Annotated in this window: 38 protein-coding genes (1 of these 38 cut by a window edge); 16 read left to right on the plus strand and 22 right to left on the minus strand. The window is 43.2% G+C overall.

Annotated features, from left to right (window positions below):
- From N7974_RS08545 to N7974_RS08560, 4 genes are all read left to right on the plus strand, one after another.
- Positions 1-1,705 carry the 3' portion of an LAGLIDADG family homing endonuclease gene (locus tag N7974_RS08545; protein ID WP_262965205.1) on the plus strand. It extends 1,577 nt beyond the left edge of the window, so the window shows 1,705 of its 3,282 coding nt (coding positions 1,578-3,282); its start codon lies off the left edge, out of view; the stop codon is at positions 1,703-1,705.
- Between the two features lie 62 nt (positions 1,706-1,767).
- Positions 1,768-2,466, plus strand: coding sequence for a TSCPD domain-containing protein (locus tag N7974_RS08550; RefSeq protein ID WP_262965206.1), 699 nt, complete (start codon positions 1,768-1,770; stop codon positions 2,464-2,466).
- A 91-nt stretch (positions 2,467-2,557) separates the two neighbouring features.
- Positions 2,558-3,238 (plus strand): hypothetical protein, encoded by a 681-nt coding sequence (locus N7974_RS08555; RefSeq protein WP_262965207.1) that lies wholly within the window; start codon positions 2,558-2,560, stop codon positions 3,236-3,238.
- A gap of 116 nt (positions 3,239-3,354) precedes the next feature.
- Complete coding sequence (locus tag N7974_RS08560) at positions 3,355-3,915, plus strand: REP-associated tyrosine transposase (RefSeq protein WP_262965240.1); 561 nt, start codon at positions 3,355-3,357, stop codon at positions 3,913-3,915.
- Between the two features lie 143 nt (positions 3,916-4,058).
- On the opposite strand, the gene N7974_RS08565 is transcribed toward N7974_RS08560, so the two are convergent.
- Positions 4,059-4,508, minus strand: coding sequence for a hypothetical protein (locus N7974_RS08565; protein ID WP_262965208.1), 450 nt, complete (start codon positions 4,506-4,508; stop codon positions 4,059-4,061).
- A 406-nt stretch (positions 4,509-4,914) separates the two neighbouring features.
- Between N7974_RS08565 and N7974_RS08570 the strand changes: the two genes are divergently transcribed.
- Positions 4,915-5,349, plus strand: coding sequence for an Lcl C-terminal domain-containing protein (locus N7974_RS08570; protein WP_262965209.1), 435 nt, complete (start codon positions 4,915-4,917; stop codon positions 5,347-5,349).
- A 444-nt stretch (positions 5,350-5,793) separates the two neighbouring features.
- Here N7974_RS08570 and N7974_RS08575 read toward each other — a convergent pair whose 3' ends face one another.
- Positions 5,794-6,714, minus strand: coding sequence for an SGNH/GDSL hydrolase family protein (locus N7974_RS08575; RefSeq protein WP_262965210.1), 921 nt, complete (start codon positions 6,712-6,714; stop codon positions 5,794-5,796).
- Between the two features lie 652 nt (positions 6,715-7,366).
- Here N7974_RS08575 and N7974_RS08580 point away from each other — a divergent pair.
- The 6 genes from N7974_RS08580 to N7974_RS08605 all read left to right on the plus strand — a co-directional run bounded on the left by N7974_RS08580 (position 7,367) and on the right by N7974_RS08605 (position 15,012).
- Positions 7,367-7,963 (plus strand): VPLPA-CTERM sorting domain-containing protein, encoded by a 597-nt coding sequence (locus tag N7974_RS08580; protein ID WP_262965211.1) that lies wholly within the window; start codon positions 7,367-7,369, stop codon positions 7,961-7,963.
- A gap of 58 nt (positions 7,964-8,021) precedes the next feature.
- Positions 8,022-9,404 carry a dockerin type I domain-containing protein gene (locus N7974_RS08585; RefSeq protein ID WP_262965212.1) on the plus strand — a complete coding sequence of 461 codons (1,383 nt, stop codon included), beginning with the start codon at positions 8,022-8,024 and terminating at the stop codon, positions 9,402-9,404.
- Positions 9,405-9,547: 143 nt separating this feature from the next.
- The gene (locus tag N7974_RS08590) at positions 9,548-10,012 is read left to right on the plus strand and encodes a nucleoside deaminase (RefSeq protein ID WP_262965213.1); all 465 of its coding nucleotides are present in this window, start codon (positions 9,548-9,550) and stop codon (positions 10,010-10,012) included.
- 610 nt (positions 10,013-10,622) lie between these two features.
- Positions 10,623-12,959: a TonB-dependent receptor plug domain-containing protein gene (locus N7974_RS08595; RefSeq protein ID WP_262965214.1), complete on the plus strand. Its 2,337-nt coding sequence runs from the start codon at positions 10,623-10,625 to the stop codon at positions 12,957-12,959.
- Between the two features lie 402 nt (positions 12,960-13,361).
- The gene (locus N7974_RS08600; protein ID WP_262965215.1) at positions 13,362-14,411 is read left to right on the plus strand and encodes an urease accessory protein UreH domain-containing protein; all 1,050 of its coding nucleotides are present in this window, start codon (positions 13,362-13,364) and stop codon (positions 14,409-14,411) included.
- Between the two features lie 73 nt (positions 14,412-14,484).
- A complete protein-coding gene (locus N7974_RS08605; protein WP_262965216.1) occupies positions 14,485-15,012 on the plus strand; it encodes a rhodanese-like domain-containing protein in 528 nt (175 codons plus the stop codon).
- A 258-nt stretch (positions 15,013-15,270) separates the two neighbouring features.
- Here N7974_RS08605 and N7974_RS08610 read toward each other — a convergent pair whose 3' ends face one another.
- The 16 genes from N7974_RS08610 to N7974_RS08685 form a co-directional block, all read right to left on the minus strand.
- On the minus strand, positions 15,271-16,143 hold the full coding sequence (locus tag N7974_RS08610) for a class I SAM-dependent methyltransferase (RefSeq protein ID WP_262965217.1): 873 nt from the start codon (positions 16,141-16,143) through the stop codon (positions 15,271-15,273).
- Between the two features lie 69 nt (positions 16,144-16,212).
- Positions 16,213-17,271: an ACR3 family arsenite efflux transporter gene (arsB, locus tag N7974_RS08615; RefSeq protein ID WP_262965218.1), complete on the minus strand. Its 1,059-nt coding sequence runs from the start codon at positions 17,269-17,271 to the stop codon at positions 16,213-16,215.
- 50 nt (positions 17,272-17,321) lie between these two features.
- Positions 17,322-17,765 (minus strand): ArsI/CadI family heavy metal resistance metalloenzyme, encoded by a 444-nt coding sequence (locus tag N7974_RS08620; RefSeq protein WP_262965219.1) that lies wholly within the window; start codon positions 17,763-17,765, stop codon positions 17,322-17,324.
- Between the two features lie 84 nt (positions 17,766-17,849).
- On the minus strand, positions 17,850-19,673 hold the full coding sequence (arsA, locus tag N7974_RS08625; protein WP_449566806.1) for an arsenical pump-driving ATPase: 1,824 nt from the start codon (positions 19,671-19,673) through the stop codon (positions 17,850-17,852).
- A gap of 22 nt (positions 19,674-19,695) precedes the next feature.
- Positions 19,696-20,049, minus strand: a complete 354-nt coding sequence (gene arsD / locus N7974_RS08630; RefSeq protein ID WP_262965220.1) for an arsenite efflux transporter metallochaperone ArsD — start codon at positions 20,047-20,049, stop codon at positions 19,696-19,698.
- Between the two features lie 18 nt (positions 20,050-20,067).
- Positions 20,068-20,547 carry an arsenate reductase ArsC gene (locus N7974_RS08635; RefSeq protein WP_262965221.1) on the minus strand — a complete coding sequence of 160 codons (480 nt, stop codon included), beginning with the start codon at positions 20,545-20,547 and terminating at the stop codon, positions 20,068-20,070.
- 64 nt (positions 20,548-20,611) lie between these two features.
- Positions 20,612-21,094: an arsenate reductase ArsC gene (locus N7974_RS08640; RefSeq protein ID WP_262965222.1), complete on the minus strand. Its 483-nt coding sequence runs from the start codon at positions 21,092-21,094 to the stop codon at positions 20,612-20,614.
- Positions 21,095-21,124: 30 nt separating this feature from the next.
- On the minus strand, positions 21,125-21,463 hold the full coding sequence (locus N7974_RS08645) for an ArsR/SmtB family transcription factor (RefSeq protein WP_262965223.1): 339 nt from the start codon (positions 21,461-21,463) through the stop codon (positions 21,125-21,127).
- Between the two features lie 283 nt (positions 21,464-21,746).
- On the minus strand, positions 21,747-22,535 hold the full coding sequence (locus N7974_RS08650) for an energy transducer TonB (RefSeq protein WP_262965224.1): 789 nt from the start codon (positions 22,533-22,535) through the stop codon (positions 21,747-21,749).
- A 286-nt stretch (positions 22,536-22,821) separates the two neighbouring features.
- On the minus strand, positions 22,822-23,571 hold the full coding sequence (locus tag N7974_RS08655; RefSeq protein ID WP_262965225.1) for a DUF2089 domain-containing protein: 750 nt from the start codon (positions 23,569-23,571) through the stop codon (positions 22,822-22,824).
- A gap of 131 nt (positions 23,572-23,702) precedes the next feature.
- Positions 23,703-24,419, minus strand: coding sequence for a phosphate signaling complex protein PhoU (gene phoU / locus N7974_RS08660; RefSeq protein WP_262965226.1), 717 nt, complete (start codon positions 24,417-24,419; stop codon positions 23,703-23,705).
- Between the two features lie 14 nt (positions 24,420-24,433).
- Positions 24,434-25,231 carry a phosphate ABC transporter ATP-binding protein PstB gene (gene pstB / locus N7974_RS08665; RefSeq protein WP_394813082.1) on the minus strand — a complete coding sequence of 266 codons (798 nt, stop codon included), beginning with the start codon at positions 25,229-25,231 and terminating at the stop codon, positions 24,434-24,436.
- Positions 25,232-25,271: 40 nt separating this feature from the next.
- Positions 25,272-26,927, minus strand: a complete 1,656-nt coding sequence (gene pstA / locus N7974_RS08670; protein ID WP_262965228.1) for a phosphate ABC transporter permease PstA — start codon at positions 26,925-26,927, stop codon at positions 25,272-25,274.
- A 141-nt stretch (positions 26,928-27,068) separates the two neighbouring features.
- Positions 27,069-29,366, minus strand: coding sequence for an ABC transporter permease subunit (locus N7974_RS08675; RefSeq protein ID WP_262965229.1), 2,298 nt, complete (start codon positions 29,364-29,366; stop codon positions 27,069-27,071).
- Between the two features lie 189 nt (positions 29,367-29,555).
- Positions 29,556-30,539, minus strand: a complete 984-nt coding sequence (locus N7974_RS08680; protein WP_262965242.1) for a PstS family phosphate ABC transporter substrate-binding protein — start codon at positions 30,537-30,539, stop codon at positions 29,556-29,558.
- A gap of 134 nt (positions 30,540-30,673) precedes the next feature.
- On the minus strand, positions 30,674-31,198 hold the full coding sequence (locus N7974_RS08685) for a SixA phosphatase family protein (protein WP_262965230.1): 525 nt from the start codon (positions 31,196-31,198) through the stop codon (positions 30,674-30,676).
- 151 nt (positions 31,199-31,349) lie between these two features.
- On the opposite strand from N7974_RS08685, the gene N7974_RS08690 reads away from it, so the two are divergent.
- The 5 genes from N7974_RS08690 (at position 31,350) to N7974_RS08710 (ending at position 37,667) form a co-directional block, all read left to right on the plus strand.
- Positions 31,350-32,867, plus strand: a complete 1,518-nt coding sequence (locus N7974_RS08690; RefSeq protein WP_262965231.1) for a CHAD domain-containing protein — start codon at positions 31,350-31,352, stop codon at positions 32,865-32,867.
- Positions 32,868-33,111: 244 nt separating this feature from the next.
- Complete coding sequence (locus N7974_RS08695) at positions 33,112-34,167, plus strand: GlxA family transcriptional regulator (RefSeq protein ID WP_262965232.1); 1,056 nt, start codon at positions 33,112-33,114, stop codon at positions 34,165-34,167.
- A gap of 76 nt (positions 34,168-34,243) precedes the next feature.
- Positions 34,244-36,427, plus strand: coding sequence for a hemerythrin domain-containing protein (locus N7974_RS08700; protein WP_262965233.1), 2,184 nt, complete (start codon positions 34,244-34,246; stop codon positions 36,425-36,427).
- Between the two features lie 229 nt (positions 36,428-36,656).
- Positions 36,657-36,797: a hypothetical protein gene (locus tag N7974_RS08705; RefSeq protein WP_262965234.1), complete on the plus strand. Its 141-nt coding sequence runs from the start codon at positions 36,657-36,659 to the stop codon at positions 36,795-36,797.
- A 108-nt stretch (positions 36,798-36,905) separates the two neighbouring features.
- Entirely contained in the window at positions 36,906-37,667 is a 762-nt protein-coding gene (locus tag N7974_RS08710; RefSeq protein WP_262965235.1) for an AAA family ATPase, read from the plus strand.
- Between the two features lie 90 nt (positions 37,668-37,757).
- On the opposite strand, the gene N7974_RS08715 is transcribed toward N7974_RS08710, so the two are convergent.
- The 4 genes from N7974_RS08715 to N7974_RS08730 all read right to left on the minus strand — a co-directional run bounded on the left by N7974_RS08715 (position 37,758) and on the right by N7974_RS08730 (position 42,888).
- A complete protein-coding gene (locus N7974_RS08715; protein WP_262965236.1) occupies positions 37,758-39,056 on the minus strand; it encodes a glycerophosphodiester phosphodiesterase in 1,299 nt (432 codons plus the stop codon).
- 109 nt (positions 39,057-39,165) lie between these two features.
- Positions 39,166-40,764, minus strand: a complete 1,599-nt coding sequence (locus tag N7974_RS08720) for an alkaline phosphatase D family protein (RefSeq protein ID WP_262965237.1) — start codon at positions 40,762-40,764, stop codon at positions 39,166-39,168.
- 508 nt (positions 40,765-41,272) lie between these two features.
- Positions 41,273-42,268: a GGDEF domain-containing protein gene (locus N7974_RS08725; RefSeq protein ID WP_262965238.1), complete on the minus strand. Its 996-nt coding sequence runs from the start codon at positions 42,266-42,268 to the stop codon at positions 41,273-41,275.
- A gap of 245 nt (positions 42,269-42,513) precedes the next feature.
- A complete protein-coding gene (locus N7974_RS08730) occupies positions 42,514-42,888 on the minus strand; it encodes a winged helix-turn-helix domain-containing protein (RefSeq protein WP_262965239.1) in 375 nt (124 codons plus the stop codon).
- Between the last annotated feature and the right edge of the window lie 378 nt (positions 42,889-43,266).

Consider the following 43,266-nt stretch of genomic DNA (forward strand, 5'->3'; position numbering starts at 1 on the left):
ACCTGGAAACAAATGTATCAGCGCGCAAATCGAAACGGCATCAAGCGATTTTTACCGAGGTTTTTTACAAGGTTTTTTTGACGCTGACGGTTCAGTTCAAGGCACTCAAAACAAAGGCGTTAGTGTTCGCTTGGCCCAATCAGATCTACCTCGCCTTGAAGCGGTGCAGCGTATGTTACTTCGATTAGGCATCAACTCAACTATTTACCGTAATCGTCGCCCTGCCGGCATAACAAAACTCCCTGATGGTAAAGGTGGTGTCGCTGATTATAAAATTTCTCCCCAGCATGAACTGGTTATAAGTGGCTATAATCTTGCCGTTTATCAAAAAACGATAAACTTTACCGATAGTAATAAAGCCGCTCAACTTGAATTGGCGTTAAAAAATTACCGTCGCTTATTAAATCGTGAGCGTTTTACCGCTACGATTGAATCCATAACGCCTGATGGCTACGAAGATGTGTTTGATATACAGGTTCCGGGAATAAATACCTTTGACGCCAATGGCTTACATGCTCACAATTGCGGAGAGCAGCCGTTGCCGCCTTACGGCAGTTGTTTGTTGGGCTCCATCAACCTGACCCGTTTTGTTAAAAAACCCTTTACCAAAGACGCTCATTTTGATTGGGAAACTTATCGTAAAGCCATCAACATCTTTACCCGTATGCTGGATAATGTTGTCGAAATTAATGGCCTGCCCTTGCCTCAACAACGTGAAGAAATTGTTAGCAAGCGTCGGCATGGCATGGGTTATTTAGGGTTGGGTTCAACCGTTACCATGCTCGGCATGAAATACGGCGACTCCCCTTCTGTTGACTTTACCGAAGAAGTCACCAAAGTTTTAGCTGTAGAAGGCTGGAAAGCCGGCTTATCCTTAGCCAAAGAGAAAGGCCCTGCTCCCATTATGGAGCAATTATTTAGCGTTAGCGGTGAAATGTTGCATAAACGCCCTGAAATGATTGCCGATGGTTATAAAGTGGGCGATGAAGTTCCCGGTAAATTATTACTCGCAAAATACAGCCGCTATATGCAGCAACTGGCTAAAGAAGAACCCGAATTGATTAGCGATCTGATTGAAACCGGTGCACGTTTTAGCCATCACAGTTCTATTGCACCAACCGGCACTATTTCCCTGTCTCTTGCCAATAATGCCAGCAACGGTATAGAACCCAGCTTTGCCCATCACTACTCTCGTAATGTGATTCGTGCCGGTAAAAAATCGAAAGAGAAAATTGATGTATTTTCTTTTGAATTATTGGCCTATCGGGAAATGATCAATGCCAATGCCATGCCTTACAGTGAAAACGTGGAACAACAATTACCGGACTACTTTATCGCCGCTGATGACGTTAGCCCAAAACAACACGTGGATATTCAGGCTGCCGCGCAGAAATGGATAGATTCTTCCATTTCCAAAACTGCCAACGTGCCCACTGATTTTCCTTACGAAGAGTTTAAGTCTATTTACGAATATGCTTATGACAAAGGCTTGAAAGGCTGCACCACGTTCCGCTTTAACCCTGAAGTTTTTCAAGGCGTACTCGTTAAGGAATCTGATCTGGAAAATACCACCTACCAATTTACCCTTGAAGACGGTGAAGTAATAGAGCTAAAAGGTAATGACGAAGTTGAATATGATGGCGAAATGCACAGTGCAGCAAATTTATTTGATGCCTTAAAAGAAGGCTATTACGGTAAATTTTAATCCCTTGTCAGGGCAATCTCTTATTATTGCCCTAACTGCACAGAACCTATCAGGAAAAGATCATGGCATACGCAATCAACAAAAAAATTATTAGCTACAAAGTTATCAGCAACGAAGACAAAATCAACGCAGAACAAGCTAAAGCCGAAGCTCAACTACAAGACCGCGAAAGCATGCATGAAAATGTAGCGCGTCCTGAAATCCTGTTTGGCTCAACTTACAAGATCAAAACCCCGCAATCAGAGCATGCGATGTATATCACTATCAATGATATGATTTTGAATATGGATACCGAGTACGAAGAACGCCGCCCGTATGAAGTATTTATTAACTCCAAAAACATGGAACATTTTCAGTGGGTACTGGCGCTGACCCGGGTTATCTCGGCTGTATTTCGTAAAGGCGGTGATTCCTGCTTTCTGGTTGAAGAACTTAAATCGGTTTTTGATCCCAAAGGCGGATACTTTAAAAAAGGCGGTGTCTTTATGCCTTCATTAGTCGCCGAGATTGGCTGTACCATTGAACAACATCTCAAGAAAATCGGCATGCTCCAAACCCATGATATGGATACTCATCAAAAAAAATTCCTGGCCGCCAAACGCAAGGAATTTGAAGCCATCCATAACGATACCTCAACGCTGGACGAATCCGGCAGCTTCCCCGCCAAAGCCCTGCTCTGCGGAAAATGCCAAACCAAAGCCCTGGTGTTAATGGATGGCTGCATGACCTGTTTGAATTGTGGCGATAGTAAGTGTGGGTGATATGTAGTACGGATGCCAGTTGTCGGTCGTTTTGTGGCTAAAAATCTGGGGACTTCGCCTTGGGAGTTATAACTACTTATTAGGATCTTAAATGGACGAAGAACAGATTATACGAAATGAATTATTTAAGAAATACCGAGAAGATGTTTTAAATCGTCAGCTTTCGAACACTGAGAACTACGACAAAGCCGTTCTTTCTCTAGGTACGACCTTTTTAGGGTTTTCCTTGGCTTTCTTAAAAGACTTTGTCTCATATAAAGATGCAATATATGCCCCACTTCTGCCAACGTCATGGGTGCTATTTTGCCTGTCAATCATAGCAACAATAGCGTCGTTTTTTATAAGCAAAATAGGCCTTTCCACCCAATTGCAATACGCTGAAAAATACTACTTAGAGAATAATTTATCTTATCTGACAAAAAAGAATCATGCAGCAGCCTTGACGGACACGGCAAACTATTTTTCCGCCTTGTCATTTATATTGGCAGTTATCACAACCATAATTTTTGTAGTCATCAACCTTGTAAACGGAGTCAACATGTCTGAGAAAAAAACAAATGGGATTGCCACCCTAGATGGAGCCTCAATTCCTAGTATGCAAAGCTTCGGTGGTTTTGGTTTAGCAACACTTGGCGCCGAAATCCCGGTTATGCAACTTGCTCCTGTGACTGCTCCGCCTGTAACCACGCAGCCAGTATCAAGTCTACAATCAGGTTCCAATTTACAAAGTTCAGTTGGTACTATCAATGGTGGATTGGAATACACCAGGTAGCCTGTAGGGTACGCACTGCGTACCTTTTAAGAGCTTGAATAACGGAACGCTTTAAAATGGTACGCGATGCGTACCCTACGGTGGTTTCGCCGTTGCAATATTTTTCGGAGGTTGTTTTGTCTGATTATCGCCGCTGTTATGTGCCGGGTGGATCGTATTTCTTTACGGTGGTTACTGAACGACGTGCGGACATTTTGGCAAATGATTTGGCTCAGGATTGTCTGAGGGATGCTATCCGTTATTGCCAACAACAGCTACCGTTTCGTGTCGATGCAATAGTAATATTGCCTGATCATATTCATGCCATCTGGACGTTGCCGCCGGATAACTGCGATTATTCCAAACGTTGGGGCATCATTAAAAAACACTTCACTCAAACCTGGCTGGCCTTGGGCGGCGCTGAACAATCGGTGACTGCTTCACGTCTACGCTACCGAAGGCGCGGTGTTTGGCAACGGCGTTTTTGGGAACATGCTCTGCGCGATGAACGCGACTACCAAAACCACTTCAATTACCTGCATTTCAATCCGGTAAAACACGGTTTGGTTAAAAAGGTGGTGGATTGGCCTTATTCTTCATTTCACCGCTGGGTAGAAAAAGGCGTTTATTCTGTCAATTGGGGTTTGCCCCCTGAAGACCACTTCTTTCTAAATCATGTTCAATGCTTTGGTGAATAACGGGTAGGATAACTTTCTGAGAATTGATTCACTTCTACTTAAAAATAGCCTGTAGGGTACGCATCGCGTACCTTTTAAGAGCTTGAATAACGAAACACTTTGAAAAAGCGTACGCGATGCGTACCCTACGGTGCTACGAGCAATCAATGATCACCACGATTAATATTGAGTTGTTGCTCAATACCTACGGTTAAATTATAACCTGCGTCATTGAATAGATCGCCGGTAAAAAATAAATGCATATCTATAATCCAGGCAACTTTTTTTACCTTGTTGTTTTCTATAACAATGACTGCAAGCTTATGATTGTTATCAACAATCTGCTCAACAATTGTTTTTGGGTTAGTAGGGTCTTCTTTTAGCGCACCAGTTACAATAAATTGTGCAGATTCCATTGTCAGCACTGGTTGTGTAGCAGATTGCTCAGCATTTTTTGCATTTTCAAGTGACTGCGCGTCAAAATAGCCAATGTCATAGACAATCTTAAATGTCAGAACAATCAAAATCGCGCCACCAAAAACAGACAAGCCAATTTTTAATCGCCGTCTAACGCGAGGATTTGAGAGTCTTTTTATAATAACGCGAATTTTCATGTTTTTATTATCGCATTACCCACGGTATTTCACATCAATACTTCGGGTAGTTTTTTACTTTGAATAAAATGGCATGTTTTTATGATGGTTCCATCGTCTGTTCGATTTTGTTGCCTTCAATCTGCTAAGCTTACAAGACTTGCCCGATTATGACGAATCGTTAGTAATGGCCGCTGACGACTATTCCATCAACCGGATTTATTCGCAGTGCAAGACCACCGTAAATACGTTTCAATAATATGGCGTTAATATCTGTCCTCGATCAATACCGGGATTACGTTGACAGGACACCCTAAAAACCATGAAAATTGATGTCGTTAAAAACACCGCATACGAGTCGTCCCAATCGGGATGCCAAATTTTTTTATGCCTTATGCCAAACAAGGCCAACCCTGTGGATAGAGCAATGAGTAGATTTAAACAAATGATGGTAATGGCTTCGCTGGTTGCCGGAATGCTAGTGAGCATAGGTGCCTCTATAGCAGGTAGCGTGGCTGCTGTAGGAGAAATCGGGCCTTATGGCGGGATAATCTATTATGTCGATAGTTCCGGCGCACATGGTTTGGAAGCGAAAACCACCGATGAAACCAAGTTACTCAGTTGGAATGAAGCCGTTATCGCGGCCAGCGCTTATGGGGACGACTGGCATTTACCGACAAAAACCGAATTGAAAATACTCTACGAACACAAAAATAGTGTGGGTGCTTTTGCCAAAGATGATTATTGGAGCTTAACAGAACTCGATAGCAACAGCGCGTGGATACAAGGCTTCGGCAATGGTGATCAGGATCGTTACAACAAATATAGCCGGCTAAGTGTGCGTGCTGTTCGGGCTTTTTGATTTGTATTTTTCATAAGACAATCAATGTTGTATAGGTAAGCAAGGCGGACACTGGAAATCAACTACATTGAGATTTCTGATCGTCAGCCAAATAGATAGCTGGGGGAGTGGAAAAATTGCGTAGTCGTACACTCGCTAATTAGACCACTCCGTTTCCAGAAACTTATCCATTGCCCAAAGCCTTTACCTGTTGCCGACTGCAAAGGATTAACGGTCGTCTTCTCATCGACGTGCCTCTTATTCCCAACCTACAGTTATAAAACAGATTAACCCAACAAAAACGCCCGCCAGCAGGAAAAACGCCCACCAAGGACCTAAGGAAGAACGTCTTAAGTTGTGTCGCGCTTGCACTCTTGTCTCTTCGGTTCCCATTTGCATGGGATACCGGAAACTTGCTTACACACTGTCACCATCGTTGATATATTTATCGAGAATCTCCATCGATTATGGAACCAACGAGATAGCAATAGCCGCTTCCTGAGCAAAAATATCATGAACAGCCTTAGTTGGATGAATGCCATCCCAAAATAAGAACGTATCAGGAGTCTTACAGGTAAACGGCGGAATGTTTGGAGTTAAACATGGAGCATTGACATTAGTTAAACCGAAGCTTTGCGGAGAATTATATAAATCATCGGTTTTTTGATAAGTATTGAGTTTAGCAATTTGAAACCCCGATAACCGTGCTATAAGATCATCAAGGCCTGTATTAAACTCCACTGTTAGTGATCTGGCAGTTGTGGTTGGTACCACCAGAGGGCAAAGAGGATTCACCGGCAATGCTTTCACCGACGGTAACAGTGCAAGGTCAGGGACATTTACGACGAGAAACTTTTGCGCCCCCAGGGCAAGCAAGTAATTTAAACTCTGACTGATGCTTTCAACGGCTTCGGCGATAATTCCTTCTGCAGCGAGTGTATTACATCCGTACACGGCTACTATCAGGGCATCACGAACATCGTTGCTACCCATCTCCATAACGTAAAGGGCATTCATCGGAAGTTGTGGGTAATCGGTGTGGAAAGCTATTATTTGATCAGGCAAATTGACTGCACCCGAATTGGGGGTTGTTGCCCGAGCGCCGCCGACAGCATAGTTAGCCGCTTTGGCGCCGTTTCCTTTAAAGGCAGCATTAACATACGCCGTAAGTCCACGCCCCTTCGCAAACTGTTCTATCCAGGTAGCACCGTTACTGAAGTGATGACCGCCTATAGCGTACGGAGCATTGGGAATAAGCAAGTCTTCCAATGTATCATAAGGGGGATGGCTCTGTGGAGGCTTAATTTTAGCTTGGGATAACAGGGCAAAGGCATTACCCGGGTCGGATATGCTGGTTCCAAAAACCACGATCCTATTGAATGTCATTTGTGCTGATGTCCAGCTTGGCGCAAGCAACCCTACAGACAATAAGCTTATTAATATCAATCTATTAGTTAAACATTTCATTGTAAATATACTTCCTTTAAAAGAATATGGATACAAGAAGTGATCACATCATCAGCCCGAACCCATATAAAAAAAGCCGGACTTCACTGCGTGACCATAACGGGATAAAACTCGGCACTTCGGTTTTCTGCATCAGGAACCGCAACTTTTTATTCTTACCTTACGATAGGTTTTGGTTTAAATGTATAGTTCCATAAATAATTCATTAATACAATTCGTATAAATACCTACTTGAGTAGTTTTATTTTTAATCACTTCGGGTGGTTTTTAGCCTATAGAAAATACATGCTTTTATGACTATAGTTATGAGCTGTTACAACAATAATCGTTTTGTCAGGGTATTTATGATTACCTACTTTATTACCCAATAACTCCCATAATAATCCGTAATTTATAGCCTTATTAATAAATGGCTAATTCGCAATAACCCAATTTATTTTATGGTAAATTAAAAAACTAACTTATACTTACGCATCTCAAGTTAAGACACTCAAATCTTATCCTGATTTAACTATATTTTATTGTTTATTTACAAGTGTTTACACCCCCCCTCCCTTGCTCAGGAAGTTCAATGAAAAATAATCACCAGGCTTTTAACAGTCTACTATTTAGTCTTGTTATCTGCATAAGTTTAATCGGAGCTGCCCAAGCATCTCCATCTATCTCTTTAATTGCCAACAATCCAACAGTCACTGCGGGTTCGCAGGCGACTTTTGAATTATGGATGGATTTCACCGGTGAACCTACGTTGGGTGGCGGTGTTGATGTGGTCTTTGACAACTTTCTCAATGGCAATCAACTGAGCTTTAATTCATACACACCGGAAGCATTGGGTGATCGTGATCTTATCAATGTACCCACTGTCAGCACGTTAGGTGATCAACTTGAAGCCATCACTTTCGGTGACTTTACTAATGGATTGGAAGGCCCGGCATTGGTTGGCACCTTGGTGTTCGATACCTTGGTAGCCGGAAATTTCACCTTGTCACTAATTGACAGCATTAATGCCGGAGGATTTTCCTCAATGACTGGAACGTCTCAATTCCCTGCTTACATCTCTGCGGACTTGATCGTTACACCATCTGCAGTACCTGTTCCAGCAACTGCCTGGCTGATGTTAAGCGGTTTAATTGGATTAGCGTATAGATCGAAAGCTAAACAAGCATAGCATCACAAAATACTGGATAGTCCTTATTTTTTAGCTTATTTGATCATCAGAGACACTTATGAAATCTACGTACAACACTTTTCGGCCAAGTCTAACCGGACATTTACGCACTTTATCACGTTTGGCGCTGCCAATCTTATGCCTGTCAGCAGGCTCTACCCATGCCGTGACTTATTTTGGCTCATTGAGCAACTTTGATGTAGTTAACAACAGTACCGAACCCTGCAACGGTTTTGAAATTGAACTGGACGGCTTGACCAGTAAAGAGATTACTTACACTTTTATTTATCAAAGTTACGGCACTCCACGCTTGGTGGATTCCCTGGATGCAAACGGTAAACCCGTAGTTAAGATACGCTATGAAAGTAAGTACAACCCGGTTACCCATACATTTCTTAATACGACACCGGTTGCCCCCATTCCAACCATGACCACGGCGGGACACCAATGCACATCAATGCCAAATGCTCAGAACACCAGTGGCTGTGAACACTATGGCTTGGGTATTATCGGCAATCCAACCAAAACGATTTATCGCTGGTTGGTGGCCGACCCCGTTACACCGGGTAATTTGACCTACCAGCTTGATCCGGCCACCGGCCTGCCTGACACGGTCAGTATTCCTGCGCCCGTTTTCGTCGTCAATGCCCAGCCCGCACAAATTCCACAGCCGCCCGCACCTGTTGCAGGTGCTCTGCCTGTTGCACCAGTAGCCGTACCTCCACAGCCAGTGGTACAAGTGGAAATTGAAGTACCCGAAGCGCCAGAGCCAATTAATTATCAATATGGTAAGGCCATGTGGGTAAAAGTGTTTACTACCGAATCACCGAGTCCTCGTGATCTCAAAGATTTGGTCACTGACAATGCGAAAGTGCCCAATGACCCGTCCGAGATTGAAGTAGAATGGCAACTTTTGCAAAAAACTATTGATCCCAAGAAGCTGGCTGGTGGACGGGACAAACTCGAAGCCAATCTTGCCGGACAGCCTATGGCACAGGGTAATGAATCAGTTACCCGCCGTTACGAGTTCTACGAATATGCTGGCGAATTTGATCCGGAGAATAACGAGGTGCTACCAGTCAGTGACTCAAATCCGGTGCCTGGCGATATTGGCAATTACATCGGTGCGCAGATGGCCGCCATGAATGTTTTTGATGCAGATAGCGATACCAAAGATGATGTTATGGATAATTGCTTGGTGAAGCCAAACACAGATCAGCGTGACACCGATAGTGACGGCTTCGGCAATGTCTGTGATCCTGATTTGAACAACGACTTTGTGGTCAATAATGCCGATCTTAACCTGATGAAACTCCAGTTCTTAAAGAAAATCCCTAATCCTGACTCTGATTTGAACGGCGACGGCAAAGTTAACTTTAACGATCTGGCTATTTTGAAAACCTTTATGGGCAAAGCACCCGGGCCACAAGCAGCCAAGTAATTCCTGAAAATGATTCTGGCCGTCGTTATTGTCACTGCGAAGGCCAGAACAACTGCCCTGCATCACTAATAATCAGTCATTGTTTATAATATCGACTATTATGTCCTCAGAATAAATTATTAATAGTTAAGCAGGCTCATCAGATGAATCATGAATACTTTATGCACAAAGCCATAGAACTGGCTTTAAAAGTACCGCAATTTCCGTTTGGAGCAATCATCGTAAAACGGGCAACCGGTGAGATTGTTGCTGAAGGCTTTAATCAGTCCGTCGTTAATCCAACTTTTCACGGCGAAATGGTGGCGATTAACCGTTGTGCCGAATTACAGCAGCCAGTGGATTGGAGCGAACTTGATCTTTATACCACAGCAGAGCCATGCCCTATGTGTCAAAGTGCCATTCTATGGGCAGGCATTGCCACTGTTTACTATGGGACATCTATCCCTTATTTAAAGGAACATAATTGGCGACAAATTAATATTCGTGCATCTGAAGTAATCGCCCAAACGAGCTTTGGTCATACGACTATCGTTGGCGGCATTTTGGAGGCTGAATGTAATGCGCTATTTGAGAAGGCACCAAGAGGTGTATTTCATCAACACACTTAACCAGCAAATGCTCATTCCAACAATCTGAGTATCCCTCGTGGGAAGCAATGGACTTTATCAAAGCAAAAAATTGATTTTAATGACGTGTTTCTGTCTATTTTAAAAGAGTATACGGCAGGCAACCCCATGGATGAAACGAAAAAACAGACGTGCTCATCTATAGACTTTCAGAATTTAAGCCTCCAACTCATGTTGCTGTAAGCCCATACAGATAACATCCCTTGAAGGGATGGTATCTGTCAACATGGAAATTATTTATCTGAAAATCTATATGCCAAAACTGATTCTCTATTGGCTGAGTAGAGAGTTTTAAAGTTGGTCACAACATTGTTGCGAGCATTATTAAAAAAGAATGGTCATACAAAGCATAAGACTTTGAAAAATAAAGCAACTGGGGACATATAAATCGTAAGGCACAATTTTATAACGCAGCAATACTGCGTCATATGACATAGTTTAATCGACAAATTGTGGCATATGACGCATTTTTATTACCATCTAAATCATAATACCCTAATATATTAATAACTTAATGTTTGGCTTATTTTTTGCTGTAGTAATTTATGACTGGAGCTTTCCAGCTTATTTTTCGACTTTAAAACAGGCAAAAATGAACAAACCTATTCAAAAAATAAAAATATCGGGTACTGTCAGGGGATATCTGTGCAATTATAAAATGATTGCTCTATTACCTTTATGCTTTACGCCGATTGTATTGGCTGCAAACGACCCTAACAAACCAGGTGATCCTGCTATAACACTGGAGCCTGTTGTTATTATCGAGAAACTCCCGATCGCCAATACGCTGAACTCTTCAGTGATAGACGCTGATGCCATTGCAAGTAAGCAGGCCGCCGTCAGCGATACGGCAAAACTGCTTGAAGATACGCCTGGAGTTAGTTTATACAGTGGCGGCGGCATATCCAGTTTACCGGCTATTCATGGTTTAAATGATGACCGCGTCAAAATTAATGTGAACGGTATGACGATTACTTCGGCATGCGCCAACCACATGAATCCTCCCTTATCTTATATTGATCGTAGCAATATCGGCAAAATCACTATCATGTCAGGTATTACCCCTGTGAGTATGGGCGGCGATAGTATTGGTGGTACGATTTCCGTAGAATCAGCCGATCCGGTATTTGCTGAACCCGGTAAGGATATTCTGATTGATGGCAGTGTTTCAGGATTTTATCGCAGTAATCGTGATGCCTTTGGTGGCAGTATTGCCGCCGGTATCGCCAACAAAAATGTACGACTGGATTATACCGGCTCACATACCGAAAGCATGAATTATAAGGATGGTAATGGTGATATCGTAAAATCCAGTTCTTATGAAAACCAAAATCATGCTGCCACGCTGTCATTTAAATATGACAAGCATTTGGTGGTGATTAAAGGTGGCCAGCAACATGTCCCGTTTGAAAACTTCCCCAATGCACGTATGGATTTGACCAACAATGACTCTATTTTTGGCAACATCATGCATAAAGGCATTTTTGATTGGGGTAATCTGGAAAGCCGGTTTTTCTATGAAAGCACTCAGCATAGTATGGATATTGGTCAAGATAAACAGGCATTTGCTTTTGCTCCGCCCAACAATCTTATGCCAATGGACACCAGAGGCAGAAACCTGGGCTACAAAGTTCAGGCGGAAATTCCGTTATCAACACGCGACACCTTGCGGGTAGGTAATGAATATATCGGCAATACCATTAATGATTGGTGGTCACCGGTTAATACCAAGGTGGCTGGAGCGAAACCGCCTTTATACATGATGGCTCCAGAAACGTTTACCAACATCAATAATGGTGAGCGTGAACGTATTGGCACCTTTGCTGAATGGGAAGCGAAGTGGTCACCCCAATGGAAAACCATGCTGGGCTTGCGTTATGATCATACCAACACCAATACCGGTAATGTGGAACCCTATAATCCGCTATTACTCAATAACGCAGGCGTTGCCGGTGCCGGTGCCAATATCGCAGGAGCCGGATTAAGTCTGTCAGCAGCAAATGCTTTTAACGCCCAGAATCATGAACGTAATACCGATACTTTTGATATAACCGCCATGTTGCAATTCACTCCCACCACCATCAGTGAATATGAGTTTGGTTATGCCCGTAAAAACCGCGCGCCCAATCTTTATGAACGTTACTTATGGGGCCGACGACCCATGGACATGGGCATGAATGGCTGGTTTGGTGATGGCAACGGCTATGTCGGCAATATGAACCTAAAACCGGAAACTGCCCATACCGTTAGTTTTACCGCTGCTTTTGATGATGCGAATAAGGATCTCTGGAAGGTTAAAGCGACGCCGTATTTTACCTATGTTGAAAACTTTATTGATGCTGATCGCTGCCCACAGCAATTTAGCACTGATATGGCTTGTACTCCTGCCAACCAAACAGCAACCAATAAATATGTCTATTTACAATTTGCCAACCATGATGCGCGTTTATGGGGTATCGATGTTTCCGGACAAGCCCAATTGTATAGCCATAAAACGGTTGGTGACTTTTCTACCCATACCGTGATGAGTTATGTGCGCGGCGAACGTATGGATGGCGGCAACCTTTATCACATGATGCCGTTTAATGCCAAACTCAGCCTGGATCATAAACGCAAAGGCTGGCAAAGTGCCTTCGAGATGCAGTTTGTTGATAGCAAAGATTATGTACAAGCAGTAAGAAACGAAACCCAAACGCCTTCCTATATTCTACTGAATGCCAGAACCGGCTATGAGTGGGAAAAGATTCGACTGGATGTCGGATTGGATAACGTTCTGGATAAACAGTATTACAATCCTTTGGGGGGATCTTATCTGGGTGACCGTTTTGGCATGAATCCAACAGGCACTCCCGACACCACCGTTCCTTATGGCAGAAACCTGGCTGGCATGGGACGTTCAGTTTATGTCGGTGTGAATATAAAATATTAATCTGCTTGGCAAGATGTTTCAGTCAAGCCCGAACAGCTAATAAAGGACTGATACTAAATATTAAGCTAAGCGGCTGGTGTCATATCAAGGAATCACGTTCTGTTTCCAAAGCTGAATATTTTGGAAACGGAGCGTGTTCAGCGATATTTTTCTTATCCAACAGCGTTATGGCTGAGCTTACTTAATCTGGTTTACTGGCTAATTAGCCACCATGGCAGATGCTAAGTCAGTAAAAAACGTGCTAGCATTAGTATTACAGTGTTATCTAATGTAGATTAATGAGGCAGACTTAACATGAAGACAATAGCCAATTTGCAACGCCGTAAATTATTAAAATACGCAGCCGTCGCCCTTACCAGTACGGCCACTGATGACCATTATCGTTTTTTATAAGAGTTTACCATGACCCAACGTACACTTTCGTTTCCTGTTAGCGGTATGCATTGTGCTGGCTGTGAAGCCGTTATTTGTACTGCTGTGAAGGAGTTGCCGGGGATTGACACCGTTAGCGCCGATCATATCGCCAAAAAAGTACAGGTTAGCTTTGATGATGTACTCACCTCACAGTCAGCAATTCTGGCCTGTATCGAGAGCAAAGGTTATAACTATGGTATGCAGGTCGAAAAATTTTTATGGGGACCACGTTTACAACAACTCGCCGTATTTTTAGTATTGCTGGCTCTGGTGGGCGGAGTCGCCTTCTGGGGTAAAAGCCTCATGCCCGGATTAATGAAGCAGTTCGATGCACGTCTTGGCTATGGTGTAATCTTTACCGTGGGGTTTCTTACCGGTTTTCATTGCATCGGTATGTGCGGTGGTTTTGTGATGAATTACACCCAAGGCTTACAAGAACGCGGACGACGAGCGGTATTTTTTGCTCATTTGTCTTATGCACTGGGCAAGAATCTCTCTTATGCTCTGCTCGGTGCCGGATTCGGTGCGTTGGGTGCCGTTCTTACCATCACTCCACATATGCGTGGAATCGCCGCACTGGTAGCAGGGATATTTTTAGTACTGTTTGGTTTGACTATGCTCAAGCTATTGCCCAAATTTCGTCTGCCATCTCTGCGTTCCAAATCGGGATCAGTCACGCAACGAATCTATCGTGATCTCAAACCCAGACGCAACCCCTTTAGTATCGGCTTTTTAAGCGGTTTTTTACTTGGCTGCGGCCCGCTACAAGCCATGTATATCATGGCACTCGGTATCGCTAATCCCTTGGAAGGTGCTTTATTGCTGCTGTGTTTTGGCACCGGCACATTAATTCCTTTATTGACTTTTGGCATATTCGCCAGCGCACTTAGCGCAAAAATCCAGAACCAGTTAATGGCCGTATCCGGTATTCTGGTTATTCTTATGGGCTTGATGATGACAGATCGCGGACTAAAACTAACCCAGTCCGGTTATAACTTCTCGACAGTTGTAGAGCGGTTTTCAGTGCCACATCCTTAGTATTGTCATTAGGCAATGCCAAAATAGATGTTTTTTAATGACACACTTCGTAAAATTAACAACCCAAGGAAAGATGATGAAGAAAAAGTACCGTATCCTGATAGCTTTATGCATATTTGTAGCTACTGGCGCATTGGCGGGCAATAGCTTGTTAAAAGAAACGGACATTGAAGCAGTCGCGCTTAAAGTGGCCACAGAAACCATGCAAGGTGGTTATAAACTTTTGAGCGTGGCTGAGCTTAAACAAATGATTGATGCCAAAGAAAACTTTGTGCTGATTGATGCTCACCCTACCGAAGAATACAATATGGCTTATATTGATGGCGCACGGCATTTTGGGTTTCAATCCAATCATTCGGGTAATTGGGAAAAAGATATAACGATGCCTGATAATTTTACTCAGGAGGATTATCGTGTCTTACTGGGCGCTGATAAAAACAAGAAAATCGTCACTTATTGCGGTCTTACCAAATGTGGTCGCTCACATAATGCGGCATCTTGGGCAAAAAAACTGGGCTACACCAATGTATACCGTGCGCCAAGTGGCATTTCTGCATGGATAGATAGCGGTTATTCCTACAAAACCAATCTGAACAAGTAATGATGTAACCATTATTCGGCATTTCATGTAACAAAAATTATTGTAGTTATTCACCTCCCCCTTTGAAAAATGGGGATTGAGGGGGATTTATATAATAAAATCTCCCCTACCCCCTCTTTTTCAAAGAGGGGGACTGAATAAATACAAATTATTTGATTGCCACACGCAAGTTATTAATTTTAAGTACATCAAAAAGATGTGTAACGGAATAGATAAAGGGGGGGAATCACCGGGGCTTTTTTGTTACGCGACATTAGTCTATTGGTCTTTTTTCGTTGCTACCGCGTAAATAACGTTAGTTTCAATTGCATTCACCTGACCTTCAACAAGACGTGATAAATTTTCCTGGCGCACACGATCCAAGGTATCCGTATCCAGTTGCTCAAGCGTTCCTCGGTAACCGCTACCCATGGCGATTTTCCACCAGTCATCCGGTAAATTTAAAGGATGCGTTCCTGCTTCGGCAAGAATGTCGACGTTGTACACATTGGCTTTTGCAAGCATTGCTCTGAGACCGTCCGGCTCTGAAATACGGTCCCAAGGATTAAAGCCATGATGCAGATCGGGACGTTCGATATTGATGACATCCCAAAAAGCGCGGTTGGCCGGTTCGAATAAATGTGGCCCCCAAGTGGTAATTGCCAATCTGCCGCCGGGTTTCACCATACGCCATAATTCCTTGACTGCCTCGGTCATATCAGGAACAAAGAAAATACCGAAGACGCATACCACCGCATCAAAACTATCATCGGGATAACCCAGAGCCAGCATGTCGCCAACGTGAAACTCAATGTTTTCCAAGTGCCTGACTTCGGCCTTGGCTCTGGCCAGATCAATCAGGCGTTCGGCAAGATCAGCCGCAATAACGTGTCCATCCGGCCCGACCATTTCTGCCGCCGGCAACGCTGAACCTCCACTGCCTGAACAAACATCCAACACAAGTTCGCCCGGTTGCAGATTTATTCGTTCAATGGTTCGCCTGCCAAAGCGATGCCAAAATGAGCTGACCGGATGGTCGAAGTGATCTGCGGCGGCATTGTAGGCTTTCGCCGCCTTAGCTTTTGCCTCATCTGTGTTTTGGCCATTTTTGGCACTGGTGCTTAAAATACCTATTTCCACTGACTCGGTCATGATTACTCTCCCGTTGTATTAGTTTGTGGCGATTAGTTAAAAAAAGAACTGATCAATATTGGGTGATTTTTACCTTACGGCATAAAACCGTTTCCTGAAGAAAAACGCCACATTCACTAATGCAATCATAACCGGCACCTCGATCAACGGCCCTATGACCGCCGCAAAAGCAGCACCGCTGTTGATGCCAAACACCGCGACTGCCACAGCAATCGCCAACTCGAAGTTGTTGCTGGCAGCGGTAAAGGCCAGCGTAGTGCTTTTTTCATAGTCCGCGCCGATGGCTTTCCCCATAGCAAAACTGGCTAAAAACATCATCACAAAGTAAATCAATAGCGGGATGGCAATCCTCACTACGTCCAGAGGCAGTTGTATAATCAAGTCGCCCTTCAATGAAAACATCACGACAATGGTAAATAATAAGGCAATGAGTGTTAGCGGACTGATTTTAGGTATGAAACGTTGCTGATACCAATCCTTGCCCTTGGCACGAATTAGCAGGAAACGGGTCAGAAATCCGGCAATAAAAGGTACACCTAAATAAATAAAGACGCTTTTGGCAATTTCACCAATGGTAATAGCCACCAAGCTACCTTGCATACCAAATAAAGGCGGTAATACAGTAATGAACAACCAGGCATAAACACTGTAAAACAACACCTGAAAAACACTGTTAAATGCAACCAAACCGGCTGCGTATTGGTTGTCGCCCCTGGCCAGTTCATTCCAGACGATGACCATGGCGATACAACGGGCCAGACCAATCAAGATCAAGCCGGTCATGTATTCGGGATAATCACGTAAAAACAAGATCGCCAAGACAAACATTAATACCGGACCGATGATCCAATTCTGCACTAACGATACTGTTAATATCCGCCAATTACGAAATACATCACCCAACTCTTCGTAATGGACTTTTGCCAGCGGTGGGTACATCATTAAAATTAAACCGACAGCAATCGGAATATTAGTGGTGCCGACAGAAACTGCACTATTGAAGTCGTTAACTTTGATCGGAAAAGCAAAGCCGATACTAACGCCAATCGCCATAGCGGTAAAAATCCATAGAGTCAGATAGCGATCAAGAAAGGATAAACGGGGACTGCGGCAGTTAGGTAAAGTCATCAAGGTTTCCAGTAAATGTTCTCGGCAAGCAACTTAAGAAATAATCGTTTTTAACAGGTTGTATCGTCTTTCGACGGCTTGCAGCAGGTCGAGGCAGGTTCAAGCTGAATGACCTCATCTTCACCAAACATCGGAATGGCATTCAATGAATGAAAAGCTTCCCAGGCGATACCTTGCGGATCGACCGTCCAGTATTTGTCAGATTGTACATAACAGCAGGCGGCCTGTTTTTGTGCCACGATGGGTAACGCCGCAGCGGTCAATCCCTGTTGCACGGATTCAAGTTCTGCCGTGGATTCGACCTGGAGTCCCAAGTGATCCAATCCCGGTTTGCGTCCCCGATTGGAAATGGCAAAGTTGATGCGCGGATCATCCAGTATCCATTTTGCATAATCGGCTTCGCGAAGCGTCGGTTCACTTTGAAATAACGCACTATAAAATTGGATATTCTGCTCAAGATCTTCAACAGCAATGTGAATATGGAAACGTTTCATTGTGGTTACTCCAGTAGCAGGAAATTTTTTATGGTTCTTCTTGCACAAGACCAAAGTCATCTGCACAGTTTAAAAGCATCATTATTAAAACAATTCAGTAATCGGCAGGCTTTTACCGACCTTTCGGTACCCGGAATTGATCATGTTATCGCCTGCTAATTTAAGCAAACGACTGACGCCAATCGGTTCTTCCTTAAGCAGAGGTACCACCGCATAACGTTCGGCATGCACTTTGGCAACGGCATTGATTTCGCACAGTTCGTTGGTAGCGCGTTGGCGTAGCAAGGGTGACGTGGAGGCCGCTGCAGCAACACTGGCATTAATAATCCAGGCCCAAGGCTCAATGCCTGCTCGTTGCAAATCGGCTTGCAGGTTTGCAGCTTCCAGCACAGGGGTAGTTTCTGCCAATGTAACAATCAGTACCTTGGTCTGTTTAATGTCCTGCAATTGCATCATCGGCGTGGTGTAGTGCTGGCCAGAATCACCCATCTGGCGGGTAATTTCACGGTGATAAGCGCCGGTTGCATCCAACAACAGCAAGGTGTGTCCTGTGGGCGCAGTATCCATTACCACAAACTTTTTGCCGGCTTCCCGAATAATGCGGGAAAATGCCTGGAATACGGCGATTTCCTCGGTACAGGGCGAGCGCAGATCTTCTTCCAGCAGCGCACGACCTTGTGCATCAAGCTTTGCACCTTTAGTCTTCAAAACATGTTCACGGTAATGCTCGATTTCAGCTACCGGGTCAATGCGACTTACAGTTAGATTGTCGAGCGCGCCATTCAGCGTTTCGGTCAAGTGCGCAGCAGGATCAGAGGTAGTCAGATGCACGGGCAATCCGCGCTGTGCCAGTTCGACGGCGACGGCTGCCGCCAGCGTCGTTTTACCGACGCCGCCTTTGCCCATCAACATCACCAAGCCATGCCCGTCTTTAGCAATGTCGTCGACAAGTTCTGATAGATTGGGTTCGTCGAGCTCAAGAGGTAAATCTACCCTAAGATATCCTTGCCCAGCAGTGTCAACCAGCAATTGGCGCAAGGCATCCAAGCCAACCAGATTGAAGGGCTTCAACATGACCTCATCACAAGGCAGAGTTTTCAATACTTCAGGGATGGTAGCCAGTGCTGTCTGTTCGCGTTTGTGAATAGCAGCGACCAAGGGATCATTATCTTCCTCAGTACGAGGCAGGATGCCATTGATGATCAGATATTGATGTTGAAAGCCAACCGCAGTCAGCTCTTCATGGGTACGGGCGACTTCACGTAAAGTCGCTTGCTGGGCACGGGCCACTAAAATCAGCCGGGTACTCGTTGCATTGGCCAGTGCATCTACTGCAGCCTTGTATTGCTCCCGCTGCTTTTCCAGACCAGCCAACGGGCCAAGACAGGACGCATCACCTTTGCCTTCTTCAAGAAAGCCGCTCCAGGCACCGGGTAGTTGTAACAAACGTATGGTATGGCCTGTGGGTGCCGTATCGAAAACGATGTGATCGTAGCCGGCGGTCAGCGCCGAATCGGTCAGCAGCGAGGTGAATTCATCAAATGCCGCAATCTCGGTGGTACAGGCACCGGACAATTGCTCTTCGATGCCCTTCACCACTGCTTCGGGCAGAATTCCGCGTACCGGACCGACGATGCGATCGCGATAGGCTTGGGCGGCGGCTTGCGGATCAATCTCTAATGCAGCCAAACCCGGCACGGGCAGAATATCGGTAATCTGGTTGCCGATGTCAATGCCGAACACTTGACCGACATTGGAAGCCGGATCAGTACTAACCAACAGAACCTGTCGTCCGGCATCGGCCAAATGTATCGCCGTGGCGCAAGCGATTGATGTCTTGCCTACGCCGCCCTTGCCGGTAAAAAACAAGAAGCGCGGTGGCTGATCAAGAAATTTCATGTCCGTCATGACGACATCTCCATCGGTTTTTTTAACAACGACTACCTTTACAGCAATCGGATTTGGGCTTTTCTTCGGCTTGGACAAGTCCTGTCCAACGTGCCAGTTCGGCTCGATTCGGGTAGCGCCCGGCCAAGGCCACTTCACCATCGACCAGAATCAAAGGTAACGCTTCGGCACCGGAGCGTTCAAGAAAACCTTTTACAATAGAGTTTTCGGCAAAAGCCAGTGGTTGCTGAGCCAAGTTGAAACGCTCAATCTGAGCACCGTTTTGCTTTGCCCAATCGACATCGGCAGAAAATCCGACTAATTGTTCATCAACGTCTACGCCGCAAACACCAGTACTGCAACATAAAGCAGGGTCAAAAACTTGAATTATTGTCATGATAAAATTCCTTGGTAATTAGGGTAGCAGGGTGCCAATACGGTCCAGTTCGGCTTTCAAACGTACGTTATCGAGCGTTAATTCAGCCAGTGGCAATGCCAGAAATTGTTCAATGCGATGGCGCAAAATGCGATAAGCGACCATAAATGCCGCTTTGATTTCTTCTTCAGTACCCTCAGCATGTGCAGGATCTTCGACACCCCAATGACTGCGTAAAACGGAACCCAAATAGGCGGGACAAGTTTCATTGGCGGCATTGCCGCAAACACTAATAACAATATCCGGTATCAAGGGTAGATCGTTCCAGGATTTACTGTAATATCCCTCAGTAGAAATACTTTCCTGCTCAAGTAAAGCCACTGCTCGACTGTTTAATCTACCTAAAGGTTTGCTGCCTGCACTGAGTGCATGCCAACCTTCTGGTGCAAGATGATTGAAAGTGGCTTCACCGATCAGCGATCGACAAGAATTACCGGTGCAGAGAAATAAAACATTCATGATAAATAGTAGATTTTAAATGTATAAAAAATATCGGATGCATTAAGGAATAAGTAAAACTCTTTTAAGCTTCACCCATGTTGCCAATATCGCGAACTTGTCGTTCTAGTGCCATTCGTTCAAGACTAGCTATCGGTAAGCTAGTGAACAACACAATACGGCGTTCAAGGATAGCAAACGCTTTAGCGAAAGCAATACGCTTTTCTTTTTCTTCGGCCGCTGCTGGATCAATCACTCCCCAATGAGCATTAATCGGTTGTTCAGGCCAAACGGGACAAACTTCATTGGCGGCATTATCACAAACGGTGATTACAAAATCGAAGGTTATGGCATCAGGTTTAGCAAACTCATCCCAACTTTTACTACGTGCATCAGGCAATGAAATACCTTCCAGCTCCAAACGCTCAAGGGCAAGTGGGTTAACGTAACCAGAAGGAAAACTACCGGCGCTAAAAGCCTGAAACCGGCCATTACCATATTTATTCAGTAAGCCTTCAGCCATGATACTTCGCGCGGAATTACCGGTGCAGAGAAAAAGAACATTCATAATCAAAAGACTCCAAAGTTAAAGAAAAAATTAGTTGGTATCGCAGCAGGAGATTGCCTTATCGACATCAAAACAGTCCTCGGGATTGCCCGTACAGCATTCGGCAGTTAAATAATCTATCAACGATTGCATTACTGAAAGATTCGCCCGATAACGTTGGTAGCGTCCCTCTTGAGTCACGCTAACCAAACTGGCATGAGTCATGGCTTTGAGATGAAACGACAGGTTGGTTGAAGGCAAACCTAATATTGAGGCTATTTCACCTGCGACTAGCCCCGTAGGTGCCTGTTTAACAAGCAGTCGAAAGATATCCAGTCGAATGCCGGATGCCAGTGATTCAAAAAGTGTTGTTGCAAGTTGCTTATTCATTGTTTAACTATACAATAACTATTGAAATATAACAACACCCGGTTTTTTCATGTGAATCCCAGGATTATTCATGCAAATACTGGCAATCTCAAAGTAAATACCGGGGGTCATAACGTGAATATCGAATTTTTTCAAGTGCTTGGCGAAGATATTGAACAAGAATTAGCGTTACCCAGCACATCCATATAATAACAATCTGCGCATCCCGCGTGCGATGCAGTGGGCTTATCAAGACAAAATCATGGTAGCTCACAATGTTCCGGTTTATTGTACCAGCCACTTTTTATCGGTTATTGCCGTACAGAACATAAATTACCGAGATAATCACTGAATCAGCCATGGGGGTATTGCCTGGTTTACTGGGCGTAAAGCGCCATTTTTTTAAAGCTTTGGCAGCTGATTCGTCGAGCAGTTTATGACCGCTGCTACGTAGAATTTCAGCACCTTTGCTTAGCCCGTTGGCAGAAACTTTGATCCGAACTATCGCAGTACCTTGATAGCCCAAAAATATCGCCATTTCCGGATATTCAGGACTTGGATTACGACTATCACTTACCGGAAAATTGTCCGTGGCTGAAGCACTGCCAGCGGGAGGCATTATCATCGCTGAGGACACCGTCTGCGCTGTTTGCTGCTCGGGTTGAGTTTTAACACGTCTGCTAACCAATTTGACGGATCGGGATTTAATCAGTTGGTCAATCTCGCGTAAGTCCGGCAACTTCTCTTTTATCGTAGCGGTTTTCTTGGGTTTTGATTTGGACTTAGGCTGTGGTTGTTTAGCCTCTTGTTTTGACTTAGGTTGTGATTTGGAATTGGGTTGTGGTTGGGAATTGACTGCTGGAGGCGTAACGTCGGGTTTGAGTCCGTCTTTGCCAAGCAAGGTAACTTCCAGCTTAAAAGGCACGGGGGCAAGCGATTCCTGTGGTAAGTCTGCAGGTTCTCGCAGCCATATTAAGCCCGTAACATGCAACAGTAACACGAAAATAGCGACCAGCAACAACATCCCGCCAGATCGCTTTTCTGATTTTTGAATTGTCTTGTAGACGATTTCTTCGACGTTATTATTTATCAATCGGAATGGAAAAATGATTCGGGTATAGGCGAAACAACATCATCATTGTCCCTGTAAAATTATTAGCATTGTTTCAAACAAATTTATCTTAACATGCAATAAGTAAAAAATCCGAAACCGGAAAATATTAGCGTCTGTTTGGTCAATACAGTCTTTCAGAAATTAAATTCCCAATTTACATCGCTGCAAGCTCATACGGATACCATCCCTTCAAGGGATGTTATCCGTTAGCATCGAAATTATTTATCTGAAAATCTATCTATAGAAAACGGCTTTCGCCGAACAATCAAGCCTTAGCAAGACACCTTATGCCCTTAACCAACCAGAGTCCGCACCATAGCAACGCCAGTAACATGATGACAGAACCTGTTGCAAAAGCGACTTTAGCCAGAACATGGTCATAGTACAAAAGACCGGACTCGGTTAACAGATATTGCCAGTCATGAAAGCCATAAGGCGCTGAATGGCCAAAATTGCCACCCAACAGTGGTAACTGCCCTGCCCGTGCATCGTTAATATAGGGCGCTATATCCAGAAAATTTTCACCAAGCCACCATAACGCTACGGAGGCGCCAAAAGGATCGCAGGTTTTAAACAACAAAACGACCAGGCAAATCAACGGCATTAATAACTGCCCCAGCGTTCCACCCAAGGAAGTAATAAATGCGCCGAAGGGTCTGAAAAGTATATGTCCCGCCTCATGAAAAGGCAGATTAACAAGATGCAGAAAAGAGTTGCCAACGACATTGCTTTCGATAGAGTGGCTTAATAGCTGCCAACTCCACAGACCAAGGCCGGCAAAAATAATCGACCTGCCTGACAAAGATACCCATGTGCTGTGTTGTACATTGTAAAACAGCAACGGTGTCAGTGAGCTGGTTTGCTCTTCTTCAATTATAGTCACTATAGGCGCTTGAACATCCGGTTGACCGGTTTGTTCAGGATGATATTTTAAATATTTTTCAAATACGATACCGCAATGAGGACAGATCAGGCTTTGAACGTGTAACTCATGTTGGCATTTTGGACAGGTCAAAAAACAGATCATGGTGTTGCTAATGATTTAGTTGACGAGCTAGGTTTACCCTACTGAGCTTGGTAGGCCATATTTCTTCGTTCATATTTCGATTGGCTTAATACGAACGAAAAAAATGGCCAGCGCCACACCTATCTGATAATTTTAACTCTCTCTTCCAATTCTTTCTGACTCAAATGACGTACATCTTCGCCATTAACCAGAAAAACCAAATGCTCGCAGATATAACAGGCATGATCACCAATTCTTTCCAGTGCGCGAACGGTCCAGAGTACATCTAAAGTTCGGGTAATGTTTCTTGGGTCTTCCATCATTCGGGTTATTAACTGCCGGAGAATATTGTCATATTCACGATCGACTTTTTCATCCAAAGCGGTAATTTCAGGCACGTTATCTATAGCCAATCGGGCAAAGGCATCCAGTGAATCATGCACCATACCTTTAACCAGTTCAGCCATGTGCTCCAACTCATGATGATGATTTTTGCTTTCGGTACCTGATAACTGTATCGCCATTTCTGCGATACGTTCTGCTTTGTCGCCGATTCTTTCAATCTCATGAATAATTTTAATGACCGTTATCAACAGCCTCAAATCAAAGGCCGTTGGCTGTCTTAGCGCTAAAATCTGGGTGCATTCCTGATCAATAGCCACTTCCAGTGCATCAACGTCATCATCCTGCTTGATAACCTGTTCAGCCAACTCCAGATTACCGGTAGTATAAGCCTCTACAGCCAATTCTATTTGCCGCTCAACCAAGCCACCCATCGTTAAAACTTTATTGCGTATATCTTCCAGCTCTCTATTAAACTGCTCAGATATATGGTGTCCTACTTTACTGTTATCCATTGCTTAACTCCTGATTAACCATAGCGGCCGGTAATATAATCTTCTGTTTGTTTTTTTGAAGGATTAGTAAATAACTCGCTGGTAGTGCCTATTTCAATTAATTCGCCCATATACATAAAAGCGGTAAAATCAGAAACGCGAGCTGCCTGCTGCATGTTATGCGTAACAATAACGATGGTATATTTTTCTTTAAGCTCGTTGATTAATTCTTCAATTTTTAATGTTGAAATAGGGTCCAAAGCCGATGCCGGCTCATCCAGTAATAATACTTCAGGCTCTATCGCAATTGCCCGGGCAATAACCAAGCGTTGTTGTTGTCCGCCTGACATGCCCAAGGCATTATCATTCAAACGATCCTTCATTTCATCCCACAACGCCGCACCGCGCAAGGCGTTTTCAACAGTTTCTTCCAGGATCCGTTTATCATTAACACCCTGAATACGCAGGCCGTAAGCGACATTCTCAAAAATAGACTTGGGAAAAGGATTGGGTTTTTGAAAAACCATGCCGACACGTCTACGCAAAGCCGCCACATTAACGGACTTGTCGTAAATGTTTTCACCATCCAATAAAATTTTACCGTCAATTCTGGCACTGTCAACCAGATCATTCATCCGGTTAATACAGCGTAGTAAAGTTGATTTTCCACAACCACTAGGGCCAATATAGGCGGTTACTTTTTTCTTGGGCATTTCCATGTTAATGCCATGTAAAGCCTGTTTTTCGCCGTAAAACAGGTTTAAATTTTCTACTTTAATACAAGTTTCATTAGGATGTTGCGATTTTTCCTTGCCGCGCAAAACTGAACTCATATCGATTGAGTGTGTACGTACTTGTTGTTCTGACATTTATTTAACCTTCCAGTGCGCGATATTTTTCTCGCAGATTATTTCTGATGACAATGGCAGCCAGATTAAGCCCTATAATCACCAAAACCAGTAATAATGCTGTCGCATAAACCAATGGCCTCGCCGCCTCAACATTAGGACTTTGAAAACCAACATCATAAATATGAAACCCTAAATGCATAAACTTTCTGTCTAAATGCAAAAACGGGAAATTTCCATCCAACGGCAAGGTCGGTGCCAGCTTAACGACACCAACCAGCATCAACGGTGCCACTTCTCCTGCAGCTCTCGCTACCGCCAAAATCAAGCCGGTCATCATCGCTGGACTGGCCATCGGCAATACCGTAAGCCATAAAGTCTCAAGCTTGGTCGCGCCTAATGCCAGACTACCTTCGCGTATGGAACTGGGAATACGTGCCAGCCCTTCTTCCGTTGACACAATGACCACCGGCAAGGTTAACAAGGCCAACGTAATGGAAGCCCATAATAATCCCGGCGTACCGAAAACCGGTGCCGGCGCGGATTCAGGGAAAAATAACTGGTCGATGTTACCACCCAAAATGTACACAAAAAATCCCAGGCCAAATACCCCATAAACAACCGATGGCACACCGGCAAGGTTGTTAACTGCAATTCTGATCAGCCGTGTCGTAAATCCTTGTTTGGCATATTCACGCAGATAGACAGCTGCAATCACGCCAAATGGCGTAACAATAACCGACATCATCATAACCATCATCACGGTACCGAATATAGCCGGAAAAATACCGCCTTCGGTATTGGCTTCACGAGGATCTTCGGTTAAAAATTCAACCAGTTTGGTACCATAGTGAACCACTTTATCAAACAAACTCATGGCATTAGGCTGAAAAGCCCTAACCACCTTGCCCAACGGAATTTCCAGTTGTTTACCGCTGTCGGTGGTAGCAACCAGGCTATCGCGTCTTGTCTGCTGATATAACTCGGCCAGCTGTACTTGATATTGCTTGTATTGCGCTTCATAACCTTCCTTTTCCGCAGCAATCTCTTGTTTGGCAACATCATCCAGCTCGTGTTTTAATTCCAGCTTTCTTTGTTTAAGTCTTAAGCGTTCCAAAGCATAGTTGATCGCACCAATTTCCTTTTTTTCTAAATGCGCTATTTCCTTTAGAATCGTCAAGGTATGGGCTATCTTGCTTTGCGCAACCGCCCACGCCTCTTTTCCGGTAGCGATAGTTTTATGGTCTTCTTTAACTTCCAATAACCGTCCATAAAAATTACCCCACTCCTGACGTTCGATGACCATCAGATCAAGCGGCTCACTCTGGGCTTTTATATTACGTTCTTCTATCCATCGGAAATCACTGCCCGTGACATCACGATTACCGGTCTTGATTAAATACTGTATCAGGGTTTCTTCATCGTCGGCCATTTTATGGCCCGTTGATAGTGCCATTTTGGCAGGCGTGACACTGCTATCAACTTTTTCACCAATAATTATCTGGGGTTGTTTACCATCTTCCTGATAACTAAACTGGACCACTTGAGACGGCCAAAAATGACCAACCCCACGGACAACCACCAGCCCCAAAACCCCAACGACCATAATCATACAAGTACTGACTGCCGCTGCATTGAGCCATATCCAGGGGGCTCCGCTTTTAAACCATAATCTAATCATAATGAGCTATATTTTTCGCGTAAGCGCTGACCAAATATTTTAGTCGGCGTATTAAAATAAAAGTAAACAATGCACTACAGTCTTTTGAAAAAAGCGCTGCAGGCCAAATTTGAGGAAGCTCCACTTTTAAACCAGACAACATTATAACGAGCTATATTTTTCACGTAAGCGCTGACGAATAATTTCAGCCAGGGTATTAAAAACAAAAGTAAACATAAACAGCACCAGAGCTGCCAGAAACAAGACCCGATAATGCGTACTGTCTACTTCGGTTTCAGGCATTTCCACGGCAATATTGGCAGCCAAGGTACGTAAACCCTGAAAAACGCTTAAATCCATCACCGGCGTATTGCCTGTCGCCATTAATACAATCATGGTTTCACCCACTGCACGCCCCAAACCAATCATTACCGCCGAAAAAATACCGGGACTGGCGGTTAACAACACTACCTTAATCATGGTTTGCCAAGGTGTTGCGCCTAAGGCCAAAGAACCCACCGTTAAATGTTTGGGTACACTAAAAATAGCATCTTCAGCAATTGAAAAAATAGTCGGAATAACCGCAAAACCCATCGCTATACCAACGACCAGCGCATTACGTTGATCATAACCAATGCCTAATTCAGTTTTAAACCAGTCGCGTAAGGTCCCGTGAAACAAAAAGGCTTCCAAGGGTACGCTCACCGTAAAAGCAAACCAACTGCTCAGTAAAATAACCGGTATCAATAAAGCGGCTTCGTAACCTTCGGGTATCTTCTGCTGAAGGTTTTTTGGTAAATATTGCCAGGCGTAGGCAAACAACATAACACCGAGAGGGACTATCATCAGTAAGGCAAATAAACCCGCCAAATATTCTTCAATCAATGGAGCCAACCATAAACCGGCGAGAAATCCCAAAATAACCGTTGGCAGAGCTCCCATTAATTCAATGGTTGGTTTAACATATTGACGCATTGTTGGTGTCATAAAATACGCGGTATAAATCGCCCCCATCAGTGCTAAAGGCATAGCCACCAACATGGCATAAAAAGCCGCCTTCAGTGTACCAAAAACCAACGGCGTTAAGCTGTATTTAGGCTCAAAGTCACTGTTTGCAGACGATGATTGCCATATATAGTCAGGCTTGGCATAACTTTCGTACCATACTTCTTGCCAAAGTGCGCGTAAAGAAACCTCTGGATGCTGATTATCCAGCGTCCAGAAATTTATCTTGCCGTCTTCAGACTCTACCAACACCGCATTGGCTCTTGGCGATATCGCTGCGGCTACGGCCGGGGAATGACTGATTTGCTCTTTAAGCATTTCTCGTTCAGAAGTCGAATGATAAATACCCATTATGTTGTCAGCATCAACCGTCATAAAGCCTTTACGTCGTTGCTCTGATTCGATCGAAGTAACCGCTTTATCGGAAACTTTAAAGACCCTGATCTTCTCCATGCTAAAGTGATTTAACTTATCCCTCACTTTACTCCATTGAGACACCAAGCCGCTGGAATCACCAATCATTAAAGAAAGATCACCATTTAAAAATGCCACACTGGTAATCTTGTGTCCCGCCTCAACAACAATTTGCTCCTGAATAATAACCGGTGCGCTTTTATCGTTAATATCAAATAAACCCAAGTGCCCGTTACTACTGACTAAATAAAGATTACGTTCATCCTTATCAATCAAAATATCTGTAACATCTGCTGCCGAATAATCCAACACCGAATCCGTACGGGTTAGAGTTCCCTCATCAGCAAACAACGATTTTTCTTTTTCAAAATGGCTTAAGTGAATTTTACTGGTGCCCGATACAATATCAGTAGTTTTTGCGGCGATGGTACTGGCATCATCACCGATTTTAACCGCAACTTTTTCCAACGCTACACCTGATTCATCTATCGTCAAAGGTGCTTCGCCCATTGGGTAGGCTAATGAGGGTGTAATTAAGCGAACATTATCGGGATAGGTTATCTTGTATTTATGCTTTACGATAACCGCTTTGCCATCAGACAAGCCATAAATTACCGCACCGCCCTTAATGGGACTACCCTCGGCAAAGCTCACAATATGTGCGCCTTGAGGTATTTTAACGGTTTCATTTAAAATAGTTTTGCCAGTCGCCACAGCAAAGAAGATAACTTGTCCGGTATCGGTAAAGCGGGCGGCTACTTCATTTTGCTCTTCCACCTCCAACAATAGCGTCTTACCTGACGCCGGTTCCGGAACCTCATATTGACTAACCGATTCAGAGGTTGCCGAGATAAACAAAGGAAAAACCACGTACAGTAAATAAAAGAAAATTAATGCGATTGCAAAAATCACACCAAGCCCCCCTATTACGACACCATAACGCGCTACTGCGTCTTTAATAAGCCGCCAGCGTTCATGGACTCCACCGGAAGATTCCTTGATCAATGATGAGTATTTTGATTGACTATTTATTTCAGACATGAGGAAAAATATAAAGGTAGAAATGTGACAATGATATAACAAAAATCAAAAAACGGCCGAGATTCAATAATCTCGACCGTCATTTTTTTGCATTAACTTTTATACGTTAAAGTTAAATAATCCGTTAATCCAGACTAAAATCCTTATTAGTACATTCTTGCACAAGGGTTAACTATTTTAAAAAACCGGTTATTTAAGCGTAGTCAATATTTTTTCAACTACTTTTGCAGGTAATGGAATATACCCGTCTTTTATGACAACTTGTTGACCTGCTTTCGATAATACCATTTTCATAAATTCATTTTCTAGCGGCGCTAACGGTTGATTTGGCTTTTTATTAACATAAACATACAAATAACGCGTTAACGGATAAGTTCCATTAAGCGCATTTTCAGGTTTTGCCTCAACAAAAGGTTGACCCTCTTTTTTAGCCAAAGGTACCATTTTTATGCCTGATGTACTGTAACCCATACCTGAATAGCCAATACCATTAACTGATGACGTAACTGACTGAACCACAGAGGCTGAACCTGGTTGCTCGTTTACGTTACTTTTAAAGTCACCTTTACATAGGGCGTTTTCTTTAAAGTAACCGTAAGTACCGGATACTGAATTACGTCCATATAACTGAATGCTTTTTGAACCCCAAACCGCAACACCTGCGTCACCCCATGTTTCAATATCAGTGTCATGACCACATTTACGGGTCGCAGAAAAAATTGCATCGACTTGCGGAATAGTCAGACCTTTAATGGGGTTATCCTTATTAACCAACACCGCCAGTGCATCGATAGCAACAGGGACAGCAGTAGGCTTGTAACCGTATTTATCTTCAAAAGCTTCCAACTCATCATCCTTCATTTCGCGGCTCATTGGCCCCAAATTTGATGTTCCTTCAGTTAAAGCGGGCGGTGCCGTAGAAGAACCTGCAGCCTGAATCTGAATATTAACATTGGGATATTCACGATTAAACTCTTCAGCCCATAGTGTCATCAAATTTGCCAATGTATCAGAGCCAACGCTGGATAAGTTGCCGGCAATACCACTGGCTTTTTTATAGTCTGGCAAGCCTGCATCAACTGTTTGTACTGCAACTGCCGTACCACTGACCAATGCCGCCGAAGCAAATCCCATTGCTGCTAATAGTGATTTTGTTTTAAAAGATAATTTCATCATCAAGTCTCAAGTTAATTATTGTGGAACTATTAATTATATAGAATGTAAGGATATTAATGTTATATGACAAGATTGTGACAGCGCAATAATTTTGTTCATGTCACCATTGAGATGACATGGAAACCAAACACTTATTCACCAGTATTTTCTGGTAATGATTTAGCGTAAGTGATCGATAAAAGCTCGGCACTGCCGGCAACCAGATGCGACCAGTCATCCGGCAATAGTAATCGAGCCAGGGCTGCCGTCGGTAACAACTTATCGGTATCCGGCAGGTGCTCAGTGCCTACCAAATAACCAAGCAAATCTTCCAGCTCCGGATTATGACCAACCAACAAAACACGTTCGGAGGTTAAGGGACATTCTGCCAACACGGCTTTAAGCCGCTCAAACCCTTCTTGATACAAGCGTTTATCCTGCACAATAGGCAACGCTTCAACAGCAATAGCTTTATGAACTATTTTTGCTGTTGCCAACGCTCTTTTTGCCGGTGAACTAACCAAATAATCAGGCATAAAGTGCCGTTCTTGCAACCAAGAACCAAGACGTTGAACGGCACGTTTGCCACGTTTTTTTAAAGGTCTGTCAAAATCTTCAATGGAAAGATCATCTCGATCAGATTTTCCATGCCTAAGCAACCATAATTCCCTACTCATTACGCGATTACCTGTCTGTTTTTTTTATACAAATATGTTTCAAATTCAGTTACGATAGCTGTTAATTATTACATCGTCATTAAATGTTAATACAGCAATATTATAATTAAAGGCTTAACATTACCGCAAACCCCATTACGCCATGGTCAATATGTCCTTACAATTTGATTTCCCCGCAAGTCTAACAGCTGAAAAATTTATTGCCAAATTAAGCAATAAAGTGAACATAGAGCTGGTTTCCAAACAATATTCGCTAAAAACTTATTACGACAGTTTTGACTGGCGACTTTATAAAAACGGCATTACTTGTGAATTTAACCGTTCAAAATCGACATCAACATTACTGTTAAAAAACGTCGAAAATGATCTGATCATCGGCAGTACAGAAATCAAGGAAGTACCTGCCTTCTCTGATCAATTCTCATCAGAAGAAATTACTGACACCTTGGCCCCCCTATTAGAAATGCGGGCATTATTACCGGTGTGTAATCTCGACTATGAAACTTACCACCTGAATATCATTAATAATGATCAAAAAACCGTACTTCGTTTAATTATAGAAGAACACGATCTGTTTAAAAACCGCGTTACGGTGCTACCGATTAAAGGTTACGACAAGCCTGCTGACAATATCATTGAGACACTCACCGAAAAACTGGGATTAACGCCAACCAACCAACCATTACTGGTTGTTGCCTTAAGGCTGCAAGGGCGTAAACCTAATGACTATTCATCAAAAATGAATATTAATCTGGACCCTGATATGCGTGCTGATATTGCCGCCAAATACATATTCAGTCACTTACTAAATGCTATTAAAGATAATGAGCACGGCACGATTGCCAATACCGATAGTGAGTTTTTGCATGATTTCAGAGTCGCCGTTCGTAGAACCCGTGCCGGACTTAGTCAGCTTAAAGGCGTATTACCTGATGATATTACTGCCTACTATGCCGATTTTTTTTCCTGGCTCGGACAAATCACCAGTCCCACCAGGGATTTGGATGTTTATCTGTTGAATTTTGCCCATTTTAAAAACAGCTTGCCGGCTTCAATTCGTGAGGATATCAACCCATTGCATGAATTTATTCTCGCCAAGCAACAAAAAGCCCAGAAAGAACTGGCAAAAAAACTGCGCTCAGCCAAATACTTGTCTACCATATATGAATGGGAACAATACCTTAAAGAACAAGCATCGCTAGAACCGGTTGAGCCTAATGCAAAACTAACCATTAAGCAACTTGCCAATAAAAGGATCTCAAAAAGTTACAAGCGTATATTGGCAGAAGGCGATGCCATTGATGAAAACTCACCCTCCGAAGCATTACATGATTTAAGAAAATCCTGTAAAAAATTACGCTACTTAATGGAATTTTTCCAAAGTCTCTACCCCGAGAACCAAATAAAACAATTTATTAAAAACCTGAAAGGCTTGCAGGAGGTTTTAGGTGATTTTCAAGATTACGCCGTGCAGGAAAATACCCTAAAATCATTCAGTGAAGAAATGTTAAACAATAACATCCATGCCAATACTTTGTTAGCTATGGGCGTATTAATCCAGAATTTGGATACTTTAAGAAGTAATGCACGCAAAGACTTTTCATCAAAATTCTTGATTTTCAGGCATGAAGAAAACCACTCTGAATTTAAGTCACTGATTAATAAATAAAGTTTAATTTTTTCAGGATCTGAAAAACATAACAATAATTTTTGGCAGGAAATGAGGGTTAACTGTCATTGTGTAAAAATAAATATTGAGAGAATATATAACCGTTGCTATTGCCTTTAAAAAAACCATGAAGCAATGGATTAATTCACGAAAAATTCACATATAAAATACAGGGATGTAATTTAAAAAAACAGACGGTACTTCTGCTTCATTCAACCCACTATTGACTATGTGAGGAAGATAAATGAACATCCCTTTTTCGCCTCCATCCGCTTTTGAATCTAAACAGGCTCGTATAGCAAAAATAAGACCAGTCGGTATCGTTACCTTTCCTGGCATTGAGATTCTTGATCTCACCGGCCCGATGGAAGTATTTGCTTTCGCTAATGTCGGCTTACAGCAAGCCGGTACCTGCAGTGAACCGGCCTATCCAATGAACGTATTAGCGGCAAAGCCGGGGCCAATAACAACATCATGCGGTCTTCAGATTATTGCTAATACCGCTTATAACGATATCCATGATGGTCTGGATACCCTGCTGATTGCAGGCTCTCCCGATGTCGATTGTATCTTGTGCGACCCGGCATTACAGCAATGGGTTCGCGTCATGGCGCCACGGGTAAATCGACTTGCTTCAGTCTGTACAGGTGCTTTTCTGCTCGCGGAAAGCGGTCTTCTGGATGGCCTTAGAGCGACCAGTCATTGGGATTATTGCGACCGTTTGTCGCGCGATTATCCATTAATCACCGTTGAACCGGATCGTATTTTTGTGCGTGAAGGCTCTATTTCAACATCAGGGGGTATAACTTCGGGCATTGATCTGGCATTATCGATGGTGGAAGAAGACTGGGGGAGCGAACTGGCTTTGCTGGTCGCACGGTATTTGGTTGTATTTCTCAAACGACCTGGTGGTCAGTCCCAGTTCAGTGCCTATTTGACCAGTAATGCGACTCGCCCGGAGCTTAAAGATTTACAAGCATGGATCATGCTACATCTTGCCGGTGATTTACGGGTAGAAGCGCTCGCTGAACGCCTGAGTATGAGCCCCAGAAATTTTGCACGATTTTTCTTAACAGAAACCGGTATGACACCAGCCAAATTTGTAGAAATGGCACGTATTGATGCGGCTCGCCATTATCTGGGGAGCACCAAACTATCGATTGAAATTGTGGCCGAAAAATCCGGCTTTGCTGATCCTGAACGCATGCGCCGTGCCTTTATTCGCCAACTGGGGGTAAACCCGCAAAATTATCGTGATCGTTTTGGTCGCTATGATACTCAGTCAATCAAAGCAGCCTGATCTAATCAAGCCCTACCCATTAATTATAATCTATTGTTTTAAAAACAAATCCCAAGATAAAAGTTAGGAGAGCTTCATGCGAATTTTACTTGTTTCATCAGCATTTTCCGGATTAACACAACGTTTTTATACCGAACTTGGCGACGCAGGTTACTTGGTCTCAGTTGAATTACATTTAGGTGACATAGCCAAACTACTAGAAGGTATTGCGTTATTTAAACCGGATTTGATACTGTGTCCATTTTTAACCCGACGCCTTCCCAAAGAGATTTATGCACATACCCAATGCCTCATCGTTCACCCGGGCATTAAAGGCGACAGAGGACCATCGTCTTTGGACTGGGCCATTCAGAACGGCGAACCGGAATGGGGGGTTTCTTTACTTGAAGCTGCTGAAGAAATGGATACCGGTGCCATTTGGACCAATAAAACCTTTCCCCTGCGACAAGCGACTAAAAGCAGCATTTTCTACCGGGAAGTGACGCAAGCAGCAGTGGATTGTTTGTGGGAAGTTTTAACCTATTTTGATGCGCCGGATTTCAAACCCGAATTACAAGATTACAGTAGGGCCGATTATACCGGTAAGTTACTGCCGTCAATAAAGCAGGAAGACCGTAAAATCAACTGGAAAACACATAAAACGGATGAAATTTTAAGGCGCATTAACGCCGCTGATGGCAGTCCCGGAGTGCTGGATGAAATTTACGGAAAACCTGTTTTTATTTTTAATGCCCATAAAGAAAACCATTTAACAGGTAAACCCGGAGACATCATTGCAACGGCAAATCATGCCATTTGCAGGGCAACCATTGATGGTGCAATCTGGATTGGACATTTAAAACCGAAAGTGGAATCCGGCACCAAAAGTATAAAATTACCGGCCACTTTCGTTTTAAAAGACTTGTTACCCAAAATAAGCCCGGAAACTTCAACGTTAAAAAGTCTGTTATCCAAAACCATCAAAGCTATCGAAATCGATTATACCAAACCGGGACGGCAACTGCCCTGTCAAGAAGTGTGGTATGAACAGGAAGATGACATCGCTTATCTCTATTTCCCTTTTCATAATGGCGGCATGAGTACCGAGCAATGCAAACTATTGTTAATGGTCTATCAGCATGTCGACACGATGCCGGTAAAAGCCATTGTGTTAATGGGCGGTGAAGAGAGCTGGTCAAACGGCATTCATCTTAATCACATCGAAACAGCAAAATCTCCGGCTGATGAATCCTGGTTAAATATCAATGCCATTGATGATCTTATCCAGCAGATTATCACTACTCTGGATAAATTAACTATTTCTGCACTCGCTGGCAGTGCAGGTGCGGGAGGTGCAATTATGGCTTTGGCTGCTGACAAGGTATTTGCCAGAGAAGGTGTTATTTTTAATCCGCATTATAAAAATATGGGCGAGCTTTATGGTTCCGAGTATTGGACTTATTTACTACCCAAACGTGTCGGTCAGGAAATGGCAACGGCCTTGACTGAACAACGCCTGCCCATTAGTGCCAAGAAAGCATGGCGCATAGGACTGTGTGATAAGGTTCTCGATAAAAACCATACATTATTTACTGCTCAGGTTAAACATTTGGTCAATGACCTGGTTACTGATAATGAGATATTAAGAGAGCAATTAAATGAAAAAGCCAAGACCCGTTGTTATGATGAATCATTAAAAGCCTTGGCGACTTACAGAAAATTCGAATTAACCCAAATGTACGCGAATTTTTATGGCAATGAGGCTTACCATCTTGCCAGACAAAATTTTGTTTATAAGACAAGTAACGATAAAACAACGCCTGAAAATATAGCCATCCATCGTCAAAAAGAAGGTCAGGCCCAAAAATTGTCCTTGGGCAGTATGTATCATTTTATCTGGCAGGACTATTACCATACCAACGATGCTTTAATGGATAACCAACATCAGGAAGTATTTATTTTGGCTAATCAGCTGGTTTCATCTATAAATAAGGAAGAATTGATCAAAAATATTCAGTTAATCTATCAGCATGTCAAAGAACATTTTAATGCTGAAGAAGAACTGATGGAGCAGTCAGGTTTTCGATATTACAAAGGACATGCAAAAGAACATAAAATAATGCTGGAAAAATTAATTGAAATCGATCGTAAGATTATCAATGATGACTGGAAACAAAACGATATTCAGGGATTTATGGATAAGTGGGCCAAACACATTATTAATTCCGATATGGCGTTTAATGTTTACCAAAAAGAACAGGAACTTGGCCCGGTTCTTTAATCAGAAAAATTAAACACCAAAATACTGACCGGTTTTATGTGAGTAAAATTTGTCTATAAACTTTCAGATAAATAATTTCGATGCTAACGGATACCATCCCTTCAAGGGATGGTATCCGTACGGGCTCAAAAGTTAATGTAATGGAAATTTAATTTCTGAAAGACTATATCTATCACTCAAACCCATCATTTTGGCTAAAATAATACGCAACAACCCGGGGAGATAACCCATGAACATAACCGATGAATACGGTCAAAAACTGGTTGAACTTATTGAACGAAGTGCGCATATAGATGCATTGGTCATGAAGTTCCGACAAGCCGCTGCAGAAATCAAGCAAGAACTGGAAGCGTTACGGGAAAAACAGTAAGAAACGACTAACCTATTGTATACACTGGAAGTGTACGGTATCAATGTCTGGGAAAATATTGGCAGTGGCGGCTAAGACATTATCACGGCCATTAAGCAGCCCAAATCCATGACGACAACATATATTTTTGTTATGGGTTCAAAATCCGGTTCGGGAAAAAGCACTGTATGCTTGGGTATTTTGGCACAATTATTAGTATCGGGCATAACCCCCAACCAGTTGGCCTATATTAAACCTGCCACTCAATGTATCAAAAAACAGGCGGTAACCCACTTTTGCGAACACACAAAAATCACCTGTAGCGATATAAGTACGTTGGTTTTTAGAAAAGGGTTTAGCAAAGATTTTATTGATGGCTTAACCAAGCATTCCGATGTGTTGTTGGCAGATATTCTGGACTCTATACTCAGTATTGGTAAAAACAAGAAAGTCGTTATTATCGATGGCATTGGTCATCCTTCGGTGGGTAGCGTAGTTGGCGTATCTAATGTAGACGTGGCCCTGTTATTACCATGCCATGTTATTTTTGTTGGCGAGCCAGGTATCGGCGCAGCCCTCGACAACACAGTACTGTGCATATCTTTTATGCACTACAAGGGCTTGGCAAACATCGGTATTGTCTATAATAAAATTCCGCTCTCAGCTATTGATGATATAAAAAAATATGTCACAAAAAGGTTGCCCGAGTTATTGCCTGAAGTAACATTGCTGGGTTTTATTAGTAACGATCAAAACCTTGGGATTCATTTGAGAAACAATGACAGTAAAGAAATAGCACAGTGGTTTAGTTCTTATGTGAACAAAAAAAACCTGTTTTCTGACTGGCTTGGCTTAAAGCTTGAAAAGCAGAATCATATCGTAACCCATTAGAGTAACAAGCGAAACTACCAAGCTTTTATGGAATGCAATCCCGGCCGGCACAAGCTCATCCAGGGATTGCATTTAACCAATTACTGCAAATTACTTCGCAGAGTGAGATCGATGATCCTTATGTTCGTGGTCATCTTGTTTATTATGGCCATCATGTTTCTTATGATCATCGTGGTGAATTTTGCATTGATTATTCGAACTAACGTTACTGGCATTAATTGAGGCATCCCGAGCATCAACACCTATATCAGCAAAATCGGTAAACAGGCCATCAACACCCAGATCAAAATAATAAGTCATTTCCTGTTTAGGGTCGATAAAGCCGTAACCACTGGCATCATCACGGAAAGTCCAGGTATGAACCAGCAAACCTTTGTCGTGAGCCATTTCTACCACACCGGTACTGCCATCAACGCGACGATCGTTAATAGTGATTTTTCCGTCATCGTTACGATCTACACCATCATTTACCGTTTTTACCAGATAAGGTTTCCACGGACCAACGGCATCGGCGTAGGATTTAACGAAAGTCAAGCCTTCGTCAGTCAACAAATCTGCAAAAGTACGTACATCCCCAGCCAATACAAAATCATAAGGCTGTTTGTAAGGAACGACCAATGACATTGAGCCGTCAACATTGACATCGTCGGCATCAATCAACTGTACCAGTTGAATGTCGGTTTTATGGCTTAAGTATTGTAAATTACTCACTTCAAAAGATTGAATAAATACCGGCGCACAGGCACTATTGCCGTAGGTTTTATGCAGTTTTTTCAAGAGCTTGTTTTCAAAAACATGTAGCCCATACAAAGGCTGATTGTTGGCATCTTTAACGTTGGCGTGATAAGTGGAGTGCTTTATTTCAGGGTAAATACCGATAGTTCTTCCAGTGGCTTTGCTTTGGCTTTTAGCCAACGCAATAATTTCATCCAGAGTCGGAATTTGATACTGACCGTCATACTGCTTATCGCGACCGGCAAAGGCTTGGATGGCATGTAGCGTTTTAATTTCCGCCAGTGTGAAATCAGTAGCGAACCAGTCGTTGTATTCAACGCCATCGACCATGCGTTTGGTTTTGCGGTCGGCAAACTCCGGGTGATCAGTAGCAACGTCAGTGGTACTGCCTATCATCGGTTCATGGCGAGCAATCATATAACCATCCTTGGTCAAGACCAAATCAGGCTCAATAAAATCGGCGCCCATTTGGATAGCCAAGGTATAGCCTTCTATAGTGTGCTCAGGGCGATGACCGGCAGTGCCCCGATGACCGATAACGATAGGTGTATTTTTCATTTGCAACTGCGACTCTGCTTTGGCAATGCCTTGAGAGCCGAGTACAGCAATTATGGCACCTACCAATACAGTTGATTTGTAATAGTCGTTTATCATGGAGTACTTCCTCTTAAAAATATTTGACTTGGAAAATTGGTTTTTATATTGTTTTCGTCTACAGATAGTCGCCGCAATGGCAACAGATACCGTCCCGACAACTGAGTGATCAATCGTGTTCTCTTTCTCCTTCAACTGACAGGGTTTTACTAAATACGCTGGTACCATTAATATCTTTCAGGTCTACCGTCAAAGCTTGGCTTCTTTTGTCAATGTTAACTTCACCAAAAAACTGTAAACCGGATAAAGGCGATAGATTGACTTGTCCGGTTGGTGGTGCCTTCGAAAATACCACTTGCGGGCCAAAGGTAGCATCAGTGCTGTTAGGCCCGAAAGAACCTGCATTTAACGGACCCGCCACAAACTCCCAAAACGGTGTAAAGTCCTTGGTTTTGGCTTTGGCAGGATCGTAGTAATGCGCAGCTGCGTAATGCACGTCTGCAGTCAGCCAAACGATATTTTCGACATGCTCATGCTTAATGAAGCTCAGCAGACCGGCCATTTCCAGCTCGCGACCGGCAGCCGGGCCGTTGTCGCCATTCGCAACGGCTTCCCAACGAGCATCACCCTGAGCATTGACTCCATCGCCTATATTCAGGCCGATAGGCATGTCGGCCGCAATGACTTTCCAGGTTGCGTGAGAATGTTTTAGTCCGTTCTTTAGCCAAGCCACTTGTACATCACCAAGGAATGCGGTTTCTTTACTTTGCTGCGTTTGCAGATTAGCGGTATTGGGGCCGCGATAGGCACGCATATCAATCACAAACACATCCAGTAACTTACCGTAGGAAATCTTTCGGTAAACACGTTCAGATTCTTCCGTATCATGAGGACGTAAAGGTGCATATTCATGAAAAGCCCTGGAAGCACGGGCAACCAATAAAGGCACATCCTTGACCGTGTAACGGGGATCTTTGCTCAAATCCTTGGAATCGGACCAGTTGTTTGCTACTTCGTGATCGTCCCATTGCCAGATTTGCGGTACTTCAGCATTGAAGCGACGGAGGTTTTCATCCAGTAAATTGTATTTATAGCGTCCACGGAATTCCGCCTGAGTTTCGGCAACCTTACTGACTTCAGGCGTAACCAGGTTAGTCCATATTTGGCCGTTCTCAGCCGTTACGCTAGGTAAAATGGGACCATCAGAATAGACACTGTCACCACTCTGGATAAAGAAAAGTGGTTCGACCTGACGCATGGCTTCATAGATTTTCATGCCTCCAAAACTTTCGTTAATCCCCCAACCTTGACCTGCCGTATCACCGCCCCAAACGAAGCGAATGTTATCGTGCTTACCGATGGTATGGAAATGACCGGTGACCTCCTCGCTTTTGACGCGAGCATTGGTGAGGTCTTCAAACCAGACTTTAACAAAAACATCCTCACCTTCGGGAAGACCAACCAAGTCCTGCCTGGCCGTAAAGTCTGTGCCGTCCATCGCGTAGGGGCCACGAATAATGGTAGCGTCGGTGAACTGTTCGTTGTAGGCATATTCTACAATCATCCGCGACGGACGGTCGGCTCGGCTCCAGATTATGGCGCGTCCTGGTGCTAAATCACCAATTTGTATGCCTTGCTCCATAAGCGGCGCATCGTCGCTCGCGGCAACGCCCACTGTCAGTGACAGTAATAGCGGTAAAGCGACAATTACCGCAGTCAGGTTGGTAGATTTTAGAAAATAACGGTGATTTTTAATTACACGATACATGGCTACATTCCTAGAGACTCAGTTAAGGAGACTTAGATTATAAGCAGCGGTATATGACAGCGTGATTAAGTTGAATTTAAAAATCACCAATAGGCGATTACTTGTAACTTGGCATGTACATCAACACTACAAGCTGGGCACTCTGAAAATGTATTGATTTATTGAGGGTAATAGTGAAGTATTTGTAAACTGGAGGGGAACTTTCTTTTTAGATATCAAAGACATCGGAAAACATGACCAACTGCTCACGGCCATCATGAGGACGCTTGACTCGATGGATTGCGAAGAACGAGCAGAGCACCCCATAAAAGACGTTCGGTATCTTGCTAATTGACTGCCGGGTTTCATATCTAACCAGACGTTCTCTGTAGACTGATGACAAAAACCTGATGTGGATTTACTTACTGTGTTACGACCATCGCCGGTTCCTTAATAAAGAACCATCTGACCTCCAGCTTGTTACACAAGGTGTGGAATATAAACATTAGTCACGCAACAACCGCAGGTTTTAAAACAATTCAATATCACTAAAATCATTATCTTGAACAAAAATTGGCATATCTTCATACAAAACCACTTGGTTTCTGCCGCTGTCTTTGGCGTAATAAAGCGCTTTATCAGCATGATCCAACTGTGTAGTCGGTATAGATAAGCTGTCGACACGCGTTAAGCCAATGCTGACAGTGACTTGGCCAACAGTAGGAAATTTGTAATTGGCAACCACGTCCCTGAAACGGTTAAAAACAGCTACAGCCATCTCTTGACTCGCTAAATTTAGAATAATAACAAATTCTTCTCCCCCAAAACGGAATAAAAAATCATTGTAACGAAAGCATTTCTCCATCAGCTGACTAAATATCAACAGCACCTCGTCTCCATACAGATGACCAAAATTATCATTAACACGCTTGAAATGGTCAATGTCCAGTATGGCAATCCACGAGTTGTTCTTGTGCGTTATATCTATGGCTTGATAATCTCTATAATGCTTGCAAACTTGCAATAAACGAGCATCTAAAGACTGCCTGTTTGGCAGTTTGGTTAATAAGTCCCGTTCTTTGGAATCATGCAATATCACCAGATTCCGATAGATTCCACACAACTCGCTTAGTAAGCCAAGCATTTCTTGGTCAAACATGCCTTCCAGATGAATAACGCGATCCGGTCCGCTGCTTCCTTTTATTGAAAAAATAGCCCATGCATATAAACCGGATTCATTAGGAGTGCAAAGATTCAAATCGGCCATGTAATCAAGTCCGGCCAGCAGATTACTATGATCTTCATCATGTCTGGTGAAATCCAGAGGAAATCGCCTGATTAATAATTCACGAACTGTACTTGTTTCTGCCTGATGGTTATAAATCTCATAAGCCGTTGCGCTATCAGTCCAGGGAATCTCGTCAAGGATAACTAAAAATACATGAGTTAATGACTGATAATCCTGTTGGGCAGATAACTGTGTCATTAAGGAAAAAAGCTGTTGTATTGTTAAATTAGGGTTCATCAATGTTCAGTCGTAATATAAAAGGGTGAATTGAATAAATCAAAATTGGGGTTCGTTTTAACAAACGATAGAAATGTTTCATAGAGTTTTTTGATTTACTAAAAGCAACCCATTCTGGCCGTAAAATTTTTAGGCTATTTAAATTACCAAATCATTTCATCCCAAGAATAAAGCGCTTATGTTTAATTTAAACCGCGATAAAGCCTCATTTAGAGCAACGCTCTGTTAATATTTTGACTCATCAGTTATTCTTTCAACGCTATAATCTCAACCCGACCAATTACATCAAGAGTTATTTTGTCTTCCTGAGCCAACCAGCCAATACTGCGCTGGATAATTTTTTCTTCTTCGGTAAGTTCTCTAAGCAATTTTGCAACCGGGGTAGCGCCATTTTCAGTCAAGTAATGCCAAATGCTGCCGGCGGTCATACCAACGCGTTCAGATATAGTCATTTCTGGTGTCGCCGTAACCGGTTTGGGAGCGACGACTTTCGCCTTTTTAGGTATTTTCTTATCAGGGTTTGCTTGGTTAGGCATTGCTTTAGTTGCTAAATTCACAATGGGGTGCTCAACTTTCACTTTAGCCGCTGGTTTTTCAGTAATGGTTTTTGGTTTTTTCATGGTGAGATAAATAATATAAAAGACAAAATTTTTATATGGGCCATTCAGGCACAAAGGAACTGCCTTCGTTTTAGGGATTTTACTCGAGTTTCGGAAGAAAAGTAAAAAAGAGATAACGGAAACTTTATTAATCAGTCGTATAAAGCCATTAAAAACTTGGCTGAAGTTTTGATTTTTTTATCGACTTCACAAATAACAGCAAAGATATTTATGTGCAGTATTGTGGTAATGTCAAAAAAATTAGCCTTTGCATAATAGACATCTTTCCTAAATAATCAACATAGAGCTTGGTCTTAATAAGGTTAAAATAGCGACCTGCCTTTGAAAACACGGATAGCCATGACCCCTTATGCCCAACTGCCCAAGCACAAGCCTGAA

The sequence above is a fragment of the Methylobacter psychrophilus genome (genome assembly GCF_025583945.1).
In the GTDB taxonomy this organism is placed as follows: domain Bacteria; phylum Pseudomonadota; class Gammaproteobacteria; order Methylococcales; family Methylomonadaceae; genus Methylobacter_C; species Methylobacter_C psychrophilus.

Excerpts from the sequence above, each read along its gene's own strand:
- N7974_RS08645 (WP_262965223.1), bottom strand. The coding sequence starts at position 21,463 with ATGAATAAGCAACTTGCAACAACACTTTTTGAATCACTGGCATCCGGC.
- pstA (WP_262965228.1), bottom strand. The coding sequence starts at position 26,927 with ATGATTAGATTATGGTTTAAAAGCGGAGCCCCCTGGATATGGCTCAAT.
- N7974_RS08675 (WP_262965229.1), bottom strand. The coding sequence starts at position 29,366 with ATGTCTGAAATAAATAGTCAATCAAAATACTCATCATTGATCAAGGAA.
- N7974_RS08725 (WP_262965238.1), bottom strand. The coding sequence starts at position 42,268 with ATGAACCCTAATTTAACAATACAACAGCTTTTTTCCTTAATGACACAG.
- N7974_RS08550 (WP_262965206.1), top strand. The coding sequence starts at position 1,768 with ATGGCATACGCAATCAACAAAAAAATTATTAGCTACAAAGTTATCAGC.
- N7974_RS08640 (WP_262965222.1), bottom strand. The coding sequence starts at position 21,094 with ATGAATGTTCTTTTTCTCTGCACCGGTAATTCCGCGCGAAGTATCATG.
- N7974_RS08575 (WP_262965210.1), bottom strand. The coding sequence starts at position 6,714 with ATGACATTCAATAGGATCGTGGTTTTTGGAACCAGCATATCCGACCCG.
- N7974_RS08710 (WP_262965235.1), top strand. The coding sequence starts at position 36,906 with ATGACGACAACATATATTTTTGTTATGGGTTCAAAATCCGGTTCGGGA.
- N7974_RS08585 (WP_262965212.1), top strand. The coding sequence starts at position 8,022 with ATGAAATCTACGTACAACACTTTTCGGCCAAGTCTAACCGGACATTTA.
- N7974_RS08705 (WP_262965234.1), top strand. The coding sequence starts at position 36,657 with ATGAACATAACCGATGAATACGGTCAAAAACTGGTTGAACTTATTGAA.
- N7974_RS08635 (WP_262965221.1), bottom strand. The coding sequence starts at position 20,547 with ATGAATGTTTTATTTCTCTGCACCGGTAATTCTTGTCGATCGCTGATC.
- N7974_RS08690 (WP_262965231.1), top strand. The coding sequence starts at position 31,350 with ATGTCCTTACAATTTGATTTCCCCGCAAGTCTAACAGCTGAAAAATTT.
- N7974_RS08700 (WP_262965233.1), top strand. The coding sequence starts at position 34,244 with ATGCGAATTTTACTTGTTTCATCAGCATTTTCCGGATTAACACAACGT.
- N7974_RS08605 (WP_262965216.1), top strand. The coding sequence starts at position 14,485 with ATGATGAAGAAAAAGTACCGTATCCTGATAGCTTTATGCATATTTGTA.
- arsB (WP_262965218.1), bottom strand. The coding sequence starts at position 17,271 with ATGACTTTACCTAACTGCCGCAGTCCCCGTTTATCCTTTCTTGATCGC.
- phoU (WP_262965226.1), bottom strand. The coding sequence starts at position 24,419 with ATGGATAACAGTAAAGTAGGACACCATATATCTGAGCAGTTTAATAGA.
- N7974_RS08695 (WP_262965232.1), top strand. The coding sequence starts at position 33,112 with ATGAACATCCCTTTTTCGCCTCCATCCGCTTTTGAATCTAAACAGGCT.
- N7974_RS08715 (WP_262965236.1), bottom strand. The coding sequence starts at position 39,056 with ATGATAAACGACTATTACAAATCAACTGTATTGGTAGGTGCCATAATT.
- arsA (WP_449566806.1), bottom strand. The coding sequence starts at position 19,673 with ATGACGGACATGAAATTTCTTGATCAGCCACCGCGCTTCTTGTTTTTT.
- pstB (WP_394813082.1), bottom strand. The coding sequence starts at position 25,231 with ATGAGTTCAGTTTTGCGCGGCAAGGAAAAATCGCAACATCCTAATGAA.
- N7974_RS08565 (WP_262965208.1), bottom strand. The coding sequence starts at position 4,508 with ATGAAAATTCGCGTTATTATAAAAAGACTCTCAAATCCTCGCGTTAGA.
- N7974_RS08590 (WP_262965213.1), top strand. The coding sequence starts at position 9,548 with ATGAATCATGAATACTTTATGCACAAAGCCATAGAACTGGCTTTAAAA.
- N7974_RS08680 (WP_262965242.1), bottom strand. The coding sequence starts at position 30,539 with ATGAAATTATCTTTTAAAACAAAATCACTATTAGCAGCAATGGGATTT.
- N7974_RS08595 (WP_262965214.1), top strand. The coding sequence starts at position 10,623 with ATGAACAAACCTATTCAAAAAATAAAAATATCGGGTACTGTCAGGGGA.
- N7974_RS08610 (WP_262965217.1), bottom strand. The coding sequence starts at position 16,143 with ATGACCGAGTCAGTGGAAATAGGTATTTTAAGCACCAGTGCCAAAAAT.
- N7974_RS08600 (WP_262965215.1), top strand. The coding sequence starts at position 13,362 with ATGACCCAACGTACACTTTCGTTTCCTGTTAGCGGTATGCATTGTGCT.
- arsD (WP_262965220.1), bottom strand. The coding sequence starts at position 20,049 with ATGACAATAATTCAAGTTTTTGACCCTGCTTTATGTTGCAGTACTGGT.
- N7974_RS08620 (WP_262965219.1), bottom strand. The coding sequence starts at position 17,765 with ATGAAACGTTTCCATATTCACATTGCTGTTGAAGATCTTGAGCAGAAT.
- N7974_RS08570 (WP_262965209.1), top strand. The coding sequence starts at position 4,915 with ATGAGTAGATTTAAACAAATGATGGTAATGGCTTCGCTGGTTGCCGGA.
- N7974_RS08685 (WP_262965230.1), bottom strand. The coding sequence starts at position 31,198 with ATGAGTAGGGAATTATGGTTGCTTAGGCATGGAAAATCTGATCGAGAT.
- N7974_RS08580 (WP_262965211.1), top strand. The coding sequence starts at position 7,367 with ATGAAAAATAATCACCAGGCTTTTAACAGTCTACTATTTAGTCTTGTT.
- N7974_RS08730 (WP_262965239.1), bottom strand. The coding sequence starts at position 42,888 with ATGAAAAAACCAAAAACCATTACTGAAAAACCAGCGGCTAAAGTGAAA.
- N7974_RS08555 (WP_262965207.1), top strand. The coding sequence starts at position 2,558 with ATGGACGAAGAACAGATTATACGAAATGAATTATTTAAGAAATACCGA.
- N7974_RS08720 (WP_262965237.1), bottom strand. The coding sequence starts at position 40,764 with ATGTATCGTGTAATTAAAAATCACCGTTATTTTCTAAAATCTACCAAC.